The sequence below is a fragment of the Thalassotalea algicola genome, assembly GCF_012932965.1.
GTDB classification, from domain to species: domain Bacteria; phylum Pseudomonadota; class Gammaproteobacteria; order Enterobacterales; family Alteromonadaceae; genus Thalassotalea_F; species Thalassotalea_F algicola.
The window spans coordinates 1-57,671 of the sequence record NZ_JABBXH010000002.1; the positions used below are offsets into that span (position 1 = coordinate 1).

Sequence of the window (57,671 nt, forward strand, 5' to 3'; positions counted from 1 at the left end):
CTGATTACAAGTCAGTTGCTCTACCAACTGAGCTAAGTCGGCACACAAAACTGTGTGCGATAAATATATTCTTAGGAATTATTTATCTTGGCACCTAGTTATCGATTATTCTTAATCCATAACTTAAAATGATGGTGCCCAGAGGCGGAATCGAACCACCGACACGGGGATTTTCAATCCCCTGCTCTACCGACTGAGCTATCTGGGCAACTTTCGGTTTTACAAAATCCTAGTAAGGGTTTTTAATCTATTTCCAAATATCTCTACCGACTGAACTATTTGGAACAGGGCCTAAAAGGGCGTGCCTTTAGGACGGGCGCTATTAAACTTCTTTTCCTAATTCAGGTCAACTACTTTTTTTAATTTCTTTATTGTTTGCTGTTTTTTTACGCGTTATTCGTTGTGTGCTTTTGATGGCGCATCAAGTGGCGCTATAAATTGTCCACAATCCAATAATGATAAAACCTAATCCGGCGATATATGCCAAGGTCTTTTCATCAATATAGCTCGATAAAAATGTGCCTGCCAATACACCTATGGCTGAAGCAACAATCAGTGCGGCAGATGCCGCAATAAATACTAGCCATTTACTTACCTCTTTATCCGAAGCAAATAACATTGTTGCTAGCTGTGTTTTATCGCCAAGTTCAGCAATAAATACTGTGACGAATATAGTAAAAAATACTCGCCAATCGAACCCTAATTCAAACATGCTATTTACTCGGTGGCACGTAACCTTCTATTTCTGGTTCTTTACCTTCAAATAAATATTCGACCATGGATTTTTCTAAAAAGGCACGATCATCAGGGTTCATCATGTTCATTTTTTTCTCATTGATCAGCATGGTTTGCTTCTTTTGCCAATTGCCCCATGCTTCTTTACTTATATTGTCGAAAATACGTTTTCCAACTTCACCTGGGTATAATTGAAAGGCTAAGCCTTCAGCGTCTTTATTTAGATTCTGACAAAATACTGTTCTGCTCATTGAGGTACTCGTAATTTAGCAAGTTAATTTTTTCCGCAATAATAACATTAATGCGCCATGGTTGACGATGTTAATCTGTCAGCGTTAGTCCATTTAGTTCGGTGAGTTCTTGTAATATTTTAACTGTTGATGCTGCAAAACCAAGTGAAGCGGGTTTAGTTAAATTTAACCATTGACGAGAGTTGAGCTCTGCAACTTTTGGTGATTGGCTATGTAACTGACATTTAATCGCAATGGGTGTTATTTCAAGATGAAAGTGGCTAAAGGTATGCCGAAAAGCTGTTAGGGAAATTGTCTCATTTGCTTTTAGGCCGAGCTCTGTCAATTGGTTGCCAATATCGGCATCGCTATCAACTTCTATAAAGCTCCATAATCCGCCCCAAATGCCTGTTGGCGGTCTTTTTTCTATTAATACCTTATTATCTTGCATAGGTACTAGCATAATGGTGTGTCTAATCGGCGTTTCTTTCTTAGGTTTTTTTTGTGGAAAACTTGCTTGTTCGCCAGTTGCATTGGCCAAACAGCTAGTTTGTACGGGACACTGCTCACATTTTGGTTTACTACGTGTGCAAATTGTTGCGCCGATATCCATCATTGCTTGATTAAAGTACTCAACATCGATAGCCGGTGTGAGAGCGGTGGTTATTGGCCAAAGCGATTTTTCGAATTTAGCTTGTGCGTTATGACCTTCGACTAAATAACATCGAGCTAAAACACGTTTAACGTTGCCATCTAATATTGGGTGATGTTGTTTTAAAGATAGGCTTAAAATAGCCCCTGCAGTAGAGCGGCCTATGCCGGGTAGGGCGATAACATCTTCAATATCTGTCGGGAACTTTCCTTGATATTCAGCGGTTATTATTTTTGCGGCTTTGTGCAAGTTTCTGGCTCGTGCGTAATAGCCTAAACCAGTCCAATGATGTAATACGTTATCTTCATCTGCTGCGGCAAGCGCATTTATGGAAGGAAAGCTTTCCATAAATTTTTGATAGTAAGGGATAACCGTTGCCACTTGAGTTTGCTGTAACATAATTTCTGAAACCCATACTCGGTAAGGGGTTTTGTTTTGCTGCCAAGGCAAATGCTTCCGTCCTTGTTTGTGATACCAAGCAAGAATATTTTCACTAAAGGTTTTAGCGGATGATTTAGAAATAGATATTTGATTAGTCATAGCGGCGACAGTGTAACCAAACTGGCTTGAAATACAATGATAACGCTATTTAATAGTTGGCATTTTGTTAAATTAACTCTATGCTTTCGCGTAATATTTAGAGTGTTTATGGATTACCTTAAATGAAAGTAGAAGCTAAAAATAGAAGCCAACGTTTACGTAAAAAACTACGTGTTGATGAATTCCAAGAATTAGGTTTTGACGTTGCGTGGCGATTAGCTGAAGACACAACATCAGAACAAATCGATAGCTTTTTAGATAAATTTTTTGATGAAGTTATCGAACCCAATGGCTTAGGCTATAGTGGAGAAGGAGATACGTTGTGGCACGGCCTAATTTGTACGCAAAAATTAGGTAAATGTACTGATGAACATCGTAACGCTGTTGATAAGTGGTTAAACGATAATGGTGCGACGGTAGTATCAGTATCGGATCTTTATGATCTTTGGTGGGCATAAACTGTTTGTTTAGCTCAAAACATATAATAGAAGAAAACCTCGCTTTGCGTCCTTTATCTATTAAAGACGCTGGGGAGGTTTTTTTATTAGTAGAAAAAAATAGAGAGCATCTTGCTCAGTATTTATATTGGGTAAATAAAGTAGTTGATGTTAATAGCACTGAACAATATATAAAGGCTCGTATTGAAAGTGAATTACCAAAAGCCACATGGTTTGCAATTGAAGTAAACAACAAACTATGCGGTATCTTCGGTGTAAAATCTGTCAGCAGTGATTTCATTGCCGAAGTAGGGTATTGGCTTTGCTCGTCAGTTCAAGGTAAAGGTGTGATGAGCCAAATTGTTAGGTATATAAACACGCAGTTGAAACAACAAAATGTAAAAGTGATTGAGTTTCGCTGTTTAGAGGAAAACAAAAGCAGTATCCGAGTTGCTCAAAATGCCGGCGCTAGCTTGGTAAAAGTTGAACCTAACGCCATGAAAATTAATCAGCAGCTACAATCATTGCTTTTCTATCATGTGACCTTGTAATTCATATACGGTTTGCTTGAGTTTGAACTGCTAAAATAAGATAATACGCCGCCGTTTTTAAATAGACAGATATAAGCTGATTCCAAATGACAGAAAGAACCCATAAAACCATTGAGCAAGCGCAGGCTGAAGGAAAGTATATTCGTACTGTTCGTAGCTTCGTTAAACGTGAAGGTCGACTGACCAAAGGTCAAGCTCATGCCATGGAAAATCATTGGCAGGATATAGGGTTAAGTCATCAAGATGGGATGATTGATGTGAATGCCGTGTTTGGCAATGACAATCCATTGGTGTTGGAAATTGGTTTTGGTATGGGTAAATCATTAGTTGAAATGGCTAACAATGCACCTGAATTGAATTATATTGGTGTTGAAGTTCATCGACCAGGTGTTGGCGCATGTATTGCAACAGCAGTTGAACAAGAAGTTAAAAACCTAAGAGTGTATGAACATGATGCTATTGAAATTTTGGCAGATTGTATCCCCGATGGTAGTCTATCGACTGTCCAGTTATTTTTTCCAGATCCTTGGCATAAGAAGAAACATCATAAACGTCGCATTGTAAAACCTGAGTTTGTTGAAACTATTCGTCAAAAATTAAAAGTTGGTGGCGTGTTCCATATGGCGACCGATTGGGAAAACTATGCAGAGTGCATGCTAGAAGATATGCAAAGTGCACCAGGCTATAAAAACTTATCCGAAAACAATGATTATGTGCCGCGTCCAGACTCTCGACCTTTGACTAAATTTGAAAATCGAGGCCAGAAACTTGGCCATGGTGTGTGGGATCTACAATTTGAAAAAGTGAATTAAACTTTTCATTAAAGTATTCAAGATTATAAGCGGCTTAATGATGTTCATTAAGTCGCTTTTTTATTTACGATAATTTTCTTTATATAGCAGTATTAGTTTTCTATCTTGCTTTGAATTCGTATGCAGGCTCTTTTCTGATCAATATAAGTTTCGTTAGAGTGGTTTAATCTTAATAAAGGATTATTTATGACCAACTCACCAAACTTTATTCAACATTTACACGCGTTTAGAGGTTTTGCCATTTTAAATGTCGTCGGGGCCCACGCTTGGTCATTCATGATTTTTTGGACTGGAGGCTTAAATGTAGATGGTTTGAAATGGTTATTCTGGTTAACTGAAACCATTTTTCATGGCTCGACATTGTACTTTGCGATTATATCAGGATTACTGTTTAGTCGAGTACTTGCTGGTCGCGACTGGTCAGCTTTTTATCAAAGCAAACTAATAAACGTTTTGCTACCTTATATCGTTACTTCTTTTGCGCTAACCGCACTGTATTGGCAGTTTTATATTCAAGATCCAGCTTTTGAAAATACAATAATTAGTTATTTCGAAGTCGTGGCTAAAAACTTAGTAATAGGTAAAGCTGATATACATTTTTGGTATATTCCTGTACTCATGGTGATGTTTCTAACCACGCCATTACTTACCTTTATCCAAAATAAATCTAACGTTTTAACGTGTTTAATTATTTTAATACCATTAGTTATTTCTCGCAGCCCATTTCCAGACTTTATTAAACCTCAGACATTTATCTATTTTATTGGCGCTTATATGCTGGGGATGGCGATAGGCGCGAATTATCAGAAAGTAGAAGAGCAAGTAGCGAAATATCAACAATGGCTAATTGTTATCGCATTAGCCACGTCTTGCGCGCTATTTTTGCTTTATGTTGGTGATTATCAGCATTCAGGATTTTATTCGATAAGGCAAACGTTAGTTTATCTCCAAAAAGTCGCTATTTGCTTGGTGGTGCTTTATTGGTTATCAAGGTTTGAACATGACTTGCCCAAATGGCTTTTAACTTTGGGGACTTATGCATTTGCTATTTTCTTTCTGCATGTTGTATTTATAGGCATAGTAATAACAAACGTTAGGGAATGGTTAGATTCATCTCGTACAGTAGAACTGGTTGCGTTATTTGGTAGTGTCAATTTTATTGCCGGGATCGGTGGTAGCATTGTACTAGCTGCTATCGTAAAACGATTTCTTGGCAAGCATTCGAAAAAGTTTGTGGGCGTATAATTAAGCTTCGCTTTCTTCAGAAAACTCAGCTAGTTTGTCTTTTTCGATATAAAATAAGTGCTGGCAATTTCGTATGTTGCCAGTACTTCTCAACCACTCTTCATCGACTATTTTCCACCTTAACGCAGCTTGCAGCGTACGTGCACTGTACTGCGTCCAGTAATATTGACTGGCCTTAATATGAATATCGGTATTTGGCGTTAGTTTATTACGAGTGGCCAATAAATTCTCCGCAACTTTATTTGCGACTTTCGGCTTTAGTTCTTGTCTAATTAATTGTTTGAAGCGATTGAATCTTTTTGCTCTATATAGTTGCCACGTCATCCAACAAAGTAACATTGCCGCCGCAATTACTACAATTTCCATTATTTCAATACAACTCTCAGCTTTGGAATTGCAGGCGATATTAACAGTATCTGAACCAAAAGTATTGTCTGCCTTTAATCGAAAGCTTGTTACTGAAATGTTATAAAAAGCTAGGTACAATCAAATCAATACTCCGCTTGATAAAGGTAAATTGTGACTAATTTTCCTCAGTTAATATTCACAGCCTTCATAGTCTTTTTCTCTGTTACCATTAGTGCGAAAAATTCGATACAAAAGGTTTACGAACAAGTTAATAACGGTGTAGTTGAATTGCACGTTAAAGCACTCGCTCAGCCAGAGCCAGGGAAAGTTAATTACCGGCCTACAACCGAAAATTCTTTAGGTTCAGGAGCGCTAATTTCCGACAAAGGTCGTATTTTAACTGCTGCACATGTTGTAGAAACTGCCACCGAAATTACGGTGATATTTAATGATGGCTCAACCACATCTGGTCATGTAGTGTGGGTAGACAACTTGATTGATTTGGCGATGATTCAAGCCTACGAAGTTCCAAAAGAGTTACAGCCATTACGTTTAGCTAACAGTGGTAACTACAATATTGGAGAGCAAGTTTTAGCGATAGGTGCACCATATGGTGTCAGTCATAGTTTATCTGTTGGCTATTTAAGTGGAGTACGAGATAGAGAGCCAATTCCTGGCTCAAATTTGATACCAAGATTTTTACAAACCGATGCTGCAATTAATCAGGGTAATTCAGGTGGCCCATTATTTAATTTACAAGGAGATATTATTGGTATTGTTAGCCATATTTTATCGAGTTCTGGTGGTAATAATGGTTTAGGCTTTGCTGTTTCTATAGATACAATTCGGCATATCATTGACTCTGACCCTGGGATATTCCTTGGCGTTAGCCCTCATTTACTTACTAAAGAACAAGCATTAGCACTGAACAATCCTTTTGGGTATGGCTTGCTAATCCAGCAAGTAGTCCCTAATTCTATTGCAGATGTTATGGGCTTAAAGGGTGGGAAATTTACGGTAACCATTGGCAGAACGCCGGTACTACTAGGCGGTGATATTTTACTGGAAGTTGCTGGTCGCCCGTTAACCAACCTTGAAGAGGCGATTAAAATTCGTCAAAGGCTTAGTGAATATGGCAAGGGTGATCGCGTTACCTTTAAATATTTACGAAATGGTAAAGTAGAACAAACTTTCTGGGAGTTTGATTAATACTAAATCTCTCCAACAAAAAAGCGCTGCTATTGCTAATTATCAATAGCAGCGGCTACATTTCTTGATGAAAAATTCTGCTATGTAATGCTAGAGCATAGGTAAATACTTATGGTTTAGGAGCATAGTGTGCAGCGTCGAAGTTTTCTAAAGTATTCAGCATTGCTAGCAATGTCTAGCCACTTTCCACTATGGGCTAATAGTGAAAAATATGATGTCATCATTATTGGTAGTGGCCTTGCCGGGCTTAATGCTGCAAGACAATGCCAAGCGTTAGGGCTGAGTTATCTTGTGTTAGAGGCTAGCGACCGAATTGGCGGTCGCATTAAATCACTAACTAATGTTGCCGGATTACCTGAATTAGGTGGCATGCAAATAGGTAAAGGTTATGGCTTAACTCGTCACTTAATTAATCAGTTTAATTTACCACTAGCACCACCTACGCAATTTGCTAGAGGCCAAGCCATGTCGATTAATGGCAAGTTACTAGATGCTAAAGCTTGGGCTGAACACGATATCAATCCGTTAACCGCCCCTTTAAATAAATTACATCCAGCTGCGCTACTTAGCCATTACCTTAAAAAGTCGCCAGTATTTGAAGCTGTAGACTGGCTTGCCGATAATCAAATGAAACTAGATATATCTCTAGAAAAACATCTGCTTTCATTAGGGGCTAGCAAAGATGAACTGGCATTAATTGAAAATAGTTTTAATGGCATTAGCTTAAAACATCACTCGGCGTTAGATGCGTTAAAGGGATTAAATGCCAGGAAAAATCTAGGCCGGGGTTTTGATATGGTTGTAGGAGGTAATCAACAATTACCTGAAGCAATTGCAGCCTCGCTTACAAGGCCTGTTCAACTGCAACAAGTAGTAACGGTAATTTCTGGCAATAAAGACAACTATCAAGTGAGTTGCAGCAGCGGCGAACAATTCAAGGCGAAACAATTGATCATTACTGCACCATTTGCCGCATTAAAGCATATAGATTTATCAATTAGCTTATCGGAAGAAAAGCGATATGCTATTAACCAGTTATCTTATACCCCGATCACACAAGCAATATTCAAAGTAAACAGTGCTTTTTGGCTAAATGATAACCTTCCTGCTGGGCTATGGAGTGATACGTTAATTGAACGGATATTTGCGTTGAAAAATAAAGCAGGAAATGTATCAACATTGATGTGTTGGATAAACGGCACTAATGCTCTGGCATTAGATCGGCTAACTAGAGTAGAACAACATAAACTACTAGTTCAACAGTTAGCGAAAGTGCGGCCGAGTACTAAAGGCAATGTTGAATTGCTGCATGTCGAATCATGGGCTAACAATCCGTATCAAGGTGGTGCCTACGCCCACTATCAAGCCGGAACGGTGCACAAAATTGCTCCATATGTTGCTGAAAGTGAAGCGGGAGTTCATTTTGCTGGTGAACATACTCAACCATTGTTACCCGGAATTGAAGCGGCTTTAGTTTCGGGGATGCAGGCTGCTGACAATGTTACGCAATTGCTTTAGTTTGCCTATAGTTTAGTGGTAGCATTAGGCAAAATTTTTATCGCTTTTAGTAATGACACATATTAAGCAGCGTGCCGTCGGCGCTAAGCAAAAACAACAACGTATTGCCCAAATCCTTCAAGCTGCTCAAAGCCGGTTTGCGAACGAAGATTTTAACGATATTCGTCTTGTCGATATTGCTGCAGATGTTGGTATTACTAAAGCGGCTCTTTATCGTTATTTCCGCAATAAAGAATTGTTGTTCCTTTCTTTATACCAACAACAAATTGATGTCTTGGTAAGTAATTCAGAGCCTTTATTAGCTGAGTTTTCACTGACTAAAGGGCTGACAAAAGCTATTCTTTCTGTTCCTTTATATAGTAAGTTAACCAGTATATTGCCGACGATTTTGGAACGAAACCTAACAGTAGAAGAGGCGATTGAGTTTAAACGCACTTTAGCGAGCAAAATGTCAGTGCTGGTTGCTAAAATAGCGCCATATTTATCGCTTCCTTCTGAACAGGTCATTCAGAAGTTTTTGATGTTACACCATTGTATTATTGGTGCGTGGCCAAATTGTTACCCAAGTGATGTTGTTGCAGCAGCGCAGCAACAAGAACCTTCTATTGCTATGTTTGCACAAAATTATGAGCAAATGCTAGCAAGCCATATTGAGCTTATTTTTAATCAATAGTTTTAATTAGCTTTTATTAATTCTTGTTGATACTGCTTTCTATAACGTTTAGTTAATTTAGCTTTATTAAATTGATCTTTAACCAAGCAGCACACAGGTGAAGGGGAAGTTGTAGCTGGTTTGCCATTGCCTATTCTTTTCAATTGCTGTTTAACAACAGCCATCGTCGCTAATCCGCTGAGGGTTTTATCTTTCCAATTAACCGTTGGTATATTACCCACTAAATTAGGTTGTTTTTGCCATTGATTTGGTAAGTCAGGTGTCATGGCAAGCGCAGTAGCCATGCCAACCAGTTGTACTTGTTTTTCTAAAGCTTGTTCTGCTATTGCCAAACGTTTGATTCCGCCAGTAACCATAATTGGCATCGTTGCACTATTTGCAATTTCTTGAGCAAATTCTAAAAAATACGCTTCGCGAGCGAGTGTTCTTTCATCAGCAGTTCTACCTTGCATAGCAGGTGCTTCATAGCTGCCACCAGATATTTCAATAAAATCTAAGTTGAATCCACCTAATAGCTCGACAACTTTTTTAGCGTCAGCAACATCAAAACCACCTCGCATAAAGTCGGCTGAATTAAGTTTTACAGACACGATAAAATGGTCACTAACGTTAGACTTTATCAACTTGACTATTTCTATAAGTAAACGCGCGCGATTTTCGATTGACCCACCCCAGTTGTCATTACGTTTATTGGTTAGTGGCGATAAAAACTGCGAGAGAAGGTAGCCATGAGCAGCATGAATTTCTATGCCATCAAACCCTGCATCTTGAGCTTTTTGCGCGGTTACCGCAAAGCGAGTGATCACATCTTGAATTTCGGCCTCTGTCATTGGTGTCGGCTTAGCAAACATATGGCTGTGTTTACCCATATCAAGTGCAACATCTGATGGAGACAGTACTTTGCCACCCATGTTCTTAAACACTTGGCGGCCTGGGTGGTTAATTTGCATCACCACTTTTGTATTATTGTGTTTAGCAGCACTAGCCCAGCTACGAAATGACGTGAGGTCAGTTTCTGCCTCCAAAGCTACACCACCGGGCCCTGTCATTGCCATATGGTCGACCATGACATTACCTGTAATAATTAGCCCTACGCCACCTTGAGCCCAAGTATGATAGAGGCGCATAAGTTCAGTACTAGGTAACTGGTTATCAGTCGCCATATTTTCTTCCATCGCAGCTTTTACTAAGCGATTTTTTACGGTGACACTACTGGCTAATGTTAATGGTGAAAAAACAGGTGATGACATAATCTAATTTAAGCAATTATTTTGCTGTCATAATAACGAGAAAATAAGTAAACAGCAGCGTTTTTTATAATCTAAAGCCATTAAGGCTTAAAGTCTGCTTGTTCATGCATTAATAGTTTAGCTTTTAACGCAAGGCCACCGGCATATCCGGTAAGTTTCTTATTCGCACCTATGACTCTGTGACAGGGAATGATAAGTGCTATTGGATTGGCGCCGTTAGCTGTTCCCACAGCTCTTACTGCTTTTTCATTTTTAATCTTTTTTGCCAGCCAGCCATAACTAACGGTTTGACCTTGTGGTATCTCTGTTAGCGCTTGCCACACCTGTTTTTGAAAAGCCGTGCCTGTTGGGGCTAACTTTAAATTAAACGTATTCCGTGCGCCGGCGAAGTATTCATCAAGTTGCGCGATTACATCAGAAAAAGCATCGTTGTTTTCTCTAGAATTATCGCTAACAGTAATTGGTGCAGCACCTTGTTGGAACGCTAATGCCGTTAATCCCTGTTCGTTGGCGGTAATGGCAATTTCACCAAAAGGAGATTGATAAAAAATGTGGTACATATTGATTCCTAATCTTTAAGTGACAGCCATAAATAAAGTGTCGCGTACGCACGCCATGGCTGCCATTGTTCTGCAAGCGCAATAATGTTCTTAGTTGAGAGTTTTTTCTGTGGTGGACTTAATGCTTTTATTACTCCTAAATCACTAGCTGGAAATGCGTTTGGATCGCTTAAACCTCGCATTGCAATGTAATTGACTGTCCAAGGGCCAATGCCTTTTAATTGGGTTAATTGTTTTTCTAATTGTTCTAAATCGTGATATTTATCTAATAAATCAGGATTTAATAGATAAAACTTAATCCAACGTTTTAGGGTGTCAATTCTAGATTGTGTTAAACCTATTCCTTCAAAATCTGCATCTTTTAGCTGGCAGGCATTAGGAAAGCATTGACTTAGTACTGAATGTTCAATTGATAAGCCTGAACCATATTTGTCTGCTATTCTTCCGGCAAGCGTCGTTGCCGCTTTAACCGATACTTGCTGACCTAATATTGCTCTAATTGAAAATTCAAATATATCCCAACATCCAGGTAAGCGTATACCAGGGTAGTGTTCAATCTGTTTAGCCAACAAAGGATCTTCCGAAAGGTGTTGGTGAATCAATGTCATGTCCGCATCTAAGTCGAATATTTTCCTCACCTTTTTAATCACTTTATCAAGTACACTTAAATCATTTATCGCTACTTTTAACTTCAACGCATACTTTTGAGGAACTTTAGTGACTTCTATATAGCCACACGCATTATCAATAGTTATCGCTCTTTGGTAGCTGTCATCAGAGACTAATTCTATACCTGGAAGCTGCCTTAATTTAAAAAATGCTAGCATGCCTTGCCAATCAAATGGCGGTCGATAATTTAAGAGAATCGAAATTTCACTGGTCGCAAGTTTTTGGCTTAGTCGACTACGAATTTGGCTTGGTGTTTCATGGTAAGTAGCCTTAACTGTTTCGTTGAAGCGCCTAATGCTGCTATAGCCAGAATTAAAACAGACATCTGCTATTGGAATGTTTGTACCTGTAAGTAGTTGTCTTGCCTTTAGCAACCTTTGATGATTCAAATATTGATTTGGCGACAAGCTTAAACTTTGTTGAAAAAGTCGGCGAATATGCCTTTCTGACATTTCAAATTGTTCAGATAGCTCCGCGACTGTTAACCCATCACTTACCAATGCATCGATGAGCTTTTCAATGCTAGGAGGTAACGATTGCTTCGGGGCCAGTTCGGGCAGACAGCGCTTACATGGCTGATATCCCGCATTTTGAGCTTGTTCTGCTGTATGGTAATAACGAACATTTTCTTCTTTAGGAGCTCTTGCTGGACAGATGGGGCGGCAGAATATGCCAGTTGTTAAGACCGCAGTATAGAATTTACCATCGAAACGAGCATCTTTACTTAACCTTGCGTGTTGACAAGTATTTGGATCTAACATCAAACTTTCCTGAAGAATTTTGCCATAAGTCTAACAAATTTTTTAATGATAACTGGCGAATTTCGGACATGGATAAAAACTTGCTGAATTGTGATGTTAATGGCAATAAGCCTTGTAAATAAGCAGCTTTTTAGAAATCACTCAGGTTATTTTAATGTTTCGTCAGGGTTTTTTAACAATCCGCAAGCATTAAAAATGGCTGATTCATAATATCAATAAAACTAAAAATAAAAGATCACTATGGAAGGTGGCAAAAATAAAAAGGATAGAAAACCGACAGGTTTATACATCAGGTTTATTTAACGGGGGAAAACTATGACTGACCTAGCTCAGCATCAACAGCAGAATTATTCACGCCGGTATAACACTATAACTAAAGCAATTATCTCGGCGCTTGCTTTCACACCACTTTGGCTTTCTGCACAAGAGAATACAGAACAAAAGGAAGCTGAAATTGAAGTGGTTACGGTAACGGCTCAAAAACGAGTTCAAAACATAATGAAAGTGCCGGTTACAGTGCAAAGTGTTAGTGCTGATACCATTGAAGAAAGTAGCTCAATTTTATTAAGCGATGTCGATAAATTTATCCCAGGTTTTGAGTTTACTGATAGTAATATGACACAGGCTGGTATCACAATGCGTGGTATCTCAAGTCCAAATATTAGTGTTGGTGGCGATCCTTCTTCTGCGGCGTTTTATGACGACGTATATATGCCAAGAGCTGCGCAAAACGTAATTTTTTCCGATATGGCGCGTGTCGAGGTATTAAAAGGCCCACAAGGTACCTTGTTCGGTCGAAATGCTGCAATGGGTGTAGTAAATATGGTGCCTAATTCACCCATGCCAGATTTTGAGGGCTTTATTAAAGCCTCGGTTGGTACAGATAGTCTTCAGCGTTACGAAGGTATGTTGAATGTGCCGATCGCGGACAATTTTTATATGCGAGCAAACCTGCTTTCAAACTCACAAGATGGTGTGGTAGATAACATCGCAGAACGCAGCTGGACTGACGAAGAAAAGTTATGGGATCTTGGTGAGCGCGGTCACGATGCGGCACGAGTATCATTTCTATGGGATATATCGTCTGCTACTCAATTTCAAATTGCGTATGACTGGGATGATTTAGAACAAGGCCCTCCAATGGCAATTGGCTTTAGTGAATATGCATACAATGGCGGAAAAGACCCATTTGCGTCTAAAGCTGAGGATGATGTTCGAAATGGGGTAGAAAAACGTGATATGTATGGCGTTACTGCCAAGTTAACTCATGAGTTTGATGATAACTGGTCAATGAAGTTTGTTGCTTCATACCGAGATTGGGAAACGGTAAATCGCCAAGATGAAGACGGTACTTCAGACATTACCCGTTATTTTGATACGTCAAACAATGAAGATTCAGACATTATTTATACCGAGTTACAGCTTAACTATGTGAGCGATGAAATTAATGCAGTGGCTGGTTTTTCTTATTCAAAAGAAGATGTTAGTCAAACAACTGAACTTAATATAACTTCGGACACCGCGGCGCGATTGATCACTGGTGAATTAAATAGCTTTATTAAAGGTGGTGTTGCAGAGCAGGTTGCAGCAATGATTGGTGGCAATACTGATGCCCATGCTGAAGCTGCATTTGGTCCAGATGTAACATTTGCTGGTGCAGTAGATACTTTCTTTGCGGTAAGTGGTTTCCCGATGGATCATATGTGGAATGCTGACGAGTGGGCAGGAGCGTTAAACGCGCTAGGTTTTGCAGACGGTATTATGGCAGCTATTGGTATGCCAGGGGTGCCATTAACTGCAGATATTGTTAATGCAACAGGCGATATTACCTATGATGTTGTAGCCGGACAACTAGGCCTTGCTGAGGTTATGGGACCTGGTTATGGCGGTCAATGGTGGCAAGAGAGTGTTAATAATACCGGTGATTTTACCAACTGGGGTGTTTTCGCAGACGTTGATTATAAAATCGATGAAAAGTGGAGCGTAATTGCTGGCCTTCGCTATTCAAAAGACGAAAAAGATTTTACATGGTTAATTCCTAAAAATACCTTTGCTCAGATTAGACCTGGCGTAAACAATTTATTGTTCAAAGAAGTGAATATGTCTGCTTCCGATGATTGGGATAAAGTGACGGGTCGTTTAGTAGCCAGTTATCAAATAGACGATGACCATATGTTATTTGGCTCATATTCTACGGGTTATAAGTCTGGTGGATTTGACTCATTAACACCAAGTAATGAAGCCTTTGAACCTGAAGATACAACAAATTTTGAGTTTGGTTATAAAGGTATTTTATGGGGTGAAGTAGTTGCTAATGTAAGTGCTTACTACCTTGAGTTGGACAATCTACAGCGCTCAATTGACTCTAAAGCGCCAGGCTCACCGCAGGCAGTACCAACTATTATTAATGAAGACCGTGAAATCACCGGGTTGGAATTTGATGTTCGTTGGTTTGCTACTGAAAGTCTAACGTTAGGCGTGGTGTCTGAAATTCGTAGTACAGATAATATTTCACCAGACTTTTATAATGGTGAAGGTGATCTTGTAGAAGCTACAACAACCGATTCAGATGCAGATCTAAATTACACCTTAACATTAGACTGGGCACCTGACTTCGATTTTGGTGTTGTTAACTTCCATATCGATTATGTTTATTTGGAAAATACTCGAGACAATGAACCAGGCTTAGAAGAATATAAAAAGCAGGTTAAAGCCTATTTTAGAGATACTTCGCTATTAAATGCTCGCTTGTCTTGGGCAAATAATGATGAAAGTATTGAAGTTGGCTTATGGGGTAAAAACCTATTTGATGAACGTTATGTTGAAGGGATAGGTGGATTGACAGCTGATGTATTAGGTACGCCTGTTGGTCGTATAAATCGAGGTTTAGAAACAGGTATAGATTTTAAGTACACCTTCTAAATTGAGTTGTTCATTTAAATTTAAAGCCCAGCAATTTGCTGGGCTTTAATTTATTTTCAGTGACAATTTTTAAGTTTTCATTTTCAATAATTGTGTTTAGTATGATCTAACTATCCGCAGCATAAGACAAAAATAACGATACTGTATGCTAAGTTTGTTCTTTTCTCATTTTGCTTTTGCACAAATATTTATATGTGTGCTTTTATTGGTAAAGCATTGTCGTCACAATCAGTCAATTCAATTGTTTATTCTATTGATGGTTTCTGGCGCGGGTTATATTCTTGGCGGCTTATATACTTATGAGCCTGCTCCTCTTTTTTATATAGGTTTTATTGCAGGTAATGCCTTACCGGGGGTGTTCTGGTTAACGGCACTTAGTGTATTTGCTGACAAAACGCATATTAAAACTTGGCAATATTGGCTTGCTGCATCAACATTGATTCTCCCTCTAGCGTCTAAAGGTATTCAGCTTACTTTTGGTTTTGAACTACGTGAATTTGTTTCGGCTGCGCTTATCTATTTCTATTTACAGCTGACGTTGGAGTTGTCGTTAATATTTCATGCACTTTACGTTTCGCTACTAAGCTGGCGTAGTGATTTAGTACAAGAACGTCGTTATATTCGTGGCGGTGTAATATCAGTATCAGCGGTTTATATTGTTTTAATTATTATCGTAGAACAGTTATTAGATGTGCAATGGACGGGTCTTGATGTGATCAAAAGCGCCATGTTGGCGGGACTTATAACTGCGATAAATTACTTCTTGTTTGACAGTAAATTATCAGTACTTTTTGTCACTAAAACAGAGGTTAAACAACCAAAAGCTGAAGTCGCAATGCCACCAAAAGAGTTAGGACGAATTATCTCAGCGATGGAGCAAGATAAACTCTATCAACAGGAAGGGATCACAATTTCCAGTTTTGCAAAGCACCTAGCTATACATGAATACAAGTTAAGGCATTTAATTAATGGTGAAATGAATTACCGAAACTTCAATGATTTTTTAAACTATTACCGTATTAAAGAAGTGACTGAAAAATTAATTAAGCCAGAATTCATTCAAACTCCGGTCTTAACTCTTGCCTTAGAAAGCGGCTTTCGAAGTTTAAGTTCTTTTAACAAAGCGTTCAAAGGAACCCATGGCATTACGCCAACAGAATATCGTAAAAAGCATAATGGCTAAAAACAACGATTAAATATGGTAAAAAGCTTGCTGAACACTACTAATACTGAGTTATTTTAGAATTCGTCAGCTTTTTTTTAGAATTCGTCAGCATATAAAACCTGTCAATCATATAGTGAACTCAAGTTTTAATTACATTTGAGTTTGCGATGCGCCCAATATCTTTACTAGCGAAATTGTTCGTCGTAGTTATTAGCTTAACTGCGCCTTCGGCTGTTTTTGCTAATACACCTGAACAACTTTATCAAACATGTATTGCTTGTCATGGTGAACAAGGGCAGGGCAATAGTGCCGTTAATGCACCGGCAATTGCTGGGCAACATGCTTGGTATACCACAAGACAACTTCAAAATTTTATCAGTGGTGTTCGTGGAGCGCATGAAAAAGATGTACTTGGTAAACAAATGAAAGCAATGACTAGTCAACTAGAACCTAACAAGGATGTTCCCGTTTTAGCTGACTATATTGCAACGCTTCCAGGTAAAGTGGCAAAGCAAGAAATTAGCGGCGATTTAATGAATGGTTCTCGTTATTATCAAGCTAAATGCGGCGCCTGTCATGGTGGTAAGGCAGAAGGTAACAAGTCATTTCATGCACCAAGACTAGCTGGACAAGATGTCAGCTATTTGCAACGCCAAATGAAGAATTTTGTCGAAGGAGTGCGTGGTAGTCACGCTGAAGATAAGCTTGGTAAACAAATGGCTATGATGGCGAAAATTGTTTCAGACAAAGAGCTGTCAGACATTATTTTCTACATTTCACAACAGCAATAATTGTATGCGTACTCTTCTATTTTTCTTTGCAATTATTGGATGCTTGTTAAGTATAAATACCATAGCTGCAAGTAATGAACGATTCCAGTTAGCAAGCAAATGTCCGCCAAGTTTTGAGTTAACTAATGCTGGTGTTTGTCGATTAGTTAATCGGTATCAGTTCTATGATTCAGTGCAAGGTCGTGGCGTAGGAGGGACACAAACTTCTCTGCCTGAACATCGGGATGGATTTTCGCCTGCCCAAATAGATTTAGGCCGTTATTTGTTTTTCGACCCTGCACTGTCAAAAGACGGATCTGTTTCCTGTGCAAGTTGTCATCAACCCGATAAAGGTTTTAGTGATGACTTAGATCGCAGTATTGGTATCACGGGTGAAAAAGTAGCCCGTTCGGCGCCAACATTATGGAATGTTGCGTTTTTAGATAAGTTTTTCTGGGATGCTAGGGCAAACACGTTAGAACAACAGGCTGCCGGCCCACTTTTCGATCCAATGGAAATGGGTAACTCCCCAGAGCAGCTATTGTCGACACTTGCAGATAATAAGCATTATCCACGCATGTTTGCTCAAGCATTCCCAGATTCCAGTGAAATTAAGTTAGAAGATATCTATTTGGCGTTAACGGCTTTCCAAACGTCATTGATTTCACTTAATAGCCGATATGATCAATACGCACATGGCTATCACGAGGCACTGACTGAAAAGGAACAACAAGGGCATAATATTTTTCGTTCATTTGTCGCTCGTTGTTCTGAATGCCACCAACCGCCGTTATTTACCAATAATCAAGTTGCCGTAATTGGTGTTGCAGAAGCCGAAGGTGTGCCTTTTGATATAGGTGCAGAAAAAACGTTTGAGGCTAAAAAACTCAGAGGTGGCTTTAAAGTGCCAACCTTAAGAAATATTGTCAAAACAGCTCCTTATATGCATGCAGGAAACTTTACTAAATTGAGAGATTCTGTGGAGTTTTATAACAAAGGTCGTGGTCATGCTGTACCTAAAAATGAAAAGTTACAACTGCATTGGCACATATGGGAACCAGAATTAACAGAAGAAGAATTGGATTTGATAGTTGAGTTTTTAGGGGCATTGACTGATGAAAGCTTAACTCCTGCAATTCCTAAAACAGTTCCATCAGGTTTAGCGCCGATAGACGAAAAATATCAAGCTTCACAACAGAAAAATAATAATAACAACCAAAACCAGACATCAGAGTAGAGGGTCGGAGATCAATATGAATAAAGTATTAGGCATTATTTTAATTGCCATTGCATTTGCCGTAGGCATGTACTTTGGAGGAGGCAGTGGCTCTCCGGTAATAACTGCCAGCTCGGGTGGGGCTAGTTATTCTGGTGGTTATGACAAAAGCCAAGATAGTAGTCAGTCAGCAACTAAGTCAGCTGTAGTACAACGTACAACTGAAGGTGTCACCCATGTTGTCAATGATGGCGAATCTATTATGGATGCTGTTAAGGCTGCAAACCCAGGAGATACTATTCAAGTAATGCCAGGCACTTATCACGAAACCGTGTATATCGATAAAGATGACATTCGAATTATAGGTGTTATCCAAGAAGGTAAACGCGCGACAATGGATGGCCAAGGTAAATTAAACGACGCTATTCTTTATTCAGGTAATAACATTGTTGTACAAAACATGTTGATTACTAAATATAAAGGCAATGCCATTATGGGGCAGGCCGGAAATAACTTTGAAATACGTGATAATGTTATTGTAGACACAGGTGTGTACGGTATTTTTCCTCAACTAGGTAAAAACGGTATTGTTGAAGGGAATGTTATTTCAGGTATTGAAGATGCAGCCATTTACGTTGGCATGAGTGACAATATTCATGTGTCGCGCAACGAAGTGTTTGATTCAGTAGCCGGTATTGAAATTGAAAACTCTCGCCACGCTATCGTTGAAAACAACTATGTTCACGATAATACCGGTGGCGTTTTAGCATTTATTACACCTGGTTTACCAATTAAAACAACGTTTGATGTCATTATTCGTGACAACTTTATTGTGAACAATAACACCGCTAACTTTGGTGCGCCAGGCTCTACCGTAGCAGGTATTCCTGCGGGTACGGGTATTCTGATTATGGCTGCTGATGAAGTCATTGTTGAAGATAACATCATTACTGGGAATAAAACGGCAGGCATTATTATAACCGACCATGAAAATGCGCCGAATACGACGATTGATCCAGGAGCTGACTCTAAGCCTGACAGAGTGATGATTTTAAACAATCTTATGATGAATAATGGTTATGACACGATTGATGAAGCAAAGGCGTTAATGCTAACTGAGTTTAAACAAGGTAATCCTGATATTTTACGTGTTGGTACAAGCCGTGATAGTTGTATTATCAATCGTCACCGTTATGTGACTGTCGGTGTCAACGATTGGAAAGAGTGTGAGTTCTCAAATACTGATGCCATCGATAGCTATATTTTAGATGAGCCAGTACCACCAAGAGAAATCAAAGGTAGTGAAAAAGGTAAAATTGCATATCTAGGTATTTGTACTGGTTGCCATACTTATACTGGCAGAATGATAGGTCCTCCTGTACAAATTATTCAAGCACTATATATGGATAACCCGCAAGGCTTAGCTGACTATATTGCCAGCCCAGTTAAAAAGCGTGAAGACTATCCTGAAATGCCACCGCAAAACTACCTAGATGAGGAAACTCGTTTAGCGGTAGCTAAATATATGCTATCGAGAAAAGACTAATTTGGGTGACTTTAATTAAGAAAGCCAGCTATATGCTGGCTTTTTTGTTAGTGGCAATAACATCTGGTGCTAATTCATTTTAAAAAATCATTTTTCTGCAATAATTAATGTAATCAGCAATTGATATGTTATTGGCCAGTTAATATGTTGCTACGATGTTAATTGTAACTAACTTATGCGCTAATTAGTTGACAAGCTTGGCGAAATAGCTATAAAAGTAGTAACCTCAAGTTACAAACACGCAACAAGAAACTTCACATTGGAGTGAAAAGACCTTTATGAGCAAGATGTTTGACTACAACAATAAACTTAGCCGTCGAGTACTTGGCTATATTTTGTTATGTAGTATTTTTCTTTCTCTTGTCTCGACAGGCTTGCAGCTGTTTGCAGATTATAGCGATGATATTGAAAGTTTAGAGCAACGCTTTAATAACATTGAAACTAGCTACATTCCCTCTATGGCTACTAGTTTATGGGATTTTAATAAACCATTAATGGAGCAACAAATTAAAGGGATTGTGGACCTACCGGACATTTCTTACGTAAAAGTTGTTACCGACCTTGGTAACGAGCATGAATTTGGTGACAAATCCGTTATTGCTCAGCGAATTTTTGAAGAATATAAGATTATCTACGGTGATAACGAAATAGGTGTTCTTCAAGTTTATGCAAATTACGATGATATTTACCAAAGGTTATGGCAAAAAGCGGGTTTTATCATTACCTCAGAGTTTATCAAAATATTCATAGTTGCTTTTGTTATTATGTTTGTGGTGCATTGGTTAGTTACTCGTCATATATACCACATCACTAGTTATGCGCAGCAGTTAGCAACTGATAATTTAGATTTAAGCTTAAGCTTGGAAAATCGACCTGATTCAAAAGATGAGTTAGATTTTCTTGTAGATGCCATTAATAAAATGCGTCAACAAATTCAAAGTGACATTGTTAAATTAGAAGACGCTGAAAATGCTTTGCTGAAATTAAATGGTGAGCTTGAAGTTAAAGTCTTTGACCGGACAGCCAAACTTGAAGAGAGCAATCATCAGTTAAAACAATCGTTAGACGACTTAACACTAGCAAAAGATCAGTTAGTGCAGTCAGAGAAAATGGCTTCACTTGGTCAATTAGTTGCAGGTGTTGCACACGAGGTAAATACGCCGCTTGGTATTTGTGTTACTTCAATTACCGCATTGAAAGAAAAAGTTGATGCCCTTAAAAAAGCTGTTAACGATCAGGAGCTTACTAAGTCGCAACTTTCTGAAACGCTTGATTTATTGACAGAGTATCAACAAATTATCGAGCGAAGCCTTGATAAATCTGTTGAATTGATTCGTGGCTTTAAATCTGTAGCGGTAGAACAACATACCGACCCTGAACTTAAAATTAATTTAGCTCAACACGTTAATGATGTGGTTAATACAGTACGCACCATGTTTAAGCGTAAAAAGTATCATATTAAAATTGAACTAGATGAAGAGTTTGAGTTTGTTACCTTTCCAAGTGCTTGGAACCAGATTTTGACAAACTTTCTAATGAATTCACATATTCACGGTTTTGAAGGGCGTGACGAAGGCGATATCTCTATCAAGTTCAGTGAAAATAACGGTTATCTAACCTTACTTTATCAAGACAATGGTAATGGTATTAGTGCTGAAGTTAAGAAAACTATTTTCGACCCATTTGTTACTACTAAACGTGGGCAGGGCGGTTCTGGTCTTGGTTTAAATATAGTATTTAATCTAGTTAATACTAAGCTTGGTGGCACCATAACTTGCCCTGATGTAGACGACGGCTGTTGTTTTAAGGTAAAAGTGCCAATTGCATTTGTTCAAAACGCTTCACCATCAAAAAACTTTGCCTAAAAGCCGTTAATTAAAGCGGCTTATATCATAAGGCGATACATCTATATCGGTTGCCTGGTTATCCATTAATTGCCCAATAAGCTTTGCAGTTATTGCACCTTGCGTTAAACCTAAATGGTGATGACCAACGGCGAAATATATATGATCATGATTCGTTGCCTGACAGATAACCGGTAATGAATCTGGAAGTGATGGGCGTGGCCCCATCCAGCGACTATCCTGATTGCGCTCGCTTGGCAAGTTATTAATAATCTCTTTGGCGTGATGCAACAATGGCTGTGCTCTTTGATAATTAGCGTTTTGTGTTAACGCAGCATATTCAACAGTACCAGCAAGTCTTAAACCATTAGCCATAGGCGTCATAATAAACTTTCTCTCACTCGAGGTTACTGGGCGTGAAAGTGAATTGTGATGTGCTAATTCTACATGATAGCCACGCTCTGCTTGCATTGGTAAATGGTACCCCAACTGTTTCAATAGTGGCTTTGACCAAGCACCGCTTGCAACCACAGCATGATCAAATATTAACGTTTGATTGTCACTGGTTATATGAACCTGCATGCCAGATTGCTCAATACTATTTACTTCACCTTTTAAATACTGCATTCCTTTTTCATTAGCAAGCTCGGTGAGCTTGAAACAAAGTTGGTGTGGTTCAATTGTGTGCCCAACATCAGGAAAAAATAGTGCATACTTAATATTGTCACTTAACTCTGGCTCAAGTTCTCTGCATTGCTCTTGGTTATAAAGAGAAACATTAACTCCCGCATCTTGAAACCGTTGTTGTGTCTGTTTGATTTCTGGTAATGGTGTGCCTTCAAATACTAGTAGTGCGCCTTTGTTTTCTAGCAGCTCTTCGCAATTAGCCGCTTTTAGCAATGGCTTATAATAATCAATGGCATGTAAGTTTAGTGCCTTTAGCGCTTCGGCACTTTTTTTCGCGGCATTAGGGCGCATATTAAAAATAAATTGCAGAAACCAAGGCAGCGCTTTGATTAACTGGCTAGGCGAAACTGTTACTGGGCCTAATGGATCCAAAAGCATTTTAGGTAACTGCTTTAGCATACTGGCTTGTGCTAGCGGAAACACTTGCTCGGTAGCAAAGTGACCTGCGTTACCTTTTGAGCAGCCTTCACCAATTCCTTGTTTATCAAACAACGTGACATTATAGCCACGTGATTGAAGTTCAAGCGCGCAGTTAATACCGATAATACCAGCGCCAATAACAGCAACAGTTTGTACTTTTGCTTCAGGTGATGTCGAATTTTTTGATTGATTCATATATAAAATTCTTTTGGTTAACTATCCGTTTCTATAGTAATTTGCTGCTTTTATACGAGTGATAATTGGTTAATAATCACAGTGCGTAGTAAATTTTTATTAATCAGTACTTGTCTGAGAGTTAAAATTGTATACAATATCCCGAACTGTTTCCAGCATTGATTCTCTCAATGTTGATTTTTAATGAAAGAGAAAGATTAACTCTATGATTAAAGGTACATTCTTTTGTCTTGACGCTCATACTTGTGGTAATCCGGTAAGGTTGGTGACCAATGGCCATCCTAATCTTATTGGTGAAACAATGAGTGAAAAGCGACAGCATTTTTTAAACGAATTCGATTGGATTCGAAAAGGGCTAATGTTTGAGCCTAGAGGACACGATATGATGTCGGGCTCTTTTTTGTACCCGCCATGCAGCGAAAATGCTGATGCTGCCATTTTGTTCATTGAAACTTCTGGCTGCTTGCCGATGTGTGGACACGGCACTATAGGCACAGTAACAGCAGCAATTGAACACGGTTTAATTTCACCTAAGGTGCCGGGTCAATTAACGCTTGATGTGCCAGCTGGTCAGATTAACGTTGAATATCAGCAGCAGGGCGAGAAGGTCAGCAGCGTTAAAATATATAATGTACCAGCTTATTTAGCTCATCAGGGTATAGAAATTGACGTGCCTGAACTTGGACGTTTAATTGTGGATGTTGCATATGGCGGTAATTATTATGTAATTGTTGAGCCGCAAGAAAACTTTCCTGGTATTGAACATTGGACAGCTCAGCAGTTATTACATTGGTCTCCTATCATTCGTGACATCGTAAGCAGTGCGGTTAACTGCATTCATCCTGAAGACCCGACGGTTAACGGTGTTAGCCATTTACTTTGGACAGGAACACCTAAAAAAGAAAGTTCGGTAGCAGCAAATGCAGTGTTTTATGGTGATAAGGCGATTGATCGTTCTCCTTGTGGTACCGGCACTAGCGCAAGAATGGCGCAGTTGTTTGCAAAAGGTAAATTAAGCGTTGGGCAGCCATTTGTGCATGAAAGCTATATTGGTAGCCAATTTACCGGTTGCGTTGAAGGTACTGTTGAAGTTGATACTCCCCAAGGAAAAATAACTGCAATTAAACCTAGCATCGAAGGCTGGGCGCATGTGTTTGGCAAAAACTGTATCACGATTGATGATGAAGACCCTTACGCATTTGGTTTTACGGTTAAATAAACCTTACTACGCTTAAGTTAGCTAAATAACTTAAGTGTGTCACTTGAATAAATAACGTGGAAATAACAATGGCAATTACAGGTAAAAATCTCATTGCTGGTCAGTGGACTGGCGAAACCCAAGAAGGCTTTGTTGCTTTTAACGCAGTATTAAATCAGCCCATGACAGATAAATTCGCTGATGCAAGCGAACAAGAAGTGGAGACTGCCATTACTCAGGCGCATCAGGCTTTCATTACATATAGCCAATTAACTGCAAATGAGCGAGCAAATTTCCTAGATACCATAGGCGAACAAATTATTGCGCTTGGCGATGAATTAATTGCAACGGCAAGTGCAGAGACAGGGTTGCCAGTTGCTCGCATCACAGGTGAAAGAGGTCGAACAGTAGGCCAATTAGGTTTATTCGCTAATTTACTTCGCAGTGGTGAGTATCAAGGTATTATTGAACATGCTAACCCAACCCGTGAACCATTGCCTAAGCCAGATACTCGCCTAGGCTATTTACCAGTTGGTGTTGTGGCTGTCTTTGGTGCAAGTAACTTCCCGTTAGCGTTTTCAACTGCTGGTGGTGATACGGCGTCTGCCTTAGCTGCGGGCTGTCCTGTTGTTATGAAAGCGCATACGGCTCACCCTGCAACTGCAGAATTAGTGGCTCAAGCCATTTTAAAAGCGATAGAACTTTGTGATTTAGATAACGGTGTATTTTCTCTTATTCAAGGCGAGAACTATGCAATTTCAAGCCAAATCGTAACTCACCCGCTTGTTAAAGCGGTCGGTTTTACAGGTTCTGAACGTGTAGGCATGATTTTGCAGCAGCAAATTAATCAGCGCGCAGAGCCCATTCCGTTTTATGGTGAGCTTGGCAGTGTAAATCCGCAATTTGTCATGGCGAATAAACTAGCTGCTGATGCGTCAGAAATAGCGCAAGGTTTAGTTGCATCATTAATGATGGGCCAAGGGCAATTTTGCACTAGTCCAGGTATCTGGGTAGTTGTAGATGATGAAAACTACGCTACTTTTGAGCAGTCGGCCATTGAAGCAATTCAAACCCAACCAGCTGGCGTAATGCTAACACCTGGTATTCGTGAATGTTATCAAAGTACCGTTTCGCACTGGCAAAACTTAACAGGTGTTAAAATGCTAGCGGTGGGGCAACAAGGCGACGCTCATTTGTGTACCGCAGCCTTGTTTAGTACCGATATTGCAAATTTTATTGAAAACCCAGCACTTCAAGAAGAAGTATTTGGTTCATGTGCGTTAATCGTTAAATGTACTGATTTTGCTCAGATGCAACAGTTCGTCACACTGTTAAGAGGAAACCTTACGGCAAGTATTCATGCAGTAGATGCCGATATTGAACAGGCAAGAGCGATTGCTCAGCCTCTTGCTCATAAAGTTGGTCGTTTAATTTACAATCAAATGCCAACAGGCGTGGAAGTGTGTGCGTCAATGAACCATGGTGGGCCGTTCCCAGCGTCTACTAACGTGCGCTCTACATCTGTTGGTAGTGAGGCAATAAAACGTTTCCAACGACCAATTTGTTATCAAAACATGCCTAAAGCGTTGTTACCAAGCCTACTTCAGGATTAACGCTAACTTAGGTTAAGTACAAGAGCATTAATTTATATGATTAATGCTCTTTTTTCGTTTTTGGGGTTTGCATTCTAAATACAATCTCTATAATAACCGCACTTAACTTAGGAATATCAGTATGGGCATCGTATACAAAACTAGGACACAGCTGGTAGTGGAAACATTAAGGGAGAAAATTCTTAGTGGTGAAATTACTGCCGGACAGCCATTACGCCAAGCAGCACTAGCGGAAGAATTAAATGTAAGCCGTATTCCAGTGCGAGAAGCGTTATTGCAATTGGAAGCAGAAGGACTTGTAGCATTTGAACCTCATAAAGGTGCCACAGCCACTGAACTTAATGCCGATCAAGTAGACGAATTATTTGAATTGAGAGCGATGTTAGAGGCTGATCTTCTAGCCGCATCGATTCCTAACCTGACTGATGAATCGTTAGCTCAAGCAACTTCATTGTTGGAAAAGCTAGATAATGCGCTAGGTAAAGAAAACGCTGCGAATACGTGGAGCGAGTTAAATTCTGACTACCATAACTGTTTATATTCGGCAGCGGCTCGTCCACAAACGCAAGATCTTGTAAATACATTAAATAAAAACGCTGACCGCTATATCCGCATGCACTTGCTATGGGCTGGTGGTATTTCTAAAGCTGAATCAGAGCACAATGAGTTATTGTCGCTGTGTAAAGCACGCGATATTGATGGTGCCGTTGCATTACTTAAGCAGCATATTTTAGGCTCTCGTGATGAAATTAAAGAGTTTTTACATCAACGAGAAAGCACTACAGCATAATTTTTTATTAAAATTCATTAACATATCAGCTTTTGTTAGTAAGTATTCACAAGGGCTGATATTGACATTTTTCATACAAATCTATACTATCCACCCCCTTTAATTTGCCGACGATTTGCGATTTAAACGTTAGTTACAGCGCTACGTTTGATGGCAGTTGGTCAATTTGTTAGCTAACCTTTGTTAGCCACTATCAATATTTCTAATCCTATTGATTTAAACAATTACGCGAGAAAACGATGTTTGAAATTCATGCGAGTAAGGTGTCTAGCCTGAAAAATGACGTGCTTTCAGGTTTAACTGTTGCACTAGCTCTTGTTCCAGAGGCGGTAGCCTTTGCATTTGTTGCAGGAGTTGAACCATTAGTGGGACTTTATGCTGCCTTTATGGTTGGTTTGATTACCTCTATCTTTGGTGGTCGCCCTGGCATGATCTCTGGTGCAACAGGTGCGATGGCTGTAGTTATGGTAAGCTTAGTTGCGTTGCATGGCGTTGAATATCTATTTGCGACTGTGGTGCTCACCGGGATATTACAGATTCTCGCTGGAATATTTAAATTAGGTAAATTCATTCGCTTAGTTCCACATCCGGTAATGCTGGGCTTTGTAAACGGTTTAGCTATTGTAATTTTCCTTGCCCAACTTGGCCAATTTAAAGTGGCTAATGAAGAGGGCATCTTTGTTTGGATGCAAGGTAACCAGTTAATGACAATGGTGGGATTAATTGTCTTAACCATGGCGATTATTCATTTCTTACCTAAATTAACTAAAGCAGTTCCTTCTTCTTTAGTGGCCATTATTGTCGTAACACTATTAGCACAAAGTCTGGATTTAGATGCTAGAACGGTAGTTGACTATCTACGCGACATGACCAGTGATCCTGCTGCAACTATTGCTGGTGGCTTGCCTCAGTTCTCTATTCCAAACGTGCCATTCACCTTTGAGACATTCAAAATTATTTTACCATTTGCCTTAGTATTAGCGGCAATTGGTTTGATTGAATCATTATTAACTTTAACGCTTATTGATGAGCTAACTGGCACTCGTGGTCGTGGTAACAAAGAATGTATCGCACAAGGTGCGTCAAATACAGTTAATGGTTTCTTCGGTGCTATGGGTGGTTGTGCCATGATTGGTCAATCAATGATTAACGTAAACTCAGGTGGTCGTGGCCGTGCATCAGGTATTACCGCTGCACTTGGATTACTCGCTATCATCTTGTTTGCATCAGGTTTAATCGAACAAATACCTTTAGCTGCATTAGTCGGTGTAATGTTTATTGTGGTAATTGGTACATTTGAATGGTCAAGTTTCCGAATTATGAGCAAAGTACCTAAGGCTGATGCCTTTGTTATAGTCTTAGTGTCGGGTGTTACGGTAGCAACTGACTTAGCAGTGGCGGTAATCGTAGGTGTTATTGTTTCCGCACTAGTGTTTGCTTGGGAACATGCAAAACATGTTAACGTTGTGCGCTTTACTAATGAGAAAGGCTCAACAGTTTATGAAGTACACGGGCCATTGTTTTTCGGCTCTGTAAGTAGCTTCTTAGAACAGTTTAATATGGAAGAAGATAGTGATGATGTCGTGGTTGAGTTCAAATACTCACGCGTTGCTGATCACTCGGCCATTGAAGCGATTGATACCTTAGCTGAACGCTATATCAGCCGTGGAAAAACCTTACATTTAGTACATTTGAGTCCTGAGTGTAAGCAACTACTTAAGAAAGCCGGTGATCTGGTAGAAGTTAATGTGATTGAAGATCCTGACTATCATATTGCTACGGACAAATTAGCTTAACCGCTTTAAGATTGTGTGCTTGCTATACAGAGTAAAGCTATACTGGGTAAAGTAAGCACACTAAATAACCTTCAATTTAGCTTGGTTTAATAAATAGTAGACTTAATGCAATTAGAGTTTTTTGATGTTCCCAGCCCCTGTATTGGTGTTTGCCAATCTGATGAAAAGGGCTATTGTAAAGGTTGTCTTCGTACCCGTGACGAACGACAGCAGTGGATCACGTTAACTTCTGATGACAAGCAAAAAGTCATTAAGCGCTGTCAGCAACGTAAAAAACGTAAAGACGGTGCAAAAAAAGTGAAAGAAGAAGTAATAGAACCAGAGAATAAGCAGCCATCGCTGCTTGACCCACCGGCAAAGAGTAATTTATGCACTAAAGACGAAATGGACTTTGGTGACTTTGAGTTATAATGCGCATAATAGATATTTTTTCGTCAGATATATTTTTAGGGCTTAATCAAATCTGACAGTCGCTTTAGTGCCAAAAGCGGAAGTTCGTAGCTACAACTTTTATTTTATAACTTATTAGATACATCTCACTTTCTGTCTACTAATATTAAGTAATATATTTGCAAGGTGCTTTTTTGATATGAGTTTAGTACACGGTGATTTCGAAATTACTTTTGATAATAATACTCTAATGGTGAAACTAAGCGGTTCTTTTAATGAACTTGGTACTTTAAAGCTGACCGACCTTATAAAAAACAACATAGAAAACCTAAATGGTCAAAAGTTCTATATGTTAGTGGATGATAGGGAGTTAGATGGTTTTACGCCTGAGGCGTACCAAGTTATTGAAGAAAACAATCATTGGTTAGGTCAACAAAATCTATTAGCGAAAGCCTTCATCATGAGAAATTTGGTTCAAGAGTCCTTAGATAATTACTTTATTCCTTCAAAGAAAGGACAAAATACTAAAGCTTTCACCGATATGGCATCTGCCATTGCTTGGCTTAATACTCAACAATAGCACTTAAGTGATTATTTCGACTCTGCTTCAAAGTATTCACATAAGAAATCTATAAATGCCCTGATTCTGTAGGGTAAAAAGTCTACGCTCTTATAGACGGCATACATAGGTAAACTATGCTTATCAAATTCTCTAAAAACCTCAATCAGTTTACCTTGTTTGAAATATGACTCTACCATCCATTTGGGCATTGCAGCTATGCCAACTCCTGCAAGTGCAAGTTGAACAATTAACTCAGGGCTATCACTAGTAGTAATTTCATTGGCATTATATTTTTGATTATCTAGGTGCCAAATATTGGATGGGTTGCTGAGTGAATAGGTTATGCACTTGTGATTTAATAATTCACTTGGTAGCAACGGCTCACAGTGTCGCTCTATATAACCGGGAGAAGCGAAGTAGCAAAGCTCATGATGTAAAAGTTTTCTTGCTTTTAAGCCTGAATCATTTAAGAAAGATGCTCTGATAGCAATATCGATATCGTCTTTGTATAAGTCAACTTGTTTATCATTGACGGATAAGTTGAGAGTTATTCTGGGGTTTAACTCCATGAATTTCGACACTGGCTTTACTAACCGCTGAGTTGCAAATGCAGAAGGTGCAGATATTTTTAGCTCACCAATCGCTTCACTCAATTCCCCCTTAAGCTTTTGCTCAGTATATATCATTTCTTCAAGAACTTTATTACTGTAATTAAGATATTGTTCGCCGCTATTTGTCAGTGTTATTTTTCGTGATGTTCGATGAAAGAGAGAAAAACCTATCGAACTTTCTAGCCAAGCTATTTTCTTACTTACAGCCCCCTGAGTCATGTTTAACTCGTTAGCAACTGCTGTAAAACTTCCTAAACGAGCAACGTGAGTGAAAACCTTTATACAATCCAATTTATCCATATGAATTCCTAATCGGAATACCAGTTAGTACAAAAATAGCATTTAACCTAGTAATTAGGAATGTTTAAATGCAGTTAATAAATACATAGGAGACGTTATATGCTAGTAGTTAACATTTTATTGGTGCTGTTCTTTTTATTTGCTAGTTCAATAAAATTACTTGGTTGGCAGAAATTTATATTTGAAACCCAACTAACATTTTTTAAAAAGTATGGTTTAACCCGTACACACATGTTCTTAGTTGGATTGGTAGAGTTATTCGCATCGTTGCTATTAATGGCATCAATATTTCTAAACGATGATGTGCTCCAAGTCTTTGGTGCGCTAGGAATAATTTTCACATCATCAGGTGCAATCTACTCTCATTTAAGATTCGATACTGTTAAAGATGTAATTCCAGCAATAGTAACTTTATCGCTTTCAGTAATGTTGCTCGCGTTTAATAGTCACGTTTTGGCTTTGTTCGCTTGAGGTAAACGCTAATCAAATGACTTTTGAATTAAGACGAGGGAAATAGAATGTTGAATAACAGTTATAATCATTATTGGAGATTAAAACTGCAATGTCTGTTTCTCGCTCTTAGCAGCTTGTCAGTGGAAATTTAAATATGTCACCTTAAAAACCTATAAACTAGTTCCAATAGTACATATTAAAAAACCAGCAATAAGCTGGTTTTTCTACTTTCAATTAAAGGCTTACGTGTTATTGTCGAACACCTTCAATGTGAAGATCAAAGCTGATGTCGCCAAAATCCATTTTATAACCAAAGTCTTTCATCGATATTTTGGTTGTGCCTGAAAAGCCTGCGCGGTATCCGCCCCACGGATCTTTACCTTCACCAATTTTTACTGCATCAATGACGATATTTTTGTTAATACCTTGCAAAGTTAATGTGCCAGAAATTTTAAGTTTGTTACCGCCTAAATCTTCTACTTTAGTGCTTTCAAATTTTGCATTGGCAAACTTATTTACATCTAGAAAGTCATCATTACGAAGGTGCTTGTCGCGCTCACTGTGGTTTGAATCAACACTAGCAGTATCGATGTTGATACTGATTTTACTGGCTGCAACATTATTTTCATCATAGCTAAAATTACCCGAAAACTTGTTGAATCGACCAGTTAACCAGCTATAGCCAAGGTGTTTTACTTTAAAATTAATTGATGCGTGCGCCCCTTTAGTGTCTACAACATAATCTGCGGCCAAACTTGGCATAGCCAAAGTGGCTGTTAACAATGCGGTAGCTAATGTTATTTTTTTCATTTTCCTTTACTCCTTTTAAATCTCGTTTTAATAATGTTGAATGATGGTTTGTTGCTGATCACAGCATGCGCTTTAATGTCTGGTCTTTATCGATAAAATGATGTTTTAAAGCAGCAAGTGCATGAATACTGGCAAGCCCAATTAGCAGGTAAGCAAGGTATTCGTGGATTAACCCCGCAATATCTTCTTGATCAGTAATTAACTCACCCATTGAACCAATAGAAAACCAATTAAATACTTCTATTGCTCTACCGTCTGCTGTAGAAATTAAATAACCGCTAAACATAATAACTAATAGTAAAAGATAAAGCGTATTATGGATTGCTTTTACTGAACGCTGAACCAAAATGGACGAGCTGGCTAGCGGCGCAGGTGATGGCGAAAAGTATTTCCATAACCCTCTTAAAACAGTAGCAAAAAACAATAAAATACCTATGCTTTTATGCCAGTGTGGCGCAGTTTTATACCATTGACTGTAGTAGGTTAAATCTACCATCCAAAAACCTACACCAAATAGGCCGATAATAATCAAGGCGCTTAGCCAATGGAATAATTTAGTGACGATGCCGTATTGAGTATTTGTGTCTTTCACATTCATAAATTTGTTATCTGCGGTTTATTGTTTTTATGCAAACGTATTCATAAATGTTTGCAAACGTATTCATAAACCGGAATTTCCTCACATTTATTTCATCATAAAGCAATAAACTCGCGTGCTACAGCGTTTCCTATGTAAATTTTTTGTAAAGTTTGGCGGTTGTTGTGGTGCTTTTTTAAGCGAAAATTCTTTTTATACTCACCTAAGCGTGTAGCAAAAGACGTTACTAAAACGTTAAATATCATATAAAAATTCACGCAAAAAGTTCTACGTGGCGGCATCTTATGCCTCATGGCTGTTAGAAAAAAATAATAATCAAAAAATAATAAACGGGGGAAACGTATGAACAAGCAGTTCAGACGTTTAGTAGGGATATTTGCCGCTATATGCGTACTATTTGGTGCGTCCGTACAAGCAAGTATTCAGGACGAAATATTCTACTTTGTATTACCTGATCGATTCTCAAATGGTGATACAAGCAATGATAATGCGGGTGTTGCTGGCGATAGAAGCATAAATGGTCATGATGCGAGCGACGCCAAATATTATCATGGTGGTGACCTAAAAGGCCTTACCAAAAAATTATCATACTTAAAGTTGTCTGGTATTACCGCATTATGGATAACACCACCTTTCAAAAACCAATGGGTACAAGGCAATAGTGCTGGCTACCATGGTTATTGGGCGACAGACTATAGCCAAATAGATCCTCATTGGGGAACCAATGCTGAGTTTAAAGAGTTTGTAAAGCGTGCTCATCGATTGCGAATGAAGGTTTTCCTGGATGTAGTGGTTAACCATACTGGTGACGTTATTAAGTATCAGCAATGTCATAATCAAGATGGCTCGCTAAAAGACGGACTAGCCAACTGTCCATATTTGTCGCTAGCAGACAAAGCTACCAACCCTTATACGCCATTTATTCCAGCAGAGCTAACTAATGCAAAATCACCTTCTTGGCTAAATGACCCGCAATTTTATAATAACCAAGGTGATAGCACTTTTAGTGGTGAATCAAGTGTTTATGGAGATTTCTTTGGTTTAGATGATTTAGATACCACCAACCCACAAGTGGTTGCTGGAATGATTGATATCTTTAAACAGTGGATTTCAGATTATAAAATTGATGGCTTTCGAGTTGATACCATCAAACATGTCGATGTAGCGTTATGGCAACAGTGGATTCCTGAAATAAAGGCGCATGCTAAATCTGAAAAAATTAAAGACTTTTTTATCTTTGGCGAAATGTTTGACGGCTTGCCAGCGAATCTAAGTTATTTCACTCGTACTGCAAAATTCCCTTCTGTGCTTGATTTTGGATTATATTTTGCAATTAAAGATGTGGTGGCAGATACCCAAGGTACTGATCGTTTAGCTTGGCTATTTTCGCAGGATGATATGTATACCTCTGCCAATAGTCATGCAAATCAGTTAATGAATTTTGTCAGTAACCATGATGTTGGTCGTATAGGTCACTTTATTCAGCAAATGCCAAATGTGTCGGAAGAAGAAGCATTAAAAAGGGCAAAGCTTGCTCAAACTCTTATGTATTTCAACCGTGGTGTACCTGTTGTTTATTATGGTGATGAGCAAGGTTTTACCGGTGATGGTGGCGATAGTGAAGCACGTGAAGATATGTTTGCTTCGCAAGTTGCAGAATATAATGACAATAACCTAATTGGTACAAGTGCTACTACGGCTGATGATAATTTTGACCGTCGTCATCCCATTTACAAGCATTTGCGTAATATGGCGATTGCAAACCGGATCTTTCCTGCATTGCATCGTGGTCATCAATTTGTGCGTTATAGTCAAGATAAGCCAGGGGTCTTTGCAGTATCTCGATTTGATCCGATAAAACGCCGTGAAGCGCTAGTAGTATTTAATACCAGCACTGCTGAGCAGTCTATTACGCTTGATGCTATGGCGAGTAAATATACTCAAGCATGGCCTTTTACCCGCCCATCAAAAATTAGTGGCGAGCAATTAACGGTCACTGTGCCACCATTAGATGTTGTCGTGCTATACAGCATATCAAAAATAAAATTAGCAAAAGACCTACCTGAAATTGCTATTACCAGCATTAATGCAGGGGACAAAGTTTCTGGCTTAGTCGAAGTTAAAGCAAAATTAACAGGTTTCGATCAACGCGCTTACCCACTTCACCGAGTTCACTTTAGTGTCAGTGTAGACGGTGGTGATTTTCAAGCATTAGGCACCGACTACACCAATGATCTTGGCACAAGTGATTACAAAGTTTACTTTGATACAAGTGAGCTTACAGATGGCAGCCAGCTAACGTTTAAAGCAGACGTTGACAACTACAAGTCCTCGAGTAATTCGACGCAAGTGCAAGTGGAAAAAGGTGTAACTCCGGGCATTAAAATCACTTTTGAAAAACCTGATTCTTGGCAAGATGTTAATATTTACTGGTGGAATGCATCGCCTCAAGCGAGTGCTGATTGGCCGGGCGTCGCTATGTCACATATCAATGGTAATTGGTATGAATTTCAGTTTGAAGATGATGTCAAAGCAGCAAATATTATTTTTAATAACGGCGCAGGAGAACAAACTAGCGATCTGTACCGCGAAGGAGATGGTTGTTATTTAATAAACTCAGATGCATGGCAAACTAATTGTGATGTGCCAGCGCCGGGCATTACTGCGTATTTTAAAAAACCAGCTAACTGGGGAGATAGTGCAAATATCTATTTCTGGGATGCCGCGCCGCAAGCTGACGTCTCATGGCCGGGCAGCGCAATGGAGCATGTAGGAGGTGATTGGTATAAATTTCAATTTGACGACAATGTAACAAGCGCCAACTTAATATTTAATGATGGTCTTGGTGAGCAAACAGCCGATTTAACGCTTTCTAGCGACGGATGTTATGTCGAAGGTGCTTGGCTTGCTAATTGTCAGCCACCAACTGCGGGCATGAAACTCTACTTTAAAAAACCAGCAGCCTGGTCCCAGCAAGTAAATATTCATTACTGGGCCGCTGATGGCGAGCAGGCAGCAAGTGATTGGCCTGGTGTTGCTATGACAAATGAAGGTAATGATTGGTTTAGCTTTAATATGCCGGTTAATACCAACCAAGCCAGTTTTCTTTTCCTCGATAATACTGGCTATCAAACAGATGATCTTAACCGAGAAGGCGATGGCTGCTACATCGATAGTATGTGGCAAGACACCTGTAGTATTGATGTCGCAGAGCCAGGGATGACGATATACGTGCGTCGACCGTTAAGTTGGAATGTGCCTAATGTTTACTATTGGAATGTAGACAATGCGCCTGCATGGCCTGGCGTTGAAATGGATGCGTTGGGCGATGATTGGTTTAGTTTTCAGTTCCCGCAAGGCGTTAATGCTGCCAACTTAATTATTAACGATCTAATGGGCAATCAAACCGCTGATCTTTTCAGAGAAGGAGAGGGCTGTTTCGATTTGCAAGCAAACACGTGGAGTGATAGTTGTGCGACACCCGGCTATACCGCTTACTTTGAAAAACCTACAGAGTGGCAAAACGCCAACGCTTATTTCTGGAATACTTCTCCTGAAGACGCTGCCAATGTTGGTTGGCCTGGCGCCGAAATGACCTCGCTAGGCGATAATTGGTTTAGCTACCAGCTTCCAAATGGTGTTAACGCCAGTAACATTATTTTTAATAATGCTGGTTCGCCACAAACGAGTGATTTATATCGGGAAGGTGATGGTTGTTATAGCCAATCCAACGGCTGGACAGATACATGTGCAGTTCCACAACCAGGCATGACGGTTTATTTCTACAAACCTGATACATGGGGCAGTAGTGTCAATTTATACTATTGGGATAACCCTGAAGCGCAGGGTTGGCCTGGTAATACGATGACAAGTTTAGGGGATAATTGGTACAGCTTTACTTTCCCTCAAGGTGTTACAAACTCTAACTTGATTTTTAATGATGGTGGTGGAAATCAAACATCTGATTTGTATCAGGAAAATAGTGGTTGTTATGGCGAGTTTGGCGACAATTGGCGTAAGTCGTGTATATTGCCTGAAACGAGAGACGTAGAAATACTCAACCGTGCAGCGCACTGGCTTACAGGTGACATTATTGCTTGGCAAACAAGTGATAACCGCGCTAGTCAGTTCAAATTGCTATATTCACAAACCGCAGCTGTTTCAATTGAACAAGGTGAAGTAGCCGGCGCCGATGGCGAAATTGCGTTAGCCTCTGCAGGATCATTAACAAATGAACTACAACAGCAAAACCCGCACTTAGCTAATTTACCAAGTCTGCAACTGTCAGATGTAACACAGATAGAGACGGCACTTAAGTCTCAACTGGTTGTTGCAGCTTATGATGATGCAGGAAATTTACTTGAAGCAACTTATGTTCAAACGCCACGCGTACTTGATGCTTTATATGCAAATAACCAAACGCTAGGAGTTAGTTATCAAGCAGGTACACCAAGTGTGAGTGTCTGGGCTCCTACGGCACAACAAATTGAATTAGTGTTATATGATCAGGATGGTACTGAAAGCGAGCGAATAGCGCCAACCAGTGTTAATCAAGGTGTATATTTGTTCAATGGTCAGCCTAATTGGGATAAGCAGTATTACCGCTTTGCAGTGACGGTTTATCATCCTGCTTCAAATGCTATTGAGTCATATTTAGTGACAGATCCCTATGCCGTCAGCTTGTCGGAAAATAGTCAATTGAGCCAATTTCTAGATTTAGCTAACGATGCATTATTAAAGCCAGAAAGCTGGGATAACATCGAAAAATCGTTACCTGCTGCTAAAGATATTACACTTTATGAAGGACATGTCAGAGACTTTAGTCAACATGACTTGAGCGTACCAGAAGCACATAGAGGCAAATACCTAGCCTTTGGTTACAATGGTGAAGACAATGCCGCGTTATCTAACGGCATGAGCCATTTGAAATCATTGGCACAAGCAGGCCTTAGTCATTTCCATTTATTACCTGTCTTCGATATTGCCTCGGTCAATGAGGATAGAGCTGCGCGAGTTGAGTTAGATGATAGTGTTGAACGTTTGTGTCAATATTCAGATGATGAAGTCGTGCAAAGCCATTGTGCAACTGCCGCAGGTTTATCTATTGCTGAATTACTAACCAACTTAGCTGAACAAGACTCAGCGACGACTGATGTTCAAGCGATAGTCTCTGCAATGGATGATTTGGATGGCTTTAATTGGGGCTACGACCCGCTGCATTTTAACGCGCCTGAAGGAAGTTATGCCACGGCAAATGATGGTGTGACTCGCGTAAAAGAATTTAGAGAAATGGTCAAAAGCTTAGATGAAGTTGATTTGAAACTAGTGATGGATGTCGTATATAACCATACCTCGGCGTCTGGCTTATGGGATAACTCTGTTTTAGATAAAATGGTGCCAGGTTATTATCATCGTTTAAATCCTGTTACTGGCGCTGTAGAAAGCAGCACGTGTTGTGACAATACGGCAACAGAGCATAGGATGATGGAAAGGTTAATGGTCGATACTTTAGTTCATTGGGCTAAGGCGTTTAAAGTTGACTCATTCCGTTTTGATCTCATGGGACACATTCCTAAATCTGCCATGGTTAAAGCACAACAAGCATTAGCGCAATTAACGTTAGCTAATGATCAAGTTGATGGCGCTAATATCTATTTATACGGTGAAGGTTGGGATTTTGGTGAAGTGTCAGGTAATCAGCGTTTCGAACAAGCGACACAGTTTAATATGGCTGGAACTGGTATCGCAACGTTTAACGACAGGTTAAGAGATGGCATTCGAGGTGGCAATTTTACTGACTCTGGCCAAGCACAAGGTTGGGCAAATGGTAACGCTACTTTCGATAACGGCGCAGGTGCTAATAGCAACGCGGCCGACCAAGCTGACAGGATTCGTATTGGTATGTCAGGTAATTTACAGACTTATCAATTTGAAGATCATCAAAGCGTTATAAATTCTGGTGTTAATTATAACGGCGTTGGTTATACCTTAGATCCTCAAGAGTCAGTTAACTATGTAGATAAGCATGACAATGAAAGCTTGTGGGATAACACCCAAGCGAAACTGCCTGCTGCTATGTCGGCTGAAGAACGTGTCCGTATACACTTAATCAGTAATGCCATTATCAATTACGGGCAAGGTGTACCTTTCTATCAAATGGGTAGTGATATTTTACGTAGTAAGTCACTTGATAGAAATTCGTATAATTCTGGTGACTGGTTCAACAAAGTCGACTTTAATTTACAAGACAATAACTGGAACAAAGGTTTACCACCAGCGCAGGATAACCAAAATCGCTACAGCGCGATGCAAACTATTATTGCCAATGGCAACATAAATGTGAGTCCGTCATTAGTTGCTCAAGCCCATCAAGGATTTAAAGAGCAATTACAGGTACGCTATTCGTCGCCGTTATTTAGGTTAGATGATGCGCAAGAAGTTAATCAACGGTTAGGATTCCATAATACGGGATCAAGCCAAGTGAATGGACTACTTGTCATGACATTAAGTGATGGTATTTGTACAGGAAGTGATATTGACCCTGCATATGATGGCATTACTGTACTAATCAATAGTGACGACCAACCGCAACAGTATACATTAGAAGGCACAGAAGGCTCCGTTCTGCATCCAGTATTAGCTAATGGTGAAGACACCGTAGTAAAGCAGTCAAACATAGAGGGTAATAGGTTTACGATTCCAGCGCTAACGGCAGCGGTATTTGTCAAACCTCAAGGTGTTAGTCAAGGATCTTATCCTTGTAATCCTGTTGTTGCGGAGGAAAACCAACCTGGCATGATGGTGTATTTTAAAAAGCCGGAAGGCTGGGCTCAGTCGTACGTATATTATTGGAATACATCACCAATTGCGCATTCTGTTGATTGGCCTGGACAAGCAATGACCTCGTTAGGTGATAGTTGGTATAGTTATCAATTACCAAGTGGTGTGAATGCAAGTCAGCTGATTTTTAACGATAATAGTGGGAATCAAAGTGCTGATTTACAGCGCAGCGGTGATGGTTGTTTTGATTTGGAAACCGCCCTTTGGAGTGATAGTTGTGTACTACCAGGATTAAAGCTTTATTTTAAAAAAGCTGTGAACTGGAGTGACAATGTTCAGCTTTACTATTGGGGGGCGCAAGGTATTGCAGACTCAAATTGGCCAGGTGTACCAATGCAAGAAATCGGTGATGGGTGGTTTTTTTATCAAATGGCTGAAGGTGTTCGCCAAACAAATCTCATTTTTAACGACGCTACGGATGGTGGTAGCGGCGAGCATACTAGCGATTTATCAAGAAGTCGTAATGGCTGTTACCAGTTTGATACGGGACTGTGGACAGAGAGTTGTGACGTGCCTGTTCACTAACTAAATTTAGTTAGAAAACAAATGAAAACGCCCTTTATTAACAAAGGGCGTTTTTTAATTCTGTGAGTTAATTTTTATAGGCGCCTAAAAATCTAAGCTTATGATTTAGTGTTTTTAATTCTCTTGGCTAAGCTTAATAAACAAGAGGTTTCAGATTGAGTTAGATGTCCTATGCCGACACCGGAGCAAAGACTTGCTAGATTAGAATCAATTTTTAGTACGATAGTGGAACTGAATAAGTCGTTCGTTAAGGCGAAATCATTAGACGACTATATGGAGCGAGTACATGCTCTGCTGGCTAAATTACTTTTTGCCAAGAATTTTTATCTAGCAAGCTACAACGCTAATGATAATACTATTCAATATCTTTATAACGTTGACGAGAAAGATGAAACTATTCCTGCGGATAGAAAATTTGCACTGGCTTCACCTGAGCAGTCGCCTACTGCATGGGTGATTGCAAATAAAAAGGTACTGTTACTCGATAGTGAAGAAGAGTTAGATTATAAAGGTGATGCTGATTACTGGGGACACGGTACTCGATCTGAGCACTGGCTAGGAGTGCCTTTAATCGCCTTATCTGAAGCTTGTTTAGGGGCAATTGTCGTTCAAAGCTATGACCCTAATATAGGTTACTCAGAAGAAGATCAAAGCCTTTTCAAAATAATCGCATCAGTTGTAGCATCAGCACTTGAAAAACATCGTAAAGATAAAGAATTGCGTCATGCTTTGTCCGGTGTTCACTCTACGTTGTCTAAAGAACTTGCCGAAAAAGAACGCGCAGAAAAGTTACAACACGCATTATACAAAATTGCCTCGCTGGCATCTCAAGCACCTGAATTAGATGAGTTCTATTTGAGGGTCCATAAAATCATAAATAAATTAATTTATGCGAAGAATTTCTATATCGCTTTGTTAGATGAAGAAAAAGAGGAACTAGAGTTAGCCTATTTTGTTGATGAATACGACAAAGATATTATCGCTGGTACGGTATTACCCATAGGGCAAGGGTTAAGCTCATATGTAATAAAAACGAGAGAAGCACAAATATTATCACCCAAATATGTGAAAGAGCTAATAGAGAAGGGGCTTGTTGGTGAGTTGAAAGGTGCTCAAAACTATACTTGCTGGCTTGGTGTGCCAATGATTTCTTCTAATATTCTTCATGGCGTATTAGTTGTGCAAAGTTATGATGAAAAAATTCTGTTCTCAAAAGAAGACGGGGAATTACTTAATTACGTCGCTAATCATGTCGCTAAGGCCATTGAGGCAACGGTAATTGTACAAGAGCGCAAAGAGGCTCAACTTAAACTTGCAAAACAGCATCGTATTTTAGCTGAACAGCATAGAGAGCTTGGTGAAACAGTTGAAGAACTTAGAAGAACTCAACAGCAATTGGTACAGCAAGAAAAGATGGCTTCACTTGGGGGACTTGTCGCTGGTATTGCTCATGAAATTAATACGCCATTAGGAATATGTGTAACTGGCGTTAGCCACCTACAAGAAGAAACTAAGCTAATTAATAACGCGTTAAAAGATGAGACGCTAACCGCAGAGGCGCTTTCTAGCTATATTGAGGAAGTAAATGAAGCGAGCAAAATATTAGATGCGAATGTTCAGCGTGCTGCAGACTTGGTGCGAAGCTTTAAACAAGTAGCGGTCGATCAATCGTCGAATAGTGTTAGAGAGATAAACCTTCATCATTATTTAGATGAAATTTTACTAAGCTTAAGGCCAACATTAAAACGAGTAAAACACCAGCTTAAAATTGACTGTGATAACGAATTAACTGCTGTTGCTAATGCAGGTGCTTTGTCTCAAATTATTAGTAATCTAATTATGAATTCGATTAAGCATGGATTTGAAAATATAGAACAAGGCAATATTGCTATTTTTGTTGAGCAAAAGGGGGAGCATACAATTTTACGTTATGCTGATGACGGTCATGGAATTGATGCTGATGCGATGTCTCAATTATTTGAACCGTTTTACACCACCAAAAGAGGAGAAGGGGGTAGTGGCTTAGGTACACATCTAGTTTACAATTTAGTGACATCTGCGCTTAATGGTCGCATTGAAGCTAAAAGTGAACCCGGTAAAGGCCTCGCGTATCTAATTAAATTTCCAACTAACTGTAAATAATAACTATTAGAGCAAGTAGGGGCTATGAGGAAAACCATTTCATTACCTGAATATGTAAAGAAAAGAAATGGAAAGCCGCTTGGCGCATCAGGTTCAATGACCAATATGCTAAGTCGATCGTTAGGCGCTAATTCTTTTGAAAACTTCTGGCGATATTGGAACCCTATCTGGGGTTACTATTTGTCTCGAAATATTATGAAGCCCTTATGCAAACTAGTACCTGTTTGGCTAGCGACTATTCTTACTTTTGCGACAAGTGGTGTTCTGCATGATATGGCGATCGCACTAGTTAAATGGCAAACCGTATTCTTCTTTACACCTTGGTTTATTGTTATGGGGCTTGCCGTGCTAGTTACCGCAAAGTTAAATATTACCTACGCCAATTACGCTTGGCATTTAAGAGCCGTGATTAACACCACTATTATTGGTACTACCTACGCGCTAACTAATACGACAATATAAGTATAAATTACAGTTCACTAGTGTTTTACTAACTCAGCAAACGTTTGCTCTTTATGCAATAGAGATTTTATGCCAAACGCTAGTCTATGAGTGCCGTGACAATTGGCACACGCCTGTACAGCTAAAGTGCCAAGGTCCATGCCTTGATCTTTGCGGCTACCGTTAACTAAATTGTGCTCTAAGCTAACTAATGTTTGTTGCATTGCTTTATTTGGGTAAGGCTTTTTCTCCATTTTATGACAGTCGTTACAAACCTGACCTAAACTTTTCATGCCAAGCTTTAGATCAGCAAGTGATGACAGGGCGAGTTTTGTCATGCCATCATCAGATGCGATCTTTATTTGATTAACCTGTTTAATGAGTGATTGCATATGATCGTTAAATGATACGGATGCTTCCATTTCTATATTGGAAAAGTCTGGCGCGCGATATGTAAGGGCTGTAATAGCCTGATAATCAATATGGCAAGCGTCGCAATTGTCTTGTAAGGAGTCCAGATCTGTTAATACACCTTGATAGTCTTTGCTTGCGACGTTAGCTTGCATTCGTGAAATCGTCGATAAGTCTAGCTTCTTACTCCAAGTCGGCACCATTTCAGCTATTTTTTTATAGTGCTTCTCAAGGTCTGATGACCATTTATCCAAATTATCATCTTGTTTGCTTTCTGCATAAAACTGTACGGCTTGCATTTCTCGTCGCAGTTTAAACATATTGTGTAGCCATACATGGCGTTTATTTTCGGGTTTATACCATTGAGCAAGTTCTTTTGGTGGTATTTTGACAATGGCGGCTTTGTCATTGTGCATGTATATTAGCCCGGAAATCGCGATAACGATGATAACTTGTAAAATGACAAAATGTGTCCATTTCATGGTAAATACTATTCCAAAAGTTTAATGAATATATACACGCTTGGCCTGAGTGTACCACCAGAAAAGATATTAAGTCGTTGATCTAGCACAAATAGAATATAGTGCTGTTAGAGCTGGCTGCAATGTGGTGTGCTTTTAGCTGGTCATAATTCAAGATAAAGCTGATTTTAGTTCAGGTCATTAATCTTGATAGCGTTCGTTTATATTAACTGCTTTGTCTATATTGTTTAACATAGCGCTAACTATGCTGGGATCTAAATGGCTACCTGAAGCCTCTTTAAGAAACTCAACAACTTTCGCTATTGGCCAAGCTTCTTTATAACAGCGTTTATGGGTTAGGGCGTCAAACACATCTGCAACAGCAACAATACGAGCAAATATGTGAATGTCTTCGCCTTTTCTGCCTTCGGGATATCCAGTACCGTCGTATTTTTCATGATGTTGTTGAGAAATGATTGCCGCAGAAGCGAGAATTGGTCTAGTGGAGCCTTGCAGTATTTCGTAACCTACTGTCGGATGCGCTTTCATTTGCTCCCACTCGTTTTCATCTAATTTTCCCGGTTTTAGTAAAACTGAGTCAGGCGTAGCAATTTTACCGATGTCATGCATCGGGGCTGCTTGTTTTAGAAGCTCTGCTTCTTCTTCAGTCAAACCTATCTCTTTAGCTAACAAATAGCTTACTTCAGACATACGGCGAATATGATTGCCAGCTTCTTTTGAACGAGATTCAACAGCATCACCTAATCGATAAATAAGCTCTTCTTGAGTTTCTATAATTTCTCTATTCAACAGTAGGTTATCAAAAGCCAGACTGACATTTCCAGAGAATATCTCAAGTAAGGCTGAATCAATTTCATTTAGATTTTTTATGCCTTTTAAATACAGTAAGCTTGTCTTGTCGGAGTGGCTTGGAAAATAACCAACGAGTACATCATTTTCATAAATACTGTGCTTGGCTTCAATCGCCTTATTTAGGTAGCGCTTTATCTCGTCATCAACAACTACATCGTCATCGTCGCCATTTATGTGAGCAAGTACTTCATAGTCATTTTCAGAAAAAACGGCACTAATCCCCTTTAGCTGCACCAACATACTTTCTTCATCAATTCTTAGCAAAGATACAACCTGTTGTAATAGACCACTAAAAAATGGTTGAAGTGTTCTTTTTTCTAGCACTTGAGTTGTCGAGTCGATAACTCGCTCCAGACCAGCACGGTATAGCTCTTGATATTTTCTAGCTTCTTCTACTTTGATTATGTCACGATATGCACGTAATGCAGCGAACACGGTAGTAAATAACTTTTTGCGATCTAATTCAGTTTTTTCTTTGTAATCGTTAATATCATAATCAACAATCACCTGTTCTTCAGGGGCTTGACCTGGTTGTCCTGTTCTTAAAACAATACGAGAAAATTGGTTGCCTTGTTCTTGCCTTAACCATTTAGCTAATGCCAAACCTGCATCATCAGTTTCCATGACAACATCTAAAAACACCAAGGCGATATCCGGCTCTTCAGCGAGCAATTTTTTACCCTCTTCTGCCGAATATGCATCATAGAAAGCTAATCCTTTGCCGTCTAACGTAAAGCGCTTTAACGCCATTTTAGTTACGGTATGAACATCTTCTTCATCATCTACAATCGCAATCTTCCATGGAGGTAACTCAGGCTTTTGTTGGTCTTTTAGAAATGACAACGGCATAACAATAATTCTCGAATAAACATATTTTAGGTATAGTCAATAGCCTGTCATTTCTCAAAGTAATTAGTCGAATTTATATGTTTTTTTTGAAAAGAGTTAATGTGTTATCAATAGGTTAACAAATAGCTAATTACTAATTTTACCTTGTTGAATCAAGAATTAGGCATACAATAAACAACAAAAGCAGCTAGAGTAAGTAAATTTTGGCGAACAGTTTAATTAAACAGTGTTCTTATATAAATGGTCAATGGGTGGAAAGTGAAGTTGTGTTTCCAGTGGTTAACCCTGCCAACGGCGCAAAACTCGTTGATGTATATGATAGTGGTCTCGAAGGTGCTGAACAGGCAATAGAGGCTGCTGCAGAAGCTTTTCCATATTGGTCTGAAAAAACGGCACAGCAGCGGGCTGATATTTTATTGAAATGGCATCAAGCCATTTTAGAAAATCAAACTGAGTTGGCTAGAATTCTAACCTTAGAGCAAGGAAAACCTTTAGCTGAGGCACAAGGAGAAATTGGCTATAGCGCTTCTTTTCTTCAATGGTTTGCTGAAGAAGGCAAAAGAATTTATGGCGATATTATTCCTCAAACCAATAGCAGTCAGCGAATGCTGGTCATCAAGCAACCTGTTGGCGTGGTTGCTGCAATTACTCCGTGGAACTTCCCTAGTGCAATGATTGTAAGGAAAGCAGCCGCTGCACTGGCTGCTGGGTGCACCTTCGTTGTTAGGCCTGATCCTCAGACACCTTTATCGGCACTAGCACTAGCAGAACTAGCTGAGCAAGCGGGTGTACCTCAAGGGGTTTTTAATGTAGTGATTGCACATGATGCACAAAAAGTTGGTGAAGTGCTAACCAAACACCCTAAAGTGGCAAAGTTTACTTTCACTGGTTCTACGCGAGTAGGCAAAATTTTAATGTCACAATGCAGTGAAGGCGTTAAAAAAATGTCGATGGAGCTTGGTGGCAACGCTCCCTTTATCGTGTTTGATGACGCTGATATTGAGCTGGCAATTAACGGCGCTATTACGTCGAAATATCGCAATGCGGGTCAAACATGTATATGTACCAATAGAATATTTGTACATCAAGATATCGCATCAATTTTCATCCCCAAATATGTCGATGCAATTAAAACGTTAATTGTTGGTGATGGACTCCAACCTAATGTAAACATAGGTCCATTAATTTCTAAACAAGCGGTTAATCAAATATCAGCAAAAGTAAATAAAAGTCTTGAAATGGGCGCTACACTCGCATTAGGAAGCGACGAGTTATCGCTTGGTGAAAATTACTACCAACCAACCGTGCTTACAAACGTAACTCAAGATATGCCCATTGCCAGTGATGAAATTTTTGGTCCTGTCTCGGCAATACTAACATTTGAAAATGAACAAGATGTTATTAAAAATGCCAATAACACGGAAGCTGGTTTAGCAGCTTATATTTACAGCGAAAACATAAGTCGTGTTATGCGCACAGCCGAGCAGTTAGAGTATGGAATGATAGGAATTAACGATATTCAAATATCCAACGCTGTAGCGCCATTTGGTGGTGTTAAACAATCAGGATTTGGTAGAGAAGGCTCTAAATATGGACTAGATGATTATCTCAATATTAAATACATTTGTTTAGGAAATATTTAACGACAAGTCTTAAAATTTGCCCTATTTAATCGATATATCAATAAATACAGGATATTGGTAATAGGGCAAAAAATTATAGAGCGAGATCAATTACCATTTCACGTAATTCTTCTTTTGAAATTGAATTATCATGATTTTTGTCGAAACGTTTGAAAATAGTCTCACACATGCGAATGCCTTTATCTTGGAGCAGGCAGTCAATCAATTCGACAAATTCACTACGATTTATTACACCGTCTTTATCTTCGTCAAATACTTCAAATAATTCATCTACCCATTGGTTAAGTTCCATAACGCTTCCTTAAAACTAGGCAAGTTAGATAGTTAGACTGTATCGCGTCTTAATTGATAATGGAATGAATTATTTTGATTTTATTGAATGGTCGTAGCAGTAAGCATTAAATCGTTTAATTAATAAACAAGTGCTTCAGATATTGGTGAAGTATTAGTTATCCGCTATATTTAGGCGATAACGCAAGGAAGTTAACTGGCAAATTGACTTGAAGTCCTTATTTAGAATGGAAACCTTACTAAGGATATGAATATGGACCTATCACAATATAGCTTCTCTCTGAGCTCGACTAATGAATATAACGATACTAATGCCTTGTCATTGGCACTTGCCTGTGAACTAGCTTATAGAGAAGAGTCTGAAATTAGAGATATAGCTAGCCAATGGCAATATAACAAAGTTGAATTTATTTCAGTAAATAAGGGCCAAGATATTGATACTCAATGTTTTGTTATGTCGAATCAGGAGCATATTGTCGTGTCGTTTAGAGGAAGTCATTCCGTCAAAGACTGGCTTGCAAATTTTCAAGCGGTCAGGGAGCCCGGTCCACTATCTGAAACTTTAGCTCACGAAGGTTTTCAAGACGCACTGTTTCCCGCCATTATCAAGCTAACCAATACCATCGATGCATTTGAACATCAAAATAAAAAAGTATGGTTAACTGGCCATAGTCTAGGAGGCGCTTTAAGCTCTCTTTATGCTGCGATGCTTTGTGAAAATGGCTATGAGGTGTTCGGACTATATAGTTTTGCTAGTCCAAGGCCGGGAGACGAAAGGTTTGCAAACGAGCTTAATGCCCAAATCGCTGGTCCACATTATCGTGTTGTCAATGATGGAGACATTGTGCCGCACGTACCGCCAGAGCCATTTTTTAGTCATGCAGGTCAACGTCATCTGTTGGAAGATGAATATGGTGACCACAGTGATGAGTCTTGGTTTACACAGCGCATTAAGGCGTTGAAGGTCTTTAGTCAAAAAATGGCAAATACATTTGATGTGGTTGACAATCATACGCTAACAGGTGATGAAAACAGCTACATTCCTAAGCTGGAAAGAAATGTAACGGGTACTTCTAGTTAGTGTTATGTAGCAATTAACAATGATAAATGGCACTGAAATTAGCGACAACACACTGTAAAGCATTGAGTTTTTATTAGTTGGACTAAATTATGATTTGCGTCAATATCTAATTGCCATATATAGTCTATGTTATTGTTAATACGAGACACTAAGGAAAAAACATGACTAAAATTCTTGTAATTGCGGACTTTGATGAACAGCAAACCGTAGCTATAGAAAGAGCTAAAGAGTATGCCGAGTTAAAAGGAGCAAACTTACACATCGTTTATTTTTGTCATGAAAATTTCCGCCATGTGCCAGGTGATCATGAAGCGTTAAAAGAAAAAATTCTCGCTACTCAAAAACTCAATGCTAAAGCACAGCTTGACGCAATTGATATGTCTGGCATTGACTATGAATTTGAAGTGGTTTGGGAAAGCAGAATCGCATATTGGGTTCAAGGATATGTTGAAAGAGAGTCACCGGATATGGTGTTAAAAACCGGCAATCGTAGTGAGACTTTCTTCTATACTCCAACTGATTGGCAACTGCTGCGCGAATGTAGTGCTCCATTAATGATTTCGGCAGAAAAAAAGTGGCGTAAAACGCCTAACGTGCTCGCCGCAATAGATTTGGAAACCTCCATTGAGAGTAAAAGGTTGCTAAATACCAAAGTACTTCAACAAGCTAAAAGTCTGGCTGACTTTCAAGAATCTGAGCTTTTTATTTGTTATACCATACCATTTTCTCCGTTATTACGTGATTTAGGCATGCAGTATACCGATGAACTTGAACGTCAAGCGGAAGATAGCCTTAAAGAAACCATTGAGCAGATAGCAAAGGAATATGGCATTCCTGTTGAAAATTTTGTTATGAAAGCAGGTCAACCAGAAAAAGTTATTCCAAGTACTGCAGCAAAAGCTAAAGCTGGCGTTGTTGTAATGGGGACGGTGGCGAGAAAAGGTATAGCAGGAAAGTTAATGGGGAATACTGCAGAAAAAGTACTTAAGCTACTGAAATCAGACGTAATTGCAATTAAGCCTGATAGTTAATGCATAGCTAATTAAAACACTTGCACAAAAAACAACCATCCGTTATAAATTTTATTGATAATAAAAATAAAAAATAACGGATGAATTAATGCATAACAATAATAAGAAACTTTGGTCATTTGTCGTTGGTTGTACCTTAGTATGGGCAAGCGTTTGGATAGTCGACTTTGCTATTTCGGCACCTGTTCCTGAATCATTTCAAACAAATACAAATTTTGTTGTCTATTATTATCCAATGATGGTTAGCGCATTGTTAACTAGTGTATTTTCGCTTTTTGTCGTTTGGATATTGTCAAAAGTAATTAAGCTTAAAATAAATGAACACTTTGTTTGGCTTTCTATTCCTAGCCTGATGTTTTTAATTTTTAGTGTTGTGGTTGCTCATACTTATAACGGGTTAATTTATAGTGCATTAATTCCAATCTTATTTGTCTTGTGTATTACAGGTGTTATTGAGAAACGTGATGCTTACTTACCTGAGCGATTAAAAGTTTGGTAGAGCGCTTTTTTGCCAATCTTGGTTTTAGTACCTTTTAGCATTAGTTGAGCTAGATCATTGGGCTAACAATTAATTTCATCTAGTCTAGAAGTAGGCAAATTTATTAGGTGGCGTTAATGATAAAAGGAATTAAGTGGTCGATATTACTTATTGCACTGGTCGCGCTATTCTGGTGGTTGACTCAAGAAAAGCCAGTAAAGGTAACTTGGGTCTCACCTAGTATCGGTAGTGTTGAGTCAATTGTAGCAAATACTCGCTCTGGCACTGTTGAAGCATGCCAAAGAGCCAAGTTGTCATTTCCCATTGGCGGGCAAATAGAGCATATACACGTCGAAGAAGGCGATATTGTTAAGAAGAACGAACCTTTGATGACACTTTGGCAGCGAGATAGGTTGGCTAAAGTTGCAGAAGCTAAAGCACTCGTCAGTGCCAAAACTCGTAACCAAGAAAGTGTTTGCATCACAGCAAGTAATGATCAAAAAATTGTTGCTCGTAACCGTCAACTTCTTAAACAAAAACTTACCTCTGAAGAGGCGTTAGATAATGCGCAAGCAATAGCACAAGCATCAAAAGCAGCGTGTCTCTCCGCTCATTCTGAAATAGATATTGCCAAAGCGATGCTTGAGACTGCAATTGCTAGCCTAGATCAAACTGAACTTTATGCCCCCTTTGATGGCATGGTTGCAGAGATAACAGGAGAGCTTGGTGAATATGCCACACCATCACCGCCTGGAATTCCAATGCCACCAGCAATTGACATGCTAACTCATGATTGTCATTACATTAGCGCACCAATTGACGAAATCGATGCAGGGCAACTCGCGCTAGGTATGCCAGTAACTATTACTATCGACGCATTTTCCAATCGCTCATTTAATGGCAAGGTAAAACGCATTGCACCTTATGTTCAAGATTACGCCAAACAAGCTAGAACAGTGGATGTCGATGTATCTTTTGACGATGTATCTATGCTCAATAACACCCAGCTGCTGACCGGCTATAGCGCCGATATTTCGATTAGAGTCAATAATGCTGAAAACGCCCTGCGTATTGCCAGCGACCTTATTGTTGATGGTCGTTATGTTTATTTATTGGATGAACAAGGCATTATTAGACAGAAAGAGGTTTCGACAGGCATAAGTAATTGGCAGTTAACTGAAATTACTGCTGGCCTCGATAAAAATGACAGAATTATTTCTTCGCTTGCTGTTGAGGGATTTGAAGTCGGACGCAAAGCTATCGAAGATACTTCACCCGGTGGCGTAACTAGATGACTAAGCCACTAATTAATTTAAACGAAATTAATAAATGTTATCAGGTGGGAGATCAGCCACTTCAGGTGCTTAACAATATCAAGTTGAACATTGATTCTGGCGAGTACATTTCGATTATGGGACCGTCAGGTTCAGGCAAATCAACCTTATTGAATATGATAGGTTTACTCGATCGTCCCGACAGTGGGCAATTAATTATCGATGACATACCTACTCATGCACTTGAAGAAGAACAGCGGGCAAAAGTTAGAAGAAATAACATTGGATTTATATTTCAAAATTTTCAGTTAATACCTCGTCTAACTGCGGAAGAAAACGCTGCGCTACCTATGATGTTGGCGGGAATAGATATTAAAATTCGCAAGCAACGAGTCGCTGAGCTTTTTTCACAACTTGGTATTGAACAAAGGTTGCACCATTTACCTAAACAACTTTCTGGTGGCCAACTGCAAAGAGTCGCCATTGCAAGAGCAATGGTGATGTCGCCCAAAATATTATTAGCCGATGAGCCAACCGGTAATTTAGATCAACGTTCTGGTTGGGATGTCATTGACGTACTGGAATCCTTAAATACAGAAGGTATTACGTTGCTGGTGGTAACTCACGATTTGCAACTAGGTCAAAGAGCAGCAAGACAGCTTGCTATGGTTGATGGAAAAATATCGGAAGACTGCACTAAAGGTGAAGGGCATGATCAAGCTAGTTGATCGTTGGCAATTTTCGCTTAAAGTCATGGCTATGTATCCGGGCCGAACCTTGGTGTTAGTGCTGGCAGTCGCCATAGGCGTGAGTTCTGTTTTGCTATTGACCAGCATAGGAGAAGGTGCTCGACTTTATATCAATAAAGAGTTTAATAGTATTGGCTCAGATTTATTAATTGTTTTACCAGGAAAAAAACAAACATCTGGAGGCTCACTTCCTTTTTATAGCACAACACCAAGAGAGCTTACTTGGCGCGACGCCTTAGCAATAAAGCAATTAAGCAATGTTGAATTTGTTGCACCAATAAATGCTGGTACGGCTTTAGTAAGTGCTGGTAACTTAAGCAGAGAAGTTATCACCATTGGTTCTACATCAGATTTTTTAATCGTTAGAAAGCTGGTTTTAGCTAAAGGGCGAGGATTTTATCATAGTGAGCAGCAGCGGATACGTCATGAAGCTATCATAGGGTCTAAGCTTAAAAAAAGTCTATTTGGTGATGCTAGAGCCGTTGGGCAATGGCTCAATATTGCTGACCGTCGCTATCGCGTGGTTGGTGTGTTGAAAGAGCGAGGTGAATCGCTAGGACTAGATATGCGTGATATGGCGATTATTCCTATTAGCTCAGCGGAATCACTATTTAATTCGACAGCACTATTTCGCATTATTGTCTCGCTTAAGCAAAAAAGCCGAGAAGAAGTCACTAAACAGCAAATTATTAATTTAATAAAACAACGACATGATGGCGAAGAAGACATTACTATTGTCAGCCAAAACGCCATGATGGACGCTTTTAACAATATCACTCAAGTAGTGACAATCGCTATTGGTGTTATTGCGGGTATAAGCTTGCTTGTAGCGGGCTTTTTAATTATGAATGTCAGTTATATTTCAGTGGTAAAACGTAAAGCTGAAATTGGTTTACTTAAAGCCATTGGTGCTAGCAGTAATGAAGTGCAATTATTGTTTTTGCAAGAGTCTTCGGTTTTGACCATTATTGGCGCAGTATTAGGTGTAACCTTAGGTTACGCTCTGGTGTTTACAAGTAATGCCTTCATTCCTTATTTTTCATTGGCTATTCCGCTTTGGTCGACATTAACCACGCTAATTGTTGCAGTGTTAATTAGCATTGGCTTCACTTGGTTCCCTGCTAAAAAAGCGTCGAGTTTAGACCCGGTTATTGCAATGAGAGGTAACTAAATATGCCTTGGTTTGATCTTATTCGTTGGGTAAGTCGTTCAATTTCATTCCAGGGAAGAAGAGCTGTTTTATCCATTACAGGTTTTGCTATTGGTATTGCCGCAGTAGTCATGATGAGTGCTATTGGGGAGTCTCTAAAACACTATATTCTGAAAGAATTTACTCAGTTTGGTAGCAATATTATTGCTATTTCTCCTGGTAAAACTGAAACCATGGGCATGGGCGGTTTGCTAAATACTGTTAGGCCGCTTTCAGTCGGCGACAGTGTTGCTATTAATCAACTAGGTAGTGTTTCATACACAGTACCTGTCATCGCCGGGACAGCCAAGGTTAAAGCTGACCAGAAGTTTCGCTATACAGATGTAGTTGGTGTTAACTCATTAGCAGACAGTGCGTGGAAATTGACGGTAACCAAAGGGCAGTTTTTACCCAATGATGATATTAACCGTCCAAGAAATTTGGCGGTATTAGGCGCAAAAGTTGCTAAAGCATTGTTCGCTTATTCAAACCCTGTAGGGAAGCTTATACATATCGGTAGCAAACGTTTTCGTATTGTTGGTGTGTTAGCTGAAAAAGGCCAATTTATGGGGCAAGATCTTGATGAAATGGTGTATATACCGACAACATTAGCTATGCAATTGTTTAACCGTGAAAGTGTCATGGAAATAGATGTGTTTTATTACGGGAATTACACTAGTGAACAAGTGGCAAACCAAATTACCAATTTACTTGTTAACCGTCATGGCAGGGAAGACTTCACGTTAATTACACAAGATGACATGTTATCAAGTTTAAGCAATATATTATCTGTAGTTAAAATAGCAGGTAGTGCGTTAGGTATTATTGCTCTTTTTGTTGGTGCTATCGGAATAGCGACAATAATGTCGATTAATGTTTCGGAGCGTATTAGCGAAATTGGTTTGTTAAGAGCACTTGGCTGCACTTCTAATCAATTATTAAGTATGTTCGTATGTGAAGCGATGTTAATGGCCACTCTAAGCGGAATTATTGGATTTGCAATAGTCTTTATAATCGCCTTAGTAACCAAATTGATGTGGATAGATGTTTTACATGGCGTAAGTTTTAGCATTTTCTTACTCACCCTGTTATTTTCAGCATTTATCGGTTTGATTTCAGGCATTTTCCCCGCATTAAAAGCGTCGAAAGCTACACCAATAGAGGCATTGCGAACAGAATAAAGTTTTTTTCAATTTTTTGTAATAAAGTTGAGTTTGCGTAGACTACTTAACAGAATGATATTTTTAGCAAACTATTTCGAACGTCATTTATACAACAAAGGAATTGAAAATTATAATGTGGAAATCACTTATAGCTTTGGGAATGTTGGCGAGCTCTGCGTCAGCTATGGCTCAAACGCATCAACTTAAAATAGACGATTGTCATATTGATGGCATTAAAGAGCAAATTAAATGCGGAACGCTTACTGTACCAGAAAATTACAATAAGCCAGACGCGGTAAAGATTGACGTGAATTTTACCGTGCTACCTGCAATCGACAACAGCTCTAATAAGGTTCCGTTAATGTTCTTAGCGGGTGGTCCGGGCCAAGCAGCAACAGAACTTTCTGCTATGTTGCGTCGCAATTATTACGAAATCCGTAAAACTCGCGATATTGTCTTGGTTGACCAGCGTGGTACCGGAAAATCTAATCCATTGCTTTGTGATAACGAAGCATTCAAGGCGACCAATGTTTATACAATGAGTTCGTCTGATTATAACATTGACGAAATTCACTCATGTCTTGCTGAGTTTAAGCAAGACTTAAGTCAGTACAATTCGGAAAACGCGATCCGAGACTTCGATGCCGTTCGTGAAGCGCTAGGGCATCAGCAAATTAACATATACGGCGGCTCTTATGGTACTCGAGCTGCACTAGTGTACATGCGCTTATTTCCACAAAATTTAAAAAGCGTCGTACTTGATAGCGTTGGCCCAATTGAAGTACCTATTGGCCCGTTTGGACAAAGTGCAGCTCGCTCGTTTAGTTTGTTGATAGAAAATTGCCATAAAGATGCTGAATGTAAAAAGGCATTCCCTAATTTAGAGCAAGAATATCAACAAGTATTTGAGCGTTTGGTTAAGTCGCCAATCGAAATCGCTATTCCGCACCCTCGTTTAGGTACAGAGGTTAAGTTTCTTATTGATGCAGAAAAGTTTGTTAGCACATTGAGATTACAACTATATAGCATGGGACAAAGAACCTTAGTGCCACTTGTCATCAATCAAGCGTATAAAGGAAACTTTATGCCGTTTGCTGGATTAGTAGCAATGAATGATGAAGAGCAAGCGAAAGGCTCTTTATACTTTGGTTTAACGTTGAATATTGTTTGTAACGAAGACTTCCCTCTAGTCGATGAGAATGCATGGTTGGCTGATGCCGATAATAGTTTTGGCCGTAATATTAGCCATAGAGCGTGGCGACTTGCCTGTCCAGTATGGCCTAAATATCGTCCTGATGCAGAGTTTTACCAATCGGTCACCGCGGATATTCCAACACTGATCTTGTCCGGTAACTTAGACCCAGTTACGCCACCGGCTAATGGCGATAAGTCTGATGCAACTTTACCTAACAGTAAGCACATTGTTGTTAAGAATGCTGCCCACATCGTTGCCAACACTGATTGTGGTGTCGGTGTTGTCGCACAGTTTTTAGATAGTCTAGATGTGTCTTCGCTAGATGAAGAGTGTTTAGCTGAAATACCTGATGAGTCATTTATGACAAGTCTGAACGGTAACATGTAGGGATGCAAAAATGATTAAAGTAGAAAATTTACATAAAACCTTTGGCAAAGATGTTAAGGCGTTAAACGGCTTATCATTCACCGCAAAAGATGGCGAAATTACCGGTATTTTAGGCCCAAATGGGGCAGGGAAAACCACTTGTTTACGTACGTTATATGGCTTACTTAAGGCTGACGAAGGTATTGCAACAATTGATGGCATAAGTGCCGTGGATAACCCAATTCAAGCGCGTGCTCAGCTAGGGATTTTTCCAGACAAGTTTGGTCTGTACGAACGTTTAACTGCTTATGAGCAAATCGATTATTTTGCCAGTATCCATGGTATGTCAGGCGCTTCTAAAAAAGCTGCGATAGAGCAGATTTTGAAAGATCTTGAAATGGAAGAGCTTGCGCACCGAAAAACACAAGGTTTTTCGCAAGGTCAGCGAATGAAAGTCACTTTAGCTCAGGCCTTAGTACATAAACCTAAAAACTTCGTTTTAGATGAACCAACGCGTGGTCTTGATGTAATGAGTACGCGAATTTTACGCGACTATTTGAATCGTTTTAAGGAGCAAGGCCACTGTATTTTGTTCTCTTCTCATGTAATGCAAGAAGTAGCCGCTTTATGTGATCGCGTTGTTATTGTCGCAAATGGCAAATTAGCCGCAGAAGGAACACCAGAGGAGCTATGTCAACTGGCAGGAGAAACTCAGTTGGAAGAAGCCTTCGTGAAATTGATTGGCTCAGATGAAGGAGTAGCAGCGTAATGAGTGCAGGATTTGGTCAATTAAAAGCATTAATTATTAAAGAGTTTAAAGAGGCTTTTCGTGATAAGCGTGCCTTAATGGTGGCATTTAGTATGTCGTTATTAGCCCCTGTAATGATTATGGTGATGTCTAAAACCATGATTAAGGAAATGGTTGATAAACCGACTGTTTACGCAGAAATTTCTGGTGGAGAGTTTGCCCCTAAGCTCATGAAAGAGTTTCGCGATGAAAACATCGTACCGTTAAGTGAAGCAAGTGAAAATGACCAACGTATTTGGCAGAAACGTGGTATTAAAATTACCATCCCAGATACGTATGGTAGCGATATGGTTGAGGGCAGGGTAATCAATATAACGCTTAGCGCTGACTACAGTGATAAGCCGAGTTTAAGCCCTGTGCGTCGTATTAAAGATGTTGTGCGTGACCATGCAAGAGCTATTGGCTACAAGCGGATAATAATGCGTGGTATTGATGTACGCATTATGAAACCACTAAATATTGTTGAGCAAGATAGATCGCAACCAAGCAGTAATGCCATGATGATCAGTATTATGCTGGGCTTATATCTATTAATGGGCGCGTTTATGTCGGGTTTATCAATTGCGATAGATTCGAGTGCTGGTGAACGAGAGCGTAATGTATTGGAAATGCTACTGTGTCAGCCAGTAAGTACCTTAAAAATAGTGCTAGCCAAATTGACTTGTTCTGCGAGTATTTCTGTATTGTCTATTGTTTTAATGTTGACCGTAACTTCAGTTTCAATAGGTTTTGTTGATTTAACTAAAATTGGTGCAACGTTTAACATTGATGCTTTTACCTTTAGTGCTTTGCTTATTCTTTTAGTGCCAATTTGTATATTGGCTGCAGCGCTTCAACTGTTCTTCTCATTCCAAGCTAAAAGCTTTAAAGAAGCGCAGTCTACGGTAACCATGCTAATTATGTTACCTGCCTTTATTCCAATTGCTTTGACATTTATTGATGATCGCCCAGCGTGGTTAGATTGGGCGCCTGTCGCAGGGCAATCAATCATTATGGAAGATTTATTTAAAGGGCTTCCGGTTAATTGGGCTGCTTTAGCGGTCACTAGTTTAGTTACCATTGTAATGTCCGCGGCATTGGTTTTGACTTTAGCGAAGAAGTTAAAGTCTGAAAAAGTGGTTATGGCATTAAGCTAACCCTTAATTGTTAACTAGATGTTAACTATGTTGGCTCGGAGATTTGCCTTATGATACAGTTTGTTGTTCAACCACAACGCTACACTAGTTTTACGTTAGCGAACTATCAGTTGACCAATAATAATAAAAATAAGGAAAGTCTTTTGAGCCATCAGAAGCAGTTTGCTGAGTGGATGTCAGATCATGAAAAAATGCTCAAGCATATAATCGTGGGTTTTGAAGCTAAACCTGCAATTCAAGAAGAGCTTTTTCAGGAAATCGCGCTCAATATTTGGCAGGCATTACCTAAATTTAAGGGAGATGCCTCGGTAAAAACATTTGTCGCCCGTATAGCACATAATATTTTAGTGACTCATGTGGCTAAAGCGGTGCGTACAGTAAAAGCAGATCAAGATATAAACGAGCAAGAGCATATAGCCTCTGGTGAAGCTACACCTTACCAACAATTAGACAAACAGCAGCGTCAGCAACGATTATTTAAGGCAATTAGGCAACTTAAGCTCGACCAACAGCAAATAATCACACTGGCATTAGAAGGAATGAGTTACCAAGAAATGGCTGATATTCTGTCAATTTCCATTAACCTAGTTGGCGTTCGCTTACAGCGTGCAAAAACATCACTAATGCAATTATTGGAGGCGAAATGACA

50 protein-coding genes and 1 tRNA gene (1 of these 51 running past the window's edge) are annotated in these 57,671 nt (G+C 39.3%); 36 read left to right on the top strand and 15 right to left on the bottom strand.

What is annotated here, in order from left to right; translation table 11 throughout:
- Positions 1-132: 132 nt before the first annotated feature.
- The 4 genes from HII17_RS04610 to mutY all read right to left on the bottom strand — a co-directional run bounded on the left by HII17_RS04610 (position 133) and on the right by mutY (position 2,157).
- Positions 133-208, bottom strand: a tRNA-Phe gene (locus HII17_RS04610).
- Positions 209-421: 213 nt separating this feature from the next.
- Positions 422-712 (bottom strand): TMEM165/GDT1 family protein, encoded by a 291-nt coding sequence (locus HII17_RS04615; RefSeq protein ID WP_169074192.1) that lies wholly within the window; start codon positions 710-712, stop codon positions 422-424.
- 1 nt (position 713) lies between these two features.
- On the bottom strand, positions 714-986 hold the full coding sequence (locus HII17_RS04620) for an oxidative damage protection protein (protein ID WP_169074193.1): 273 nt from the start codon (positions 984-986) through the stop codon (positions 714-716).
- A gap of 70 nt (positions 987-1,056) precedes the next feature.
- Complete coding sequence (gene mutY, locus HII17_RS04625) at positions 1,057-2,157, bottom strand: A/G-specific adenine glycosylase (protein WP_169074194.1); 1,101 nt, start codon at positions 2,155-2,157, stop codon at positions 1,057-1,059.
- Positions 2,158-2,279: 122 nt separating this feature from the next.
- On the opposite strand from mutY, the gene HII17_RS04630 reads away from it, so the two are divergent.
- From HII17_RS04630 to HII17_RS04645, 4 genes are all read left to right on the top strand, one after another.
- Positions 2,280-2,615: a YggL family protein gene (locus HII17_RS04630; protein WP_169074195.1), complete on the top strand. Its 336-nt coding sequence runs from the start codon at positions 2,280-2,282 to the stop codon at positions 2,613-2,615.
- 5 nt (positions 2,616-2,620) lie between these two features.
- Positions 2,621-3,145 carry a GNAT family N-acetyltransferase gene (locus tag HII17_RS04635; protein WP_169074196.1) on the top strand — a complete coding sequence of 175 codons (525 nt, stop codon included), beginning with the start codon at positions 2,621-2,623 and terminating at the stop codon, positions 3,143-3,145.
- 86 nt (positions 3,146-3,231) lie between these two features.
- Entirely contained in the window at positions 3,232-3,957 is a 726-nt protein-coding gene (gene trmB, locus HII17_RS04640) for a tRNA (guanosine(46)-N7)-methyltransferase TrmB (RefSeq protein WP_169074197.1), read from the top strand.
- A gap of 186 nt (positions 3,958-4,143) precedes the next feature.
- Positions 4,144-5,202, top strand: coding sequence for an acyltransferase family protein (locus HII17_RS04645; protein ID WP_169074198.1), 1,059 nt, complete (start codon positions 4,144-4,146; stop codon positions 5,200-5,202).
- Here HII17_RS04645 and HII17_RS04650 read toward each other — a convergent pair whose 3' ends face one another.
- Entirely contained in the window at positions 5,203-5,568 is a 366-nt protein-coding gene (locus tag HII17_RS04650) for a hypothetical protein (RefSeq protein ID WP_169074199.1), read from the bottom strand.
- Between the two features lie 153 nt (positions 5,569-5,721).
- Between HII17_RS04650 and HII17_RS04655 the strand changes: the two genes are divergently transcribed.
- From HII17_RS04655 to HII17_RS04665, 3 genes are all read left to right on the top strand, one after another.
- The gene (locus HII17_RS04655; RefSeq protein WP_328824462.1) at positions 5,722-6,759 is read left to right on the top strand and encodes a S1C family serine protease; all 1,038 of its coding nucleotides are present in this window, start codon (positions 5,722-5,724) and stop codon (positions 6,757-6,759) included.
- Positions 6,760-6,888: 129 nt separating this feature from the next.
- The gene (locus HII17_RS04660) at positions 6,889-8,277 is read left to right on the top strand and encodes a flavin monoamine oxidase family protein (RefSeq protein ID WP_169074200.1); all 1,389 of its coding nucleotides are present in this window, start codon (positions 6,889-6,891) and stop codon (positions 8,275-8,277) included.
- Between the two features lie 52 nt (positions 8,278-8,329).
- Positions 8,330-8,950: a TetR family transcriptional regulator gene (locus HII17_RS04665; RefSeq protein WP_169074201.1), complete on the top strand. Its 621-nt coding sequence runs from the start codon at positions 8,330-8,332 to the stop codon at positions 8,948-8,950.
- Between the two features lie 2 nt (positions 8,951-8,952).
- Here the strand turns inward: HII17_RS04665 and HII17_RS04670 are convergent, their stop codons facing one another.
- The 3 genes from HII17_RS04670 to HII17_RS04680 all read right to left on the bottom strand — a co-directional run bounded on the left by HII17_RS04670 (position 8,953) and on the right by HII17_RS04680 (position 12,190).
- Positions 8,953-10,200, bottom strand: coding sequence for an NADH:flavin oxidoreductase/NADH oxidase family protein (locus tag HII17_RS04670; protein WP_169074202.1), 1,248 nt, complete (start codon positions 10,198-10,200; stop codon positions 8,953-8,955).
- 80 nt (positions 10,201-10,280) lie between these two features.
- On the bottom strand, positions 10,281-10,760 hold the full coding sequence (locus HII17_RS04675) for a methylated-DNA--[protein]-cysteine S-methyltransferase (protein ID WP_169074203.1): 480 nt from the start codon (positions 10,758-10,760) through the stop codon (positions 10,281-10,283).
- An 8-nt stretch (positions 10,761-10,768) separates the two neighbouring features.
- On the bottom strand, positions 10,769-12,190 hold the full coding sequence (locus HII17_RS04680; protein ID WP_169074204.1) for a DNA-3-methyladenine glycosylase 2 family protein: 1,422 nt from the start codon (positions 12,188-12,190) through the stop codon (positions 10,769-10,771).
- A gap of 315 nt (positions 12,191-12,505) precedes the next feature.
- On the opposite strand from HII17_RS04680, the gene HII17_RS04685 reads away from it, so the two are divergent.
- From HII17_RS04685 to HII17_RS04710, 6 genes are all read left to right on the top strand, one after another.
- Positions 12,506-15,112, top strand: a complete 2,607-nt coding sequence (locus tag HII17_RS04685) for a TonB-dependent receptor (protein WP_169074205.1) — start codon at positions 12,506-12,508, stop codon at positions 15,110-15,112.
- A gap of 145 nt (positions 15,113-15,257) precedes the next feature.
- The gene (locus HII17_RS04690) at positions 15,258-16,295 is read left to right on the top strand and encodes a helix-turn-helix domain-containing protein (RefSeq protein WP_169074206.1); all 1,038 of its coding nucleotides are present in this window, start codon (positions 15,258-15,260) and stop codon (positions 16,293-16,295) included.
- Between the two features lie 149 nt (positions 16,296-16,444).
- The gene (locus tag HII17_RS04695; RefSeq protein WP_169074207.1) at positions 16,445-17,068 is read left to right on the top strand and encodes a c-type cytochrome; all 624 of its coding nucleotides are present in this window, start codon (positions 16,445-16,447) and stop codon (positions 17,066-17,068) included.
- Between the two features lie 4 nt (positions 17,069-17,072).
- Positions 17,073-18,284: a cytochrome-c peroxidase gene (locus HII17_RS04700; protein WP_169074208.1), complete on the top strand. Its 1,212-nt coding sequence runs from the start codon at positions 17,073-17,075 to the stop codon at positions 18,282-18,284.
- Positions 18,285-18,300: 16 nt separating this feature from the next.
- Positions 18,301-19,809 (top strand): parallel beta-helix domain-containing protein, encoded by a 1,509-nt coding sequence (locus HII17_RS04705; protein WP_169074209.1) that lies wholly within the window; start codon positions 18,301-18,303, stop codon positions 19,807-19,809.
- A 278-nt stretch (positions 19,810-20,087) separates the two neighbouring features.
- Complete coding sequence (locus HII17_RS04710) at positions 20,088-21,674, top strand: sensor histidine kinase (protein ID WP_169074210.1); 1,587 nt, start codon at positions 20,088-20,090, stop codon at positions 21,672-21,674.
- A 6-nt stretch (positions 21,675-21,680) separates the two neighbouring features.
- Here HII17_RS04710 and HII17_RS04715 read toward each other — a convergent pair whose 3' ends face one another.
- Positions 21,681-22,955: an NAD(P)/FAD-dependent oxidoreductase gene (locus HII17_RS04715; RefSeq protein ID WP_169074211.1), complete on the bottom strand. Its 1,275-nt coding sequence runs from the start codon at positions 22,953-22,955 to the stop codon at positions 21,681-21,683.
- A 205-nt stretch (positions 22,956-23,160) separates the two neighbouring features.
- Between HII17_RS04715 and HII17_RS04720 the strand changes: the two genes are divergently transcribed.
- From HII17_RS04720 to HII17_RS04745, 6 genes are all read left to right on the top strand, one after another.
- Positions 23,161-24,174: a 4-hydroxyproline epimerase gene (locus HII17_RS04720; RefSeq protein ID WP_169074212.1), complete on the top strand. Its 1,014-nt coding sequence runs from the start codon at positions 23,161-23,163 to the stop codon at positions 24,172-24,174.
- Between the two features lie 68 nt (positions 24,175-24,242).
- The gene (locus tag HII17_RS04725) at positions 24,243-25,766 is read left to right on the top strand and encodes an aldehyde dehydrogenase (NADP(+)) (RefSeq protein ID WP_169074213.1); all 1,524 of its coding nucleotides are present in this window, start codon (positions 24,243-24,245) and stop codon (positions 25,764-25,766) included.
- 121 nt (positions 25,767-25,887) lie between these two features.
- Positions 25,888-26,556, top strand: coding sequence for a GntR family transcriptional regulator (locus HII17_RS04730; RefSeq protein WP_169074214.1), 669 nt, complete (start codon positions 25,888-25,890; stop codon positions 26,554-26,556).
- A gap of 239 nt (positions 26,557-26,795) precedes the next feature.
- Positions 26,796-28,352: a SulP family inorganic anion transporter gene (locus tag HII17_RS04735; protein ID WP_169074215.1), complete on the top strand. Its 1,557-nt coding sequence runs from the start codon at positions 26,796-26,798 to the stop codon at positions 28,350-28,352.
- 105 nt (positions 28,353-28,457) lie between these two features.
- The gene (locus tag HII17_RS04740; RefSeq protein WP_169074216.1) at positions 28,458-28,763 is read left to right on the top strand and encodes a DUF1289 domain-containing protein; all 306 of its coding nucleotides are present in this window, start codon (positions 28,458-28,460) and stop codon (positions 28,761-28,763) included.
- A gap of 178 nt (positions 28,764-28,941) precedes the next feature.
- Positions 28,942-29,322, top strand: a complete 381-nt coding sequence (locus HII17_RS04745) for a DUF7793 family protein (protein ID WP_169074217.1) — start codon at positions 28,942-28,944, stop codon at positions 29,320-29,322.
- Between the two features lie 11 nt (positions 29,323-29,333).
- Here HII17_RS04745 and HII17_RS04750 read toward each other — a convergent pair whose 3' ends face one another.
- Positions 29,334-30,215, bottom strand: a complete 882-nt coding sequence (locus HII17_RS04750) for a LysR family transcriptional regulator (RefSeq protein ID WP_169074218.1) — start codon at positions 30,213-30,215, stop codon at positions 29,334-29,336.
- Positions 30,216-30,314: 99 nt separating this feature from the next.
- On the opposite strand from HII17_RS04750, the gene HII17_RS04755 reads away from it, so the two are divergent.
- A complete protein-coding gene (locus HII17_RS04755; RefSeq protein ID WP_169074219.1) occupies positions 30,315-30,686 on the top strand; it encodes a DoxX family protein in 372 nt (123 codons plus the stop codon).
- Positions 30,687-30,917: 231 nt separating this feature from the next.
- Here HII17_RS04755 and HII17_RS04760 read toward each other — a convergent pair whose 3' ends face one another.
- Positions 30,918-31,478, bottom strand: a complete 561-nt coding sequence (locus HII17_RS04760; RefSeq protein ID WP_169074220.1) for a YceI family protein — start codon at positions 31,476-31,478, stop codon at positions 30,918-30,920.
- A gap of 58 nt (positions 31,479-31,536) precedes the next feature.
- Positions 31,537-32,076: a cytochrome b gene (locus HII17_RS04765; protein ID WP_169074221.1), complete on the bottom strand. Its 540-nt coding sequence runs from the start codon at positions 32,074-32,076 to the stop codon at positions 31,537-31,539.
- Between the two features lie 342 nt (positions 32,077-32,418).
- Between HII17_RS04765 and pulA the strand changes: the two genes are divergently transcribed.
- The 3 genes from pulA (at position 32,419) to HII17_RS04780 (ending at position 42,045) form a co-directional block, all read left to right on the top strand.
- Entirely contained in the window at positions 32,419-39,441 is a 7,023-nt protein-coding gene (gene pulA / locus HII17_RS04770) for a pullulanase-type alpha-1,6-glucosidase (protein WP_169074222.1), read from the top strand.
- 171 nt (positions 39,442-39,612) lie between these two features.
- Positions 39,613-41,583, top strand: a complete 1,971-nt coding sequence (locus tag HII17_RS04775; RefSeq protein WP_169074223.1) for a sensor histidine kinase — start codon at positions 39,613-39,615, stop codon at positions 41,581-41,583.
- Positions 41,584-41,607: 24 nt separating this feature from the next.
- Positions 41,608-42,045, top strand: a complete 438-nt coding sequence (locus HII17_RS04780) for an MBOAT family O-acyltransferase (RefSeq protein WP_169074224.1) — start codon at positions 41,608-41,610, stop codon at positions 42,043-42,045.
- Between the two features lie 17 nt (positions 42,046-42,062).
- On the opposite strand, the gene HII17_RS04785 is transcribed toward HII17_RS04780, so the two are convergent.
- Together HII17_RS04785 and HII17_RS04790 are read right to left on the bottom strand one after the other, a co-directional pair.
- On the bottom strand, positions 42,063-42,917 hold the full coding sequence (locus HII17_RS04785) for a multiheme c-type cytochrome (RefSeq protein ID WP_169074225.1): 855 nt from the start codon (positions 42,915-42,917) through the stop codon (positions 42,063-42,065).
- Positions 42,918-43,097: 180 nt separating this feature from the next.
- Positions 43,098-44,618, bottom strand: coding sequence for a DUF3369 domain-containing protein (locus HII17_RS04790; protein WP_169074226.1), 1,521 nt, complete (start codon positions 44,616-44,618; stop codon positions 43,098-43,100).
- Between the two features lie 251 nt (positions 44,619-44,869).
- On the opposite strand from HII17_RS04790, the gene HII17_RS04795 reads away from it, so the two are divergent.
- Entirely contained in the window at positions 44,870-46,261 is a 1,392-nt protein-coding gene (locus HII17_RS04795; protein ID WP_328824463.1) for an NAD-dependent succinate-semialdehyde dehydrogenase, read from the top strand.
- 73 nt (positions 46,262-46,334) lie between these two features.
- Here HII17_RS04795 and HII17_RS04800 read toward each other — a convergent pair whose 3' ends face one another.
- Positions 46,335-46,553, bottom strand: a complete 219-nt coding sequence (locus tag HII17_RS04800; protein ID WP_169074227.1) for an EF-hand domain-containing protein — start codon at positions 46,551-46,553, stop codon at positions 46,335-46,337.
- A gap of 252 nt (positions 46,554-46,805) precedes the next feature.
- Between HII17_RS04800 and HII17_RS04805 the strand changes: the two genes are divergently transcribed.
- The 12 genes from HII17_RS04805 to HII17_RS04860 all read left to right on the top strand — a co-directional run.
- A complete protein-coding gene (locus HII17_RS04805) occupies positions 46,806-47,633 on the top strand; it encodes a lipase family protein (RefSeq protein WP_169074228.1) in 828 nt (275 codons plus the stop codon).
- A gap of 161 nt (positions 47,634-47,794) precedes the next feature.
- Positions 47,795-48,664, top strand: coding sequence for a universal stress protein (locus HII17_RS04810; RefSeq protein WP_169074229.1), 870 nt, complete (start codon positions 47,795-47,797; stop codon positions 48,662-48,664).
- 88 nt (positions 48,665-48,752) lie between these two features.
- Positions 48,753-49,163 carry a hypothetical protein gene (locus tag HII17_RS04815; protein ID WP_169074230.1) on the top strand — a complete coding sequence of 137 codons (411 nt, stop codon included), beginning with the start codon at positions 48,753-48,755 and terminating at the stop codon, positions 49,161-49,163.
- A 116-nt stretch (positions 49,164-49,279) separates the two neighbouring features.
- Positions 49,280-50,437, top strand: coding sequence for an efflux RND transporter periplasmic adaptor subunit (locus HII17_RS04820; RefSeq protein ID WP_169074231.1), 1,158 nt, complete (start codon positions 49,280-49,282; stop codon positions 50,435-50,437).
- Positions 50,434-51,144: an ABC transporter ATP-binding protein gene (locus HII17_RS04825; RefSeq protein ID WP_169074232.1), complete on the top strand. Its 711-nt coding sequence runs from the start codon at positions 50,434-50,436 to the stop codon at positions 51,142-51,144. The genes HII17_RS04820 and HII17_RS04825 overlap by 4 nt, the downstream gene beginning before the upstream one ends.
- On the top strand, positions 51,128-52,336 hold the full coding sequence (locus HII17_RS04830; protein ID WP_169074233.1) for an ABC transporter permease: 1,209 nt from the start codon (positions 51,128-51,130) through the stop codon (positions 52,334-52,336). Before HII17_RS04825 ends, HII17_RS04830 begins: the two co-directional genes overlap by 17 nt.
- 2 nt (positions 52,337-52,338) lie before the next feature.
- Positions 52,339-53,535: an ABC transporter permease gene (locus HII17_RS04835; RefSeq protein WP_169074234.1), complete on the top strand. Its 1,197-nt coding sequence runs from the start codon at positions 52,339-52,341 to the stop codon at positions 53,533-53,535.
- A gap of 115 nt (positions 53,536-53,650) precedes the next feature.
- Complete coding sequence (locus tag HII17_RS04840) at positions 53,651-55,099, top strand: alpha/beta fold hydrolase (RefSeq protein ID WP_169074235.1); 1,449 nt, start codon at positions 53,651-53,653, stop codon at positions 55,097-55,099.
- A gap of 10 nt (positions 55,100-55,109) precedes the next feature.
- On the top strand, positions 55,110-55,847 hold the full coding sequence (locus HII17_RS04845; protein WP_169074236.1) for an ABC transporter ATP-binding protein: 738 nt from the start codon (positions 55,110-55,112) through the stop codon (positions 55,845-55,847).
- Positions 55,847-57,022, top strand: a complete 1,176-nt coding sequence (locus HII17_RS04850) for an ABC transporter permease (protein WP_169074237.1) — start codon at positions 55,847-55,849, stop codon at positions 57,020-57,022. Before HII17_RS04845 ends, HII17_RS04850 begins: the two co-directional genes overlap by 1 nt.
- 50 nt (positions 57,023-57,072) lie before the next feature.
- The gene (locus HII17_RS04855) at positions 57,073-57,669 is read left to right on the top strand and encodes an RNA polymerase sigma factor (protein ID WP_169074238.1); all 597 of its coding nucleotides are present in this window, start codon (positions 57,073-57,075) and stop codon (positions 57,667-57,669) included.
- Positions 57,666-57,671, top strand: partial view of a hypothetical protein gene (locus HII17_RS04860; protein ID WP_169074239.1) — the beginning only. 570 nt of this gene lie beyond the right edge of the window; only the first 6 of its 576 coding nucleotides appear in the window; the start codon lies at positions 57,666-57,668; the stop codon falls past the right edge of the window. The genes HII17_RS04855 and HII17_RS04860 overlap by 4 nt, the downstream gene beginning before the upstream one ends.

Bases quoted from the DNA above. Each gene is read 5' to 3' on its own strand.
- HII17_RS04615 (WP_169074192.1), bottom strand. From the start codon at position 712: ATGTTTGAATTAGGGTTCGATTGGCGAGTATTTTTTACTATATTCGTC.
- HII17_RS04620 (WP_169074193.1), bottom strand. From the start codon at position 986: ATGAGCAGAACAGTATTTTGTCAGAATCTAAATAAAGACGCTGAAGGC.
- mutY (WP_169074194.1), bottom strand. From the start codon at position 2,157: ATGACTAATCAAATATCTATTTCTAAATCATCCGCTAAAACCTTTAGT.
- HII17_RS04630 (WP_169074195.1), top strand. From the start codon at position 2,280: ATGAAAGTAGAAGCTAAAAATAGAAGCCAACGTTTACGTAAAAAACTA.
- trmB (WP_169074197.1), top strand. From the start codon at position 3,232: ATGACAGAAAGAACCCATAAAACCATTGAGCAAGCGCAGGCTGAAGGA.
- HII17_RS04645 (WP_169074198.1), top strand. From the start codon at position 4,144: ATGACCAACTCACCAAACTTTATTCAACATTTACACGCGTTTAGAGGT.
- HII17_RS04650 (WP_169074199.1), bottom strand. From the start codon at position 5,568: ATGGAAATTGTAGTAATTGCGGCGGCAATGTTACTTTGTTGGATGACG.
- HII17_RS04665 (WP_169074201.1), top strand. From the start codon at position 8,330: ATGACACATATTAAGCAGCGTGCCGTCGGCGCTAAGCAAAAACAACAA.
- HII17_RS04670 (WP_169074202.1), bottom strand. From the start codon at position 10,200: ATGTCATCACCTGTTTTTTCACCATTAACATTAGCCAGTAGTGTCACC.
- HII17_RS04675 (WP_169074203.1), bottom strand. From the start codon at position 10,760: ATGTACCACATTTTTTATCAATCTCCTTTTGGTGAAATTGCCATTACC.
- HII17_RS04680 (WP_169074204.1), bottom strand. From the start codon at position 12,190: ATGTTAGATCCAAATACTTGTCAACACGCAAGGTTAAGTAAAGATGCT.
- HII17_RS04685 (WP_169074205.1), top strand. From the start codon at position 12,506: ATGACTGACCTAGCTCAGCATCAACAGCAGAATTATTCACGCCGGTAT.
- HII17_RS04690 (WP_169074206.1), top strand. From the start codon at position 15,258: ATGCTAAGTTTGTTCTTTTCTCATTTTGCTTTTGCACAAATATTTATA.
- HII17_RS04695 (WP_169074207.1), top strand. From the start codon at position 16,445: ATGCGCCCAATATCTTTACTAGCGAAATTGTTCGTCGTAGTTATTAGC.
- HII17_RS04700 (WP_169074208.1), top strand. From the start codon at position 17,073: ATGCGTACTCTTCTATTTTTCTTTGCAATTATTGGATGCTTGTTAAGT.
- HII17_RS04705 (WP_169074209.1), top strand. From the start codon at position 18,301: ATGAATAAAGTATTAGGCATTATTTTAATTGCCATTGCATTTGCCGTA.
- HII17_RS04710 (WP_169074210.1), top strand. From the start codon at position 20,088: ATGAGCAAGATGTTTGACTACAACAATAAACTTAGCCGTCGAGTACTT.
- HII17_RS04715 (WP_169074211.1), bottom strand. From the start codon at position 22,955: ATGAATCAATCAAAAAATTCGACATCACCTGAAGCAAAAGTACAAACT.
- HII17_RS04720 (WP_169074212.1), top strand. From the start codon at position 23,161: ATGATTAAAGGTACATTCTTTTGTCTTGACGCTCATACTTGTGGTAAT.
- HII17_RS04725 (WP_169074213.1), top strand. From the start codon at position 24,243: ATGGCAATTACAGGTAAAAATCTCATTGCTGGTCAGTGGACTGGCGAA.
- HII17_RS04730 (WP_169074214.1), top strand. From the start codon at position 25,888: ATGGGCATCGTATACAAAACTAGGACACAGCTGGTAGTGGAAACATTA.
- HII17_RS04735 (WP_169074215.1), top strand. From the start codon at position 26,796: ATGTTTGAAATTCATGCGAGTAAGGTGTCTAGCCTGAAAAATGACGTG.
- HII17_RS04740 (WP_169074216.1), top strand. From the start codon at position 28,458: ATGCAATTAGAGTTTTTTGATGTTCCCAGCCCCTGTATTGGTGTTTGC.
- HII17_RS04745 (WP_169074217.1), top strand. From the start codon at position 28,942: ATGAGTTTAGTACACGGTGATTTCGAAATTACTTTTGATAATAATACT.
- HII17_RS04750 (WP_169074218.1), bottom strand. From the start codon at position 30,215: ATGGATAAATTGGATTGTATAAAGGTTTTCACTCACGTTGCTCGTTTA.
- HII17_RS04755 (WP_169074219.1), top strand. From the start codon at position 30,315: ATGCTAGTAGTTAACATTTTATTGGTGCTGTTCTTTTTATTTGCTAGT.
- HII17_RS04760 (WP_169074220.1), bottom strand. From the start codon at position 31,478: ATGAAAAAAATAACATTAGCTACCGCATTGTTAACAGCCACTTTGGCT.
- HII17_RS04765 (WP_169074221.1), bottom strand. From the start codon at position 32,076: ATGAATGTGAAAGACACAAATACTCAATACGGCATCGTCACTAAATTA.
- pulA (WP_169074222.1), top strand. From the start codon at position 32,419: ATGAACAAGCAGTTCAGACGTTTAGTAGGGATATTTGCCGCTATATGC.
- HII17_RS04775 (WP_169074223.1), top strand. From the start codon at position 39,613: ATGCCGACACCGGAGCAAAGACTTGCTAGATTAGAATCAATTTTTAGT.
- HII17_RS04780 (WP_169074224.1), top strand. From the start codon at position 41,608: ATGAGGAAAACCATTTCATTACCTGAATATGTAAAGAAAAGAAATGGA.
- HII17_RS04785 (WP_169074225.1), bottom strand. From the start codon at position 42,917: ATGAAATGGACACATTTTGTCATTTTACAAGTTATCATCGTTATCGCG.
- HII17_RS04790 (WP_169074226.1), bottom strand. From the start codon at position 44,618: ATGCCGTTGTCATTTCTAAAAGACCAACAAAAGCCTGAGTTACCTCCA.
- HII17_RS04800 (WP_169074227.1), bottom strand. From the start codon at position 46,553: ATGGAACTTAACCAATGGGTAGATGAATTATTTGAAGTATTTGACGAA.
- HII17_RS04805 (WP_169074228.1), top strand. From the start codon at position 46,806: ATGGACCTATCACAATATAGCTTCTCTCTGAGCTCGACTAATGAATAT.
- HII17_RS04810 (WP_169074229.1), top strand. From the start codon at position 47,795: ATGACTAAAATTCTTGTAATTGCGGACTTTGATGAACAGCAAACCGTA.
- HII17_RS04815 (WP_169074230.1), top strand. From the start codon at position 48,753: ATGCATAACAATAATAAGAAACTTTGGTCATTTGTCGTTGGTTGTACC.
- HII17_RS04820 (WP_169074231.1), top strand. From the start codon at position 49,280: ATGATAAAAGGAATTAAGTGGTCGATATTACTTATTGCACTGGTCGCG.
- HII17_RS04825 (WP_169074232.1), top strand. From the start codon at position 50,434: ATGACTAAGCCACTAATTAATTTAAACGAAATTAATAAATGTTATCAG.
- HII17_RS04830 (WP_169074233.1), top strand. From the start codon at position 51,128: ATGATCAAGCTAGTTGATCGTTGGCAATTTTCGCTTAAAGTCATGGCT.
- HII17_RS04835 (WP_169074234.1), top strand. From the start codon at position 52,339: ATGCCTTGGTTTGATCTTATTCGTTGGGTAAGTCGTTCAATTTCATTC.
- HII17_RS04840 (WP_169074235.1), top strand. From the start codon at position 53,651: ATGTGGAAATCACTTATAGCTTTGGGAATGTTGGCGAGCTCTGCGTCA.
- HII17_RS04845 (WP_169074236.1), top strand. From the start codon at position 55,110: ATGATTAAAGTAGAAAATTTACATAAAACCTTTGGCAAAGATGTTAAG.
- HII17_RS04850 (WP_169074237.1), top strand. From the start codon at position 55,847: ATGAGTGCAGGATTTGGTCAATTAAAAGCATTAATTATTAAAGAGTTT.
- HII17_RS04855 (WP_169074238.1), top strand. From the start codon at position 57,073: ATGATACAGTTTGTTGTTCAACCACAACGCTACACTAGTTTTACGTTA.